Raw genomic sequence first — 57,147 nt, forward strand, 5'->3', positions numbered from 1 at the left:
GCACGGGTGCTTCGATGACGTTTTGCAAGACGTTGAGGTGCGGAAAGAGATTGAAGCTTTGAAAAACCATGCCCGTATGCGCGCGGAATGGATGATATTCGCTTGTTTTATGTTGAGCGTCGAAATTTATCTTAAACTCGCCTAGCTGTAGCTCGCCGCCGCTTGGAATTTCGAGCAGATTTATGCAGCGCAGCATCGTGGATTTGCCGGAGCCGGAGCTTCCTAAAATCACTGTCGTTTGCCCGTCGCGAAATTCTAAGCTTAGCCCATTTAGCACGACGTGATCGCCGAAGCGCTTAGTTAAGTTCGTAAATTTTATCATCACACGAACCTTGAAAATCGTCGCTCTAGCTTGGATTGTAAGAACGTAAGAAGGGTGCAGACTGCTAGATAAAATAGCGCCGCCAGCACGTATAACGTGAGCGGATCGAATGCCCGCGCAGCAATACGTTGAGCGACCATAAACATATCGACCATCGTAATCGAGGCTACGAGCGAAGTGTCTTTAAGCGTAGAGATAAATATATTTGATAGCGGCGGCAGCGATATGCGCGCTGCTTGCGGAGCGATAATACGGCGCAGAATTTGAGCGTAGCTCATGCCTAAAGAGGTAGCTGCCTCCCATTGCCCCTTTGGCACTGATAGGATCGCAGCTCGCACCGCCTCTGAAGCGTAAGCGCCGATATTGAGGCTAAAGGTAATGATCGCAGCAGCCCAAACATCAAGTGTGATCCCAACGATTGGAAGTCCGAAATAGACGATAAAAAGCTGCACCAAAAGCGGAGTGCCGCGAAAAATCCAAATATAAATTTCGCTTAGCTGCTTTAAAATTTTAAAATTTGCGATGCGTGCGACCGCCGTCAGCACCGCAAGCACGAGCCCAAGCAGAAATGAGATTATCGTAAGCGGGATCGTAACTTGCAGCAGGGCTAGCGCCATCGGCTCTAGCGAGCTACTAACAAGCTCTAGAATTCTGCTTGTTTCGTTCATTCACTCACATCTTTGCCGAAATATTTAAGCGAAATTTCTTTTAGCTTGCCTTCGGCTTTGAGTTCGTTTAAAGCTTTGCTGATTTGATCTGCGAGCTCTTTATTACCCTTTTGCACGATTGCAGCGCTATAATCGACATCTTTTAGCTTTGCAGCGATCTTAATCGGAGCGTCCGGGCGCTGCTTTAAAAAGTCGTAAAATACGGTATTATCGCGCACGACAGTATCTACGCGGCGAGCGATCAGCAGCTCCATACTTTTGGCGAAACTATCTACAGTTACGTTTTGCGCGCCGTATTTTTTAGCGACTTGTGCCCAGTTGCTGGTAGCGGAGTCTGCATTTTTCTTGCCTTTTAAATCCTCGAAGCTTTTAATGTCGTTGTTATCTTTATGCACGATGATGGCGCCGTAAACGACGGTGTAGGGCACAGAATACTCATATTTTTTCTTGCGCTCATCAGTAATGCTTACTTGATTAAACACAGCGTCTGCCTTGCCTGCATCAAATGCTGCAAGCATCGCATCCCAAGGCGCGGTTAGAAATTCTATTTTTAGACCAAGCTTTTCGGCGACTGCGCGCGCGACATCTACGTCGTATCCCACGAGCTCATTTTTGTCGTTATAATACGAAAATGGCGAAAAGGTGCCTTCTGTAGCCACTTTAAGCGTACCTTCGCGTAGTGTTTTAGAGTTTGCGCCGCATATTAAAAGCGCGCACGCAAGCAAAGTTTTTATTAAATTTTTCATAATTCCTCCAAAATTTTATGAGCGAAATTTAAAATGCAAAATTCCGCTCAGCTAAGTTTAAAATTCCACGCTTCAACTAAGCGGTCGTAGAATTTATTCCGTAATGTCTTTGCCAAAATATTTAAGTGAAATTTCTTTCAGAACGCCTTTTTGCTTTAGCGATTTTAGCGCGGAATTTATCTGCGCCGTCAGCTCATCATCCTTTTTAAGCAGCACGGCGGAATAGATCGGCTCATTGCCTTGAGCTGCGATCTTTAGCGGGGCGTTCGGGCGCTGCTTCATATAGTCGAAAAATGTGATGTTGTCGTTGATCGTAGCGTCTGCGCGACGAGCTATGATAAGCTCCACGCCCTTGCTAAATCCGTCTGCCGTAACAACCTCGGCGCCGTAGCTGCGCGCCATGTCAGCCCAGTTACTGGTAGCGGAGTGGACGCTTTTTTTGCCTTTAAGATCTGCAAAACTCTTAATCTCCTCGTTATCAGCTCGCACTACCAGCGCAGCATAAGCCACAGTGTAAGGCTCGCTGAAATTATATTTTTTCTTGCGCTCCTGCGTGATGCTTACTTGATTCATCGCTATGTCCGCTTTGCCTGCGTCAAATGCCGCGAGCATCGCATCCCACGGCGCGGTTAAAAATTCCGCCTTTAGCCCTAGCTCTTTTGCTAGTGCGCGAGCGATATCGACATCAAAGCCGGTAAGATTATTTTTCTCGTCATAGAAAGAATACGGCGAGTAAGTCCCCTCTGTGGCTATTACGAGCGTGCCCTCTTTGAGCGTCTTAGCGCTTAGGGCGGCGGTGATCAGCGCTGTTGCGAGCAGGGCTTTAAATATTTTCATTGAATCTCCTTGAAATTTAGCTATCGCTCGCGCTGCGAGCAGATGCGCGATTATATCGTGCGGAATATATAATTTTTATTAAAAATTCTAAATTTTAGTAAGACGTGATACAAAATTTTGCCTGTATGGTAAAGCTTTAGCGTCATATATTTTTAAAATTTTAACAGAGGTGATTTATAAAATTTCAAGTTTATTAGGTAAAAGTATCACAGAAGGAATTCAGCCTGCGATATAAAATAAAATTTGCAAGTATTTCGAGGCGATTTTTTGAGTTAGAAGCTAAAATTTTGCGCAAGCTAGACTTCTGCTTGCAGTTGCGAGCGCAAGAGAAGCAAAATTTCTCTCAAAAGCGCTCGCGAGGCAAGCCTTTTGAAAAAGACAAGCCGCTAACGAATTTGCCCGTCTCCGCGGACGACGTATTTGTAGGTCGTGAGCTCCCTCACTCCCATCGGCCCCCTGGCGTGTAGTTTTTGCGTGCTGATGCCGATCTCGCCGCCAAATCCAAACTCGCCGCCGTCGCTAAAGCGCGTCGAGGCGTTGGCATAGACGACCGCGCTGCCGACTTCGTTTAAAAACCGCTCGATGTTTGCGTAATCAGCGCTTAAAATCGTATCCGAATGCCCGCTGGAATGCGCGTTTATAAAGCTGATAGCCTCATCCGTATCTCGCACCGCGCGCACGGCTAGCACGAGATCCAAAAACTCGGCGCCAAAGTCGCTCTCGCCTGCGAGCTTGACGTTTTTTGCGTTTCGCAGATCCGCGCACGCGCTCAAAAGCTGCTCGCTCACGCGAAACTCGACCTCGGGCATCTCGCGCACCAGCTCAGGCAAAATTTCGCCCGCCACGCGCTCGTGTAAAAGCACGCACTCAACGGCGTTGCAGACGCTCGGGCGCTGGGTTTTGGCGTTTTTGATTATCTTTACCGCCTCGCTTAAATTTGCGCTCTCATCGACGAAAATGTGGCACACCCCCGCGCCCGTCATGATGATCGGCACGGTCGCGTTTTGCGCGATAAAATCTTTTAAGCTCTTGCCGCCGCGCGGTATCAAAACGTCGATATACTCACTCATTTTCGCCATTTGTGCCACTACTTCGCGATCGGCGCTCTCCACAAGCTGCACCGCGCCCGTCGGTAAACCGAATTTCGCCCCCGCTTCGTTAAATAAATTTACTAAAAAAATGTTCGAATTTAGCGCGCTGGCACTGCCTCGCAGGATCGCCGCGTTGCCGCTTTTTAGCGCCAGCGCCGCCGCGTCGATGCTGACGTTTGGGCGGCTCTCGTAGATGATACCCAGCACTCCCAGCGGCACGCGTACGCGGCTGATTTGCATGCCATTTGGATGGCTCCAGCCGCCTAAATTTTCGCCCACGACTTCAGCAAAGCCCGCCACCTCGCGCACGCCCTGCGCCATCGCCTCGATGCGGGTGTCGGTTAGCCTTAGGCGGTCCAGCAATGCCAAGCTAAGGCCCGATCTCTCGCCCTTTGCAAGGTCTTTGGCGTTTGCCGTTTTTATCGCGTCCTTTTGCGCGAGCAGCTCGTCCGCCACGGCGTTTAAAATTTCAAATTTAGCCCTGCTATCAAGTCTCAAAAGATCGCCGCAAGCGGCCTTTGCGCGCTTACAGATCTCTAAAATTTCGTTCATTTTCGCTCCTTAATCTATAAATCAAATAGCGTGTTGCGTATATAAATGCCGCAAGCGTCGCTTCTATCGCGTCTAAAATTCCTGCGCGTCTTATTTTTATCCGCACGGCGGTTTAAATTTAGCGCGCTTTGGGTCATTTTATTTCGGATTTTCTTACGTCAAAATTTCGCTTACTCGCCGGGCATTACGCCCAACCTTCTCATTTCAATTCGCGCATAGCACTTTTACGTAATCCGCCGGCTCATATCCGCGCAGTTCAAGAACGTCTAGCTCGCCGTTTTTATCGGCGTCCAGTTCGTTAAATTTCGCCGCCCACGCCGCGCCCGTCAAAAGTAGCGCAAAAAATATAATCTTTTTCATCTTCGCCCTCCGTTTGAAATTTTAAACGCACAGAACACGGCTAAAATTTCATTGCAGCGCGATATTATCCGCATGTATCGCGTCATCGTCGCTTTTGTAGCCTAAAGTCTGCTCTATCTCATCGCTTTTTGCGCCCGCTATGCGCGCAAGCTCGCAGCTTGAATAGTTGCTAATGCCGTGCGCCAGCAGCTTGCCGTCAGTCGCGCAGACGTTTACGATCTCGCCGCGCTCAAACTCGCCGCGCACCTCGGTAATCCCGACCGCAAGCAGGCTTTTGCCCGATTTTATCGCCTCTGCCGCCCCCGCGTCGATAATCACCGCGCCTTTGCTGATCGCGCCGTATGCGAGCCAATATTTACGCGAGCTAAGCCGCGCCGCGCCCGCGCTAAAGAGGGTGCCGACCTCGTCGCCCGCCGCTATCTTAAGCAAAATTCCGTCCGTACGCCCGTTTGCGATGATCAGGCTCGTGCCGATCTGATTTGCCATTTGCGCCGCCGCGATCTTGGTCGCCATGCCGCCCGTGCCGAATTTACTGCCCTCGCCGCCTGCCATTTTGACGACGTGCTCGTCGATTTTTTCAATAAAGCTTAAAAGTTTTACGTCCGCATGCTCGCTCGGATTTTTGTCGTACAGCCCGTCGATGTCGCTTAAAATCACGAGCAGATCAGCATCGATTAGCCCCGCAACGAGCGCGCTTAGCGTGTCGTTGTCGCCCACTTTGAGTTCATCTGCTACGACGGGGTCGTTTTCGTTTATGATCGGTACGATGCCGCGCGAGAGCAGCTCCGCGCAGACGTTTCGCACGCTAAGATAGCGCGCCCTGTCGCTAAAATCGCCTCGGCTTAACAGCAGCTGCGCGATAATGCGGTCATGCGCCCAAAACAGCCGCTCGTAAAGATGCATCAGCGCGACCTGTCCGACCGCCGCTAGAGCCTGCTTGCGGCTTAAAATTTTAGGTCTTTGCGCGATGCCTAGCAGCCCCATACCCGCGCCTACGGCACCCGAGCTTACCAAAGCCACGCAAAAGCCTGCATCTTTTAGCTTGCAAATTTGCGCGACTAGACTTTTGATAAGCCGCTCATTTAGCGAACCGTCCGCATTGGTAAGCGTTGAGGTACCGATTTTTACGACGATACGTTTTGCGCCGCCCAGAAGCTCTTTTCTACCCATTTTCCGCTCCGAAATTTTTGAAAATTATATCGAAAACGGCTTATTTTAAATTTTATGCTTTGAGCTGAGTAGATGCGAGCTTTTGGTTTAAATTTATTCCCGAGTAATTCTAATAAAGCGTAGAGATAGTCCGTCTACGAAGATCGTAACGGGAGATAAACTCCCGTTATCGCGCGAAATTTTACTGACTTAAAATTTACCGGATCCTTGCTAAAGCGCGGCGTTGAGGTTTAGCTGCATCTCCACGTCGTCGCTAACGAGCAAAATTTTCTTCATTTTAGCCTACTTTTTGGTGGCATTGCCTTCTTTATTTTCTACTTTCGGCCCCACATAATCCTCCCCGAAATATGCCTTCTTTATCTCTTCTTTTTTGATTGCGGCTTTCTTTTCGTAGATTTTGTATTCAGGCTTCCAGTAGTTTAGCATATTGTTTAGCCCGCTGTGGCCTACCTCGGCGTGACAGCTAGCGCAGGTTAGTTGCTTATCCGTATTTAGCAAGCTTTGATAGTGAGCGTGCATCTTTTGAGCCTGGGCTGAGGTTAGCTTATTATCCACTAAATTCGTATGGCAGCTAACGCAACCGTTGTCAAATACGAAGTGCTCTCTTTTCTCTCTATTTTTATGCCAGTCTATAGCCTCCGGATCTTTAAAGAAATGAATATATCCCTCCATCAATCCGTTTTTAGCTTTAACTAGGACGTATTTGGCTAGGTTGTCGTGAGGTATGTGGCAGTCTACGCATTTAGCCCTTACTCCGCTTTTACCTTTGCCGCTATGTACGTCGTTACTATAAGCTATAACCATAGGATCCATCTCGTGGCATACTACGCAAAACTTCTCTCCGCTAGTTTCTTCTAGGGCGTAATGCACGGGAAGTACCACCAAAAACCCTATAATGCCGCTTACTAATATAATAAGTGCTAGTACTTTCTTTGAAATTTTCATGGCGTTACCCCCATCCATTGCGGAACTTCGTGTTCGTGGCACTCCGTGCACATATTGGTTGATTTTTTATGCTCGTTGTGGCACTCGTCGCAGTATAGCGTAGGGCCGTCGTGAACCGAGTTGTGAGGATTTGCTTTTAGCAGATCCATGTATTCTAGTCTTTTAGCTATCTTTTTCTTGTCGCCGTGACAGGATATACAGCCTTTATCGCCTATGGATTTAAATTTACTAGCGTCGTTTCCTTGTCCTTCGTGACAATCAAGACAGGTGAAGCTTAGCTTTTCGTGGTGAGGTTTTAAAGGGTGTTTGGCTCGCAGCTCGTCGGTGACGTTAAGATCGACTAAAGACGTTATCTTTGCGCTTGGTGCTCCTGCGCTAAATGCAAAAGAGCATAGTAGCATAGATACAAACAAGGCGAGAAACGCTTTATGTTTCATGCGAATTCCTTTCGGATGTCAAATTTACAAATTTAACTGCAAATTCGGCTTCAAATTTAAAAAGATCGCAGGCTGAATTCTCGAATTTAGTCTTAAATTTGACCTGCGATACGAAATAAGATTTGCAAGTATTTCGAGGCAATTTTTGGGGTTTTCTGCTTCGCAAGCTCGCAACTGCAAGCAGAAGAAGTTAAAATTTGACAAAGATAAGGCATATAGCCTATCAAGTCAAATTTTAACAAAATCCGCAAAAAGCGTCCGAAAGACGCCGCAAATTAGCCTATATTCTCACCCGCTATCATACCAAACGTTAAGCAGTCAGCAATCGCCACGCTACCTAAGCGGCTAGCTCCGTGTACGCCGCCTGTGATCTCACCTGCTGCAAATAATCTTGGAATAGGCATCTCGGTTTGTAGAGAGATGACCTGAGCTTTGGTATTGATATCGATGCCGCCCATGGTGTGGTGAAGTTTTGGAGTACCGCGCATAGCATAGAAAGGCGCTTTGGAGATATCTACGCCGTTTGTAGTGGTTTTATCCATTGGTTTGCCAAAGTCTTCGTCCTTGCCTGATTTAACGAAGCTGTTATATCTCTCGACGGTCTTTTTTAACTCTGCGGCAGGGATTTTATAAAAAGCCGCTAGTTCGTCTAGGGTTTCAAATTTCTTTAGTACGCCTGATTCTAGCGGTTTAGTGTAGTGCTCAGGTATGACCATGTTTTTTACGCCATCACTATCGCAGAAGTTGATAGGATAGATATCGGCTTTTGCGTCGATTACTTTAAACATAGCTTGAGAGCGGGTGCGGCGGTCTGCTAGCTCGTTCATATAGCGTTTGCCGGTTCTTGGATCGACTGAAATTCCGTAGCGGAAGCTTCCGTTTACGTTAAACATAGAGCCAACGCCAAAGCCTTTTTCATCAGGGCATGCCCATGGACCAAACTGTATCCAGCTTAGCTGCACTGGAGTTGCGCCGATCCTAAATGCCTCTTTCATAGCGCCTGCGGTTGCGCCAGGGTGGTTGGTGCTATCTGTGGTAGGTAGGATAGATGGGTCTTGAACCTGTCTAAAGAATACGTCGCGGCAGAATCCTCCTGCGGCTAGTACTACGCCTTTTTTAGCTTTTATAACTTTTTTAGTTCCGGTAGTGTTTTCGGCGTCGTCTTTTTGGCTCTTTGGATCAAATTTATAATCCTCTCTGATGATCACGCCGTCTACGCCGCCGTCTTCGCCTAGGACGAATTCGTCAAATTTAGCTCTTTGTCTTAGCTCGCAGCCTTGTAGGTTTTTAAAGTATTCTACCATCGGCTGAACGATACCCGAACCCGAGCCGTTAGCGGTTTGAAGCGATCTAGGTACGCTGTGTCCGCCTGCGTGAGTAACTTTATCTATGTATTTAGCGCCGCATTTTAGAGTTAGTTTATATGCGTCTTGCGCGCGAGTAGCGATGGTGTCGATTAGATCTACGTGGTTTAGGCCGCGGCCGGCTTTTAGGCAGTCTTTGATAAATAGCTCGTTGCTATCTTTGATGCCTTCTGCTTTTTGCTTGTCGCTGTTTGGAACGGCAAATATGCCGCCGTTAATTACGGAGTTACCGCCTACGCGTCCCATCTTTTCTAGGATTAGGACTTTATTGCCCTTTTCGGCTGCTGTTATACCGGCCGCAAGTCCGGCAAAGCCTGAACCAACGATAACTACGTCCCACTCTTCGTCAAATTTGACGTCTTTAGCGTTAACCGCAGCGTTTGCGTTTACGGAGCCGAGCGCTAAAGCACCCGCGCCAACTAGGCTCATTTTGAGCAGATCACGTCTTTCCATGATGTCTCCTTTATTTTACCGTTATACGGTTTTTTTGATGCCTAATTTTGGGAGAATTATAGCCAAAGTTAAATAAAAGCAAAATAATATTATTTAAAAATCGTTTTTAAATTTTTAGAAAGCGCCGCAGCCAAAAAGCCGCTTATCGGCTGCTTGCTAGTTCTAAATTTAGACAAATTCTAAATTTAAATCTCTTCATAAAATTTTACGTTCGCTATGAGAGTGTATTCTGCGCCGGATAAAAGACCAGCTAAAAGCAGGCCTTTTATCTCTCGCAAAGCTTGCCGCATGCGTCGGCGCGGCATCTGCTGCAGTGAGTCATCTGCGCCATAGAGCCGCCGATTAGCTTTCGCATACTGCGAATTTCTTCATTCGAGGGCGATTTGATATTTGCAAAAGGGGTATCATGCACGGGGATCATCGCCATACAGTTCATGATATCAGCCTGCCACTCTTTTGCTTTTTCCGCAATTTCGGAGACATGATCCATATTTACGTCGGGGATTACGACAGTGTTTATCTTTACGATCATACCTGCCTCTTTTAGCTTGCGGATCCCCTCCTCTTGGCACGCCTGAAGAATTCTAGCGCCCTCTTCGCCGCGGTAAATTCTATTTCCGTGGCGTACCCACGCATAAATTTTGCCGCCCACTTCGGGCGTTACGGCATTGACCGTTACCGTCACGTGGCTCACGCCGATGCGCACGATATCATCCACGTGCTCGGGCAAAGATAGGCCATTTGTGGATAAGCAAAGTAGGGCGTGAGGGAAGCGGGCTTTGCATTTTTCAAAGGTAGCTAGGGTCTTATCGGCATCACACATAGGATCTCCGGGGCCTGCGATACCGATGACAGAGATATCCTGTCTAAATTTAAATAGATTTTCCACGTATAGCACGGCCTCGTCCGGGCTTTGCACCTTCTCTGTTACGCCGGGGCGGTTTTCGTTGGCGCAGTCGTAGATGCGGTTGCAAAAATTGCATTGGATATTGCAATTCGGCGCTACGGGAAGGTGCACGCGCCCGTAGGCGGCGGACGCTTTTTTGCTAAAGCAGGGGTGGTTGTCGAAGGAGGGTTTGGCGAAAAAATTCATCAATCTTTTTTCCTTCCGAATTTTATGGCGTCTGTGTGGCAAACGTCCATACAATCTCCGCAGTTCGTGCAGTTCATCTCGTCCGGTCTCGTGCCCATTTCGCATTTGCGCAAACAGGCGTTGCAGTTATCGCAGGCATCTGTTTTATAAACGCGAAATATTGAAATTTTACGCAGCAGCTCCATTATGCCGCCGCTAGGACAGGCGAAGCGGCACCATAAATTTGCGACGATCAAGGACGCAGCGATGAGAGCTGCGACGACGGCAGTGCGAACCGCCCAGTACCAGTCGGAAAATTTAAAGGACATGATAACGGCGTTGAGATACTCGTCGCTGGTACGGATAGGGATCATGACGCGAGGATTGCCGTAGATGAAATATACGCCCCCGCTAAGCAAAACGGCTATAACCATGCCTATTTGCGCATATCGTAGCTTTCTGTTATTTTTTAGTTTGAGCTTAAAAGCGGCAAATTTGCCGAGCATTTGATTTACGAATCCGCCAGGGCAAAGCCAGCCGCAAAACGCGCGCCCGAGGAAAATAACCAGCACGGGTATAAACAGCCAAAAGCCGAAAAACACGGTCGCGATCCGCCCCCAGCACGTAACGATCGGACAGGATTGGCAGTTTACGAAAGGCACGATAAATGGGCATCTAAAAATCCCGTAATACGCCCATTGCCCGATCGCGCCGATAAAAATCAGCTGCACCAAACGACGAATTTTAGTTAGCCTAGAGACTTTTTTCATCTTTGCCATATTTACGATACTAAACATCTTTTACACCAAACCTTTCTATGAGTTCAAGCCCGCGCGCCGAATGGATGGAGGTAAAGCCGTGTCGCTCGAAAATTTCCTGCCCGTCCGAGCAGACGAAGTCCGCAAAGTCATCGGCAAGCTTCTCGTCTTTTACGTATTTCATGATATTTAGCGTAAAGGTAAGCGGCCCCGGCGGGATGAGTTTTTCGTCGATAGGCATGTATTCGATTTTGTCTTTAAACCTATCGTGCGTCGTTAGGCGCTTTTCGATGATGGACGCATCGCCCTTGCCCTCTACGAGATCGCACATCATGGTAATTACGCACGCTCCGTTGGCGACCATATTTTTCATAACGGGCCCTGTGAGACCTGAATTTTTTAAAATTCCCTTTACCGGTCCGCTGCCCGGAGGCGATGCCCTTAGCGGCAGCATCACCCGCACGCCGGGTTCCGCTAGATCCTTCAGATCGCGAATGCCCGCGGGATTTCCTTTCGGCACCACTAAGACGTAGTCGGTAAAACATAGCGGTCTAAAGCGAAGGCTAAGGCCAGCCTTGCGTAGTTTTTGGCTTAGCTCCAAAACGCGAGCTCCGAAAACCTCTGTCTTGCCCTGCAAGGCTAGCAGCGACTTCCCGAGCGCCCCCGCAAAGGCGCCGGTGTACTGGATGTTATGCCCCGTTTTGGACTCGTATGCTGCGTTTATCTGCGCAAAAGCTTCAGATAGTCCTCCGCACGACCAAACTTGCAGCGAATCGGGCTTAAACGGCGTGAAGCCGGCGAGCATCGATTCGGGTCCGGCGATGGCTGCCGCTGCCAAAGCTCCTTTTAAAAAGCCGCGACGAGATGCGTCTATCTCTTTAAATTTCATGCAATCTCTCCTTTCTTTGGATTGTTAAATTTACAAAGCTCTTTATTTTAAAATTTCGAGCTACCCGCTTAAAGCAGTTCTATAAACGCCTCTAGGCGCGTTCGAATTTGCCCAACGTCCTGTTTGGAGTAGTCAGTCTCCAGACTCATATAGCTTACTCCCGCTTCTTTGCTTGCCTCCTTTATTTTGTTTGTCTCGATCGCGTAGGTGTGACAGCCGCTTAACACGACATCAACGACGCCGTCCGCTTGATACTCGTGGATAAATTCCTTTATAATATCGCCTCTGGCGTCGTTTTGATACATCACCGAACAGGGGATTTTGAGGTAGCGTTCGGCGATATTTGCGACCAGATCGCCCTTCGTTTGCACTTGGTTTTGATAGCCTTTGGTGCCGGAGCAGTTTTCAAAGGCTACCACGTCCGCGCCAAGATCTTCGATCTGCTTGATAACCTTTTCATACACGCCTCCGCTTGGACAGCCGGTGATGATGATCCGCTTTTTGCGAGTTTTCGGCGGCGTCATCTCCTTCGCGGCGGCTATGTAGGCGCGTATCATCTTAAGCTTTTCGCGTTTATCGTATATGAAGTCGCTCGCAAATGAAATTTGATGAATTTCGCTGCCCGCTACCGGCATCGGATTTAGTTTGCCAAGCTCTAAAAGCTCCAACATCACCTTGCGCTCTTCGTTGTAAATTTGCACCGCATCGAGCAGCGCTTCATCGGTGATTTTCGTATCAAATTTTTGCTCTAAAACTTTGCGAAATTCCCTAAGCTCGTCGGTAAAAAGTTCCAAGCTCTTGCCGTCTCTCATATTCGGCAGCTGCAGCACGTGGACGTCCTTATGTTTTGCCAGTAGCTCATACATCTTTTTCTTGCCGTCGCAGGTCGTTTCGCCTATGACGAGATCGCTGGCGTTCATATAGGGGCATTTTTTGGTAACTGCGTAGCCGTAGCTTGCCTTGATTAGCGGGCAAAGATTGCGCGGAAGCTCGGCGTGAGCCGCGTCTATCGGGCTTTCGTCATAGGCGCAAAGCCCAACCGGCACGGCGCCCGCGGCGTAAATAAGCTCCTTTGGTGAATAGGTGCAAAACATCCCCACTACGTGTTTGCCTTGCTCTTTTAGATCGTGCAGAGCCATTGCGTTGCGCTTTTTAAGCGCGTCAAAATCCATCTTCATCTCGTCTCCTTTGAAATTTCATTTGCTTTGCGTGCGCCGATAAGCGAAGCGCCCATCGCGCCGCAGTAGATTGCGTTTTCGTGAGTAAAAATTTCAGCCCCCAGATGCTCGCCTAGAAGCTGTTTAAATAGCGGCACGTTGCTAAGTCCGCCGCTTAAAAAGTAAATTTGATTTTCCAGCCGTTTGATGAGAGCGGCGACCTTGTGCGCCGAGGAGTCCACGATGGCGTAGGCGATCTCGCTCGTTTCAGCCCCATTTGCGCTTAGCGAGACGATCTCGCTCTCGGCAAAAACAGTGCAGGTCGAGCTTAGTTTGATCGCGGGATTTTTGCGGGCGGTTTTGTAAATTTCGCTTAGCTCTAGCCCCAAACGCCCCGCGCTGATCTCTAAAAATTTGCCCGTGCCGGCCGAGCATTTGTCGTTCATGATAAAATCCGTGGGCTTGCCATTTTCGATCTTGATCGCTTTCGTATCCTGCCCGCCCACGTCGATGACGGTGCAATCAGGCTCAAACAAAAAGTGCGCCCCAAGGCCATGGCATAAAATTTCGCTCATGCTAAGCTGCGCGTAGTCCACGCTGACGCGTCCGTAGCCCGTAGCCGTCACGAAGCCCTCTGCGTAGCCTTTTTGCTCTAAGGCTTGCTTGATCTGGCGCGCGACCTTGACCGCGCTAAAGCCGCTTGGCAGCAAAAATAGCTCGCAAAATTCGCCGCGTTCGTCCATAACGGCGACCTTTGACGAGGTAGAGCCGATGTCGATACCGATAAAATGCATAAAATTTTAAATCCGTCGAAAAATATTTCTACGCCGTAGAACTTTGATTTGAATGTTAGTCTTTTTAAGCTTTTAGACTGCTGAAATTTAGCGTAGGCTTGCGGCGCGGATAAAATTTAGCTTTGCGCCGCATTTGAATTAGATTTAAATTTAGCGCTCACGGGCGATTAGAATTCCGCTTAAAATCACCACCGCGATGCCCGCTAGCACGATCGGACCGGGCAGATGATCGCCTAGCATAATTCCAAGCGCCATGCTAAATAGGATGTCGCTGTAGCTGATCGCAGCGACGATGCCCGCTTTGCGCGAAGCGGCGTAGGCACGCGTCATGTAAATTTGAAAGTAGATACCGCTGACACCCAGGAGCATCACAAGCACCCAGCCAAAAAGGCTTGGCGGGTTGAAATAAGCGAGCTTCGCTAAATCTGCGCCGCTGAAAAGTCCTAAAATTTTAGCCTCGCTACCTTCAAGCGCCCAGCCCGCAGCCATCATCATCGCGCTTAGAAAGGTAGCGGATGAGACGAAGACCAGCACGATGAGGTTGGTGGCGTAGTGTTTGCGGAGCTCGCGCACGCTCGTGTATGCAAGTCCCGCGCACATGCCGCCGAAGATTCCCACCGCGTCGGTTACGCTGATGCCGATGTGCGGGCGCACGACGAGTAAAATTCCGCCAAAACCGAGCAGTATCGCAAACCAGCCCTTAGAGCTTAGCTTTTCGCCTAAGAAAAACGCCGAAAATAGCGCGGTGAAAATGGGCGCCGTTTTTTGGAATGTAAAAGCGGTGCCAAGATCGATGTGAGCGATGTTGTAAAAGGTCGCTAAGATGCCGCAGCTGCCGATAAAACCGCGAAATGCGAGTAGCCACGGCTTGCCGCCCGGCCCCAGATTTTTTACCCGCCTTAGCGAAAACAGCACGATGCCGATGCCTACGACGTTGCGAAAAAACACGATCTCGGCGCTACTCATATGCTCTGCCATGACCTTGGCCAAAGCGCCGTTTAGCGCAAAATAGAAGCTCGCTACGAGCATATAATAAACGCCCAGATGTTTCAGCCAAAACGCGGAGTAAAATTTCTGCTTCACGCCGTCCTACTTTCGGTTTGCCACGAGCGCGCCCGCGGCGATGATGAGCACCATACCCACAAGCGCCATGAAACCGGGCAAGGTGTCGCCTAGCAGCAGCCCAAATAGCGTCGAAAAGATGATGTCTGCGTAGCTGATCGTAGCTACTATGCCCGCTTTGCGCGTCGCGGCGTAGGCCTTGGTGACGTAGGTTTGATAAAACAGCCCCAGCAGCCCCAAAAGCACGGCAAAGAGCCAGCCCTGCGCGTTTGGAATTTTAAATTTAGAAAGCATAAAGCTCAGTGCGGGCGCGTCTATAAATTCCGCTGCGATCATAAGCGCTATAGGCATCAGCGTGCCGGCAAGAAGCGCAGAGAGGATGATCGTATCGGAGCTATAGTATTTACGTAGCCCGCGCACGGAGGTAAGCGCCATCGCGGCGAATAATCCGCTTAAAATTCCAAAAATATCGCTCGCTTGCAAGCCAAACTGCGGCTGAATTACCAAAACGATGCCCACAAATCCGAGACAGACCGAGAACCAACCCATCGCGCCGAATTTTTCGCCGAGGGTAAAGTACGCGATGATCGCCGTCCAAATGGGCGCCGTTTTTTGAAAGGTAAATGCCTCGCCGAGGCTGATGTTAGCGACATTATAAAAAAATACCATCAGCCCCAAAATCCCGATAATGCCGCGAAACGCGAGCGTAAAAGGATGCCCGCCTTTGTTTGCGAAGCGCGCCGCGCGGGGACGAGCCTTGATTTTATAAAGCAGGATCAAAAGTCCGGGCAGATTGCGAAAGAGCACGACCTCAAGCGATGAAATTTGCGCGCCCAAAAGCTTGGCAAAAACGCCCGTAAGAGAGTTGTAAAAGCACGCCATCAGCATATAATACACGCTTAGATGGTGCAGCAAGAAGTTGTTGTATTTCATCGCGCCCCTTTAAATTTGCGAAATTATACACGCATAATGATTAAATTTTAATATTCCGCTGTTTTAATATTTCGCCGCGCCGCCTGTTTTTGCGCGTTTGGGCACAACGGCTCGGTTTTGTACTTCTGCGCTTGAATGCGCAAAGCAGTAAAATTTACGCAGCTGCGGGTTTATATGCTTTCGCGCAGTTGCGCCCGTTTCACGCTTTGGTTGCTAGTTTTCGCGGACAGGCTTTGGTTTTAAAATTTTATAAAATTTACGTATCGCCCAGTTCTGCGCCGTCTAAGGTGATGGCTCACGCGCCTTGGCGTCTTTTACGAGCGGCGTCCCGCTAGTGTCGCTGCTCGCGTATGTGAGCCGCAAGCGCATCTCGTCGAATGCGTCCGTCGCGCTGATGTCTATGCGAGCTGCGGTAAAATTCCATAAAATTTAGCGCCTAAATTTCATAAAATTTTGCCGCTTAGCTCCGCGAGCGAGCGCGTAGAATTTGGCTTTAATCTATTTTTGGTTATAATCGCGCCAAAAATTACAAGGACGAACGTGAAAAGTTTGATCATCATCGGGCGCCCCAACGTCGGCAAGTCGAGCCTTTTTAACCGCCTAGCGGGCGCTCGCATCGCCATCACGAGCGACGTTGCGGGTACGACGCGCGATACCAATAGAGCCGAAGCCGAAATTTTCGATCGTCGCGTGCGCGTGATCGATTCTGGCGGCCTGGACGATGCCTCCGAGCTGTTTGCGCGCGTGCAGGCTAAGACGCTAAGCGAGGCCAAGAGCGCGGATTTGATAATCTTTATGACGGACGGCAAGCTATTGCCGAGCGATGATGAGCGGCGGATATTTTTCTCGCTGCAGAGACTTGGCAAGCCCATCGCCCTGGCGGTCAATAAGATCGACGGCAAGCGCGACGAGGAGCGCAGCTGGGAGTTTAACGAATTCGGCGCTAAATTTTTCCCTATCTCCGTCTCGCACAACAGCGGCATCGATGAGCTGAAAGAGTGGATATATGGCTTTTTAGACCCTGCGCCCGCGCGGCAGGACGAGGATGAAATTTTTGATGATTTTATAGAGGGCTTCAACGACGAGGGTGAGCCGAAAGAGGGGCGCGACGAGGAATTTTATGCAGACAAGACCATCGGCGTGGGCATCATCGGGCGGGTAAACGTCGGCAAATCAAGCCTTCTAAACGCGCTTGTGGGCTCGCAGCGCTCGGTTGTGAGCGATTATGCGGGCACGACGATCGATCCGGTGAACGAAAGCACGGAATTTGGGGGGCGCACGCTTGAGTTTATCGACACGGCGGGTATTCGCCGCCGCGGTAAGATCGAAGGCATCGAGCGTTTCGCGCTAAATCGTACCGAAAAAATTTTACAAAACTCCGACATCGCGCTTTTGGTGCTTGACGCAAGCGAGCCGCTAAACGAGCTGGACGAGCGCATCGCGGGGCTTGCGGCTAAATTTGAACTCGGGCTCATCATAATTTTAAACAAATGGGATCTTTGCGAGCGCGATTACGACGAGTTTTGCCGCGATCTGCGCGATAGGTTTAAATTTCTTTCCTACGCGCCGATCATCAGCGTCAGCGCGACGGACAGGAAGCGGATACATAAAATTTACCCGCTCATTTTGGAGGTTTATTCAAATTTCACGCGCAAGCTCGGCACCGCAAGGATCAATGAAGTGGTAGAAGCCGCGATAAAGGCGCATCCGATACCTCGCGAGCGGGGCAAATCGGTTAAAATTTACTACGCCGCGCAGATCGACTTTGCGCCGCCGAAGATCGCTCTTGTGATGAACCGCCCGCAAGCGCTACATTTTAGCTACAAGCGCTATTTGATGAACAGGCTGCGTGCAAGCTTCGCTCTTTCGGGAAGTCCGCTAGTGCTGCTGCCGCGCAAAAAGGGGGAGAGCGATGAAGAGCGGTAACATCGTGCTTATCGGCTTTATGGGGGTCGGCAAGGGCACGGTAGCGCGGGCGCTGGCTGCGCAAAGCGGGATGTTCGCGCTTGATTGCGACGATATGATCGAAAGCTACGCCAATAAAAAGATCGGGCAAATTTTTAAAGAGCAGGGCGAGCAGAGCTTTAGAAAGATGGAAGTAAGCCTTGCGAAATTTTTAGAAAAGTCCGTCCGCTGCGCCGTGATCTCTACAGGCGGCGGCTTTTACGCCGTGAAAAATTTAAACAAAATCGGCACCGTCGTGTATCTGAAATCAAGCTTTGAAGGGATTATTGAGCGCTTAAAAAACAGCGAAAACGCGGAGAAAAAATTTGCCAAGCGCCCGCTGTTAGCGGATCTGCAAAAGGCTGCGGCGCTGCACGCTCAAAGAGACGGAGCGTATGAAAAAAAGGCCGATATCGTAATCGACGTCGAAAATAAAAGCGTAAAAAAGATCGTAAAAGAAATTTGCTCCGCCTGCAACGGGCTAAATTTAAAGGGGAAAAAGATGTCTAAACAAAAGCGCTCTGGCGGCGGCAAAAATTCCGAGCCGCACAGCAAAGAGGATAAAAACGATAAGCTTAAAAAGAAAGAGGCGCTAAAGCAAAAGCTGCATGAGCTACTAGAGGGCTTAGAGCGCGAGGAAATTCCAAAGCGGGTGATCGCGTGGCACTTCGATCTTTACGAGCCTTATACGCTTGAGTTGGCGGGATCGAGCAGCTACGACGGAGATGACGACGACTGGGCGTGCGAGGACGAGGATGAATTTTATCCCGAATATTCACGCTTGCAGCTTGAATTTTTAAATGAGCTTTCGTGGCAGCAGGTTTTAAAAATGCTCGTGCAGGCTTTGCGCGAGCTGCGAGAGCAGATGCCAGATGCAAAAATTTTTGAGTGCAAGCACGTTGCCGCAGGCTTCGTAGACGGCGATCTGATTTTGATTTAAAGGAGCAATGATGAGAATTTTAACGGGTCTTCAGCCCAGCGGCAAGCTGCATTTGGGTAACTACTTCGCGAGCATCAAGCAGATGGTAGATGCGCAAAACGCGGGCGAGCAGATGTTTATGTTTATCGCAAACTACCATGCGCTCACGTCCGTAAGCGACGGCGCAAAGCTAAAAAACTCCACTTACGAGGCCGCCGCGGCGTTTTTGTCGCTGGGGATCGATCCGAAAAAGACGGTGTTTTGGGTGCAAAGCGACGTGAAAGAGGTGTTGGAGCTTTACTGGATTTTAAGCGGATATGCGCCGATGGGGCTACTCGAGCGAGCGCACGCATACAAAGATAAGATCGCAAAGGGCTTTGAGAGCAAGCACGATCTGTTCAGCTACCCCGTGCTGATGGCGGCAGACATCCTGCTATACAGCGCGGAGATCGTGCCCGTGGGTAAGGATCAGATCCAGCACGTCGAGATCGCCCGCGACATCGCGCTTAAATTTAACAACGCCCATGGCGAAATTTTAACTATTCCGCAAGCGCGAGTAAATGATGAAGTGGCGATCGTGCCGGGCACAGACGGCGCGAAGATGAGCAAGAGCTACGGCAATACGATCGATATTTTCTCAGATGCCGCGACGCTAAAGAAGCAAATTTCAAGTATCGTAACGACTTCTGAGCCGCTAGAAGCGCCTAAGCAGTGGCGCGGGTGCAATGTCTATAATATCGCGAAGCTATTTTTAAACGAAGCGGAGCAGACGGAGCTACAGGCTCGTTACGAGCGGGGCGGCGAGGGGCATGGGCATTTCAAGGCGTATCTAAACGAGCTCGTGCTCGGCTACTTCAAAGACGCGCGAGATAAATTCGAATACTATCAAAGCCACCGCGAAATTTTGGATGAGATGCTAAGACAGGGCGCGCAAAGGGCGGCTGCGACGGCTACTTCATTGATGCAAAAGGTTCGCGCTGCCGTAGGGATTTATCGCTAAGGAGGGTGAGATGACGGATTACGCTAGAGAAATTTTATCTGATGGTAAGCTGCTTCGGCAGAAGCTGGAAATTTTCTTGCAAACTCCTAGCAAGGTTGAAATTTACGCACGCGCCTGCGAGAAATTTTTCGCCGCGGGCAAGCAGCGCGAGTTAAATTATGTAAGCACGTGGAGTTGGTGGGGATTTTTCGGCACGCTGTTCTTTTTTCTGTACCGCAAGGAGTATAAAATTGCCGCAGCCCTATTTGCCGTTGTATTAATTTCCTGCTTTATTCCGTTTTTGGATGAATATGATAGAAGTATAGGAATGGCGATTAGCGTCAGTAGCGGAACTATGGCGAAATATTTCGTTTGCTATAGTTTTGTTTCATTGCTGGATAAACAGGACGATGAAGCCCTAAGAAAGGGCGGCGGCGTGAATAGATGGGCGATATGGCTCGCGGTAATATTTTACGCTTTGGTCGCAATCGTGTTTGCGCTGATAATTTCAAACGGCGGCAAGGCTTAGTCGTTTTAAAGGGCTTCCGCACTTAAAACGGCTAAATAAATTTTAAAAAGGAGTAAGAATGAAAGCGATCGTAACGGTGATCGGTAAGGACAAAGTTGGCATTGTAGCGGGCGTTTCAGCCAAGCTCGCGCAGCTTGGGCTAAACATAGACGACATCAGCCAGACGGTTTTGGATGAGTTTTTTACGATGATGGCGGTGGTTTCCAGCGAGGAAAAGCAGGACTTCACGGCTCTGCGCGAGGAGCTAAACGAGCTAGGCGAAAAGCTAAAAGTAAAGATCAACATCCAAAGCTCGGCGATCTTTGACGCCATGCACAACATCTAAGGTGCCGATATGGACATCAAAAACGTAACCGAAACGATCGCGATGATCGAGGAGCAAAATTTCGACATCCGCACGATCACGATGGGCATCAGTCTGCTTGACTGCATCGATCCGAACATCGACAAGGCGGCGGAGAAAATTTACGCAAAGATCACCGACAAAGCGCGCGATCTCGTAAAGGTCGGCAATGAAATTTCAGCCGAGCTTGGCATCCCTATCGTAAATAAGCGCGTCTGCGTAACGCCTATCGCCATCATCGGCGCGGCGACGGATGCCACAGACTACGTGCTGCTTGCTAAAGCGATGGACGAGGCGGCACAAAAGGTCGGTATCGACTTTATCGGCGGCTTTTCGGCGCTAGTGCAAAAGGGCTACGCAAAGGGTGATAAAATTTTAATCGACTCCATCCCTGCCGCGCTCGCCGCGACGCAGAAGGTCTGCTCGTCGGTAAATATCGGCTCGACCAAGACGGGCATAAATATGAGCGCGGTCGCTGACATGGGGCGCGTGATCAAAGAAACCGCGCGGCTTTCGGGTCTTGGTGCGGCAAAACTCGTCGTGTTTGCCAACGCCGTCGAGGATAATCCCTTTATGGCGGGCGCATTTCACGGCGTGGGCGAGGCTGAAGTCGTCATAAACGTGGGCGTTAGCGGCCCGGGCGTCGTTAAGCGCGCGCTTGAGAAGGTGCGAGGAGCGAGCTTTGACGTGGTAGCAGAGACCGTTAAAAAGACGGCGTTTAAGATCACGCGCATCGGACAGCTCGTGGGCCAAATGGCGTCTGAGCGGCTGGGCGTGAAATTTGGCATCGTCGATCTATCGCTAGCTCCGACTCCGGCGGTGGGCGATTCTGTTGCGCGCGTGCTTGAGGAGATGGGCTTAGAGCGCGTCGGCACGCACGGCACGACGGCAGCTCTAGCGCTACTAAACGACGCCGTCAAAAAGGGCGGAGTAATGGCGTGTAACCAAGTAGGCGGACTTAGCGGCGCATTTATCCCCGTCTCCGAAGACGAGGGCATGATAGCCGCAGTGCGTGCAGGCTCGTTAAGCTTAGAAAAGCTCGAAGCGATGACCGCGATCTGCTCGGTGGGGCTTGATATGATCGCGATCCCGCAGGATACGCCCGAGCAAACGATCGCCGCGATCATAGCCGACGAGGCCGCGATCGGCGTGATAAATCAAAAAACGACCGCCGTGCGCATAATCCCAAAAGGCAAAGAGGGCGACACGCTGGAGTTTGGCGGGCTTCTTGGCAGCGCGCCCGTGATGAGCGTAAATAAAAACTCATCGGCGGACTTCATCGCCCGCGGCGGCCAGATACCGGCACCTATTCATAGTTTTAAAAACTAAATTTAACCCGCTTAAGGAGGAAAGATGAGGGCGTTTGCGTTATTTGCGGCGGCCTTGCTTTTTAGCGGCTGCTCTATAATCTCGGCATTTTATAGCAAGGAGAAAAAATTCGAGCTGGCGGGCTTGGGGCAAGACGGGGTCTATAGGATTTCGGATGACAGCGCAGATACGCTAATAAAAATAACGTCCGCCCGCACAAAAGAGGGCGAGCCGTATCGTATAATCCACACGCTGGAAATTCCTAAAAATTCTACCCAGACGGATTTTGATAGCAATGATAAAGAGGTATTTAAAATAGACTGCTCAAAGAATTATTGCGAGCCCAAATACGACGAGGAGCCGAAAAAAATTGCCATTTCTTGGCCTGCGCCGAATGGAGGCGGCGTTTTTGACGGCGTCATATATCTAGAAAATTTACGGCTCGTAAAGGCGTATTAAATTTGCGGATTTAAAAGCGCATAAAATTCGTAAAATTTAGCTAGTAAAATTCTAAGTCGCCGCGATAGAATTTTTGGGCTTTAAATTCTGTGCTACGGGCATGGAATTTTGAGTTAGAATTTCGGCTTGAAATTTTACGGCGCGATCCCCGCGGCGCGCTAAAATTTTAAAATTTTGCTGTAAGACGCGGCGTTAAAATTTCATTACCGCTCGCGGCGGACGGTAGCGGGTCTTTTAAAATTTTAAATTTTAAAGCGGCTTGCATTGAAATTTTAAAATTTAAAAGCAACCTGTTTCGTTATCATTGCTCGTCCGCTAAGAAGTGGGCAAAATTCTATTTCGGTGCGGATTTCAACACGGCGCGCAAAAACGGGCGCGGCATCAAGATTTTAAAAGATGATGCGAAAATATGGGGCGGAAATAAAATGCAAAAAATGGCTTGGAAATTTGGCGAACTTGAAAAAGTCGCAACGGACGAGGGCTTTATTTGGTATGCGGAGCTAAAAAGCGAAAGCTCTAGCGAGGTACCATTTTGTCTCGTGTCTGCAGATACGGCGGATGTGGACGATGCGGGGTCTTGCTCGCGCAGCGCATCGCCCGAGACATCGATCGGTACGTAAAAGACGCTCTTTTCTTCCTGCGAGACGAGCTTAGACGCGAGTATCGTTTGAGCGAGGATGAGCTTAGGCTGCTTGACGCGCCCGTTTGCGATCTGCCGTTTGGCTTGCCGCAATGCACATTTTACGCACGCGATACGCAGTGGCTGCTGAGATTTGCCGAGGGCGCGCTTGATATTTGCGAGCCTTTCGGCATCGGGGTGATTTTCGAGGGCGAAAGACCGCTGCGCGTGGAAAATTTAGAGCTTTGCAGAGAGTATTAATCGCGGATAAAATTTTAAATTTAGAGGCGATTTTAAAATTTACGCAGCGCGTAAATCGGCGCACTATGGCGTATTCCTGCGGATAAATTTAAATCTCGGCTCGCTACCGTTTTTGAAATTTTGCGGCGCACTGCAGCGGCTAAGATACGCTTTGACAAGGCGGCGTCTAAATTTCATTTTCCGCGCCGTGTCACGTAAATACTTCGTTCGTATCCTCAAAGTGAGCGTTTATTACTGCGGCACGAATGTAGGTGCGGGTAGGCTTGGAATTCTACGTAAAATTTTGAAAGTATCCGCGCACAACGGCGAGTAAAAAGTACGTGCAAACTCGGCGTCTGAGTGCATGTCCGCTCGTAGCCGCTACGGATTGAGCGAGCGAAGCGACAGAATTTAAACGCGGGGCGCGCGCGGGAAAAAGTCGAAGATGGGTGCGGAGAGATGCAAAAAAAGCGTAAAGGCGCGCGGCGGTATAGAGTGGGGTAGTGCGACTGCCGCAAATCAGGCTCGCAAATTGCGGATCAAAAGCGGGCTGAAACAAAAAGCTCGGCGCGTAGATTTACGGATCGGATGTCCGGCGCGGCAGGGGGGGCGCGGAGTGTAAATTTGGCGAGAAAATCAATCTATAAATTTCGCGCGCAAATCATCTTAAATTTAAAGAGCAAATTTTAAAACCGTTCTCGCAGCATCCCACCTCAAACTATCTAAAATTTAATGAGTAATTTTAAAACTCGCCGTCTCGCATCACGCGCAAATTTACGCTCTGCCTGACGGCATTTGGCGCGCAAATTCCACTCTGTGTTACGCGCGTAAATTTCACGCTCCGCCAGGTGGAATTTAACGCGCAAATTTCACGACGAAATTTCACGGCGCTTTTAAGCCTTGCGATTTACAGCTTCCTAAGCTTCGCGATCTCATCGCGCAGCGCTGCGGCCTTTTCAAACTCCAGCGCGGCAGCGGCGTCGAGCATCTGCTTGCGAAGCTCCTTTACGATCTTGGCGCGCTCGGCGGCGGGCATCTTCTCTAAATTGGCACCCTTTCTTAAAATTTCTGTGCCGTCCTCGATCTTTAGGCTCTCTTCGATATTGCGGCTCGCAGAATGCGGGGTTATGCCGTGGGCGCGGTTGTATTCATCTTGAAATTTACGGCGCTTTTGGGTGATGTCGATCGCCTCTTGCATCGAGGCGGTGATCTTTTTGCAAAACATCACGACCTGTCCGTTCACGTTTCGCGCGGCTCGCCCCATCGTCTGAATAAGGCTGGTGCGCGAGCGCAAAAATCCCTCCTTATCGGCATCCATGATCGCGATAAGGCTTACTTCGGGCAGATCGAGCCCCTCGCGGAGCAGATTTATACCGATTAGCATATCGTATTCGCCGCTGCGAAGGCCACGGATGAGCTCGTTGCGCTCGATCGCATCGATATCCGAGTGCATATATTTGACCTTAAGCCCAAGCTCCAGATAGTATTTGCTCAGCTCCTCCGCCATCTTTTTGGTTAGCACGGTCACCAATATCCGCTCGCCGCGCGCGATAACCTCCTTTGCCATATCGTGTAAAATTTCGACCTGGTTGTCGCTATCTTTTAAGATAATCTGCGGATCGAGTAGTCCCGTCGGGCGCAGTATCTGCTCATATACGGCTCCGCGGCTAAGATCCAGCTCGTAATCATTGGGCGTTGCGGAGACGAATAGAAATTTAGCCTTTTTATTGATAAACTCATCAAACATCAGCGGGCGGTTATCAAGTGCGCTAGGCAGGCGAAAGCCGTACTCTACGAGCGTTTCTTTGCGGCTGCGATCTCCTGCGAACATCCCGCGAAACTGCGGCAAGCTCACGTGGCTTTCATCGACGATGACGAGGTAGTCCTTGCCCTTGCTCTCGTAGTAATCAAAGAGCGAATAGGGCGTCTCGCCCGGCTTTTGGCCGGTCAGATAGCGCGCGTAGTTTTCGATCCCCTTGCACATCCCAGTAGCGCCCAGCATCTCAAGGTCAAATTCCACTCGCCCTTTCAGCCGCTGCGCCTCGACGAGCTTGCCCGCGTCCTCGAAAAATTTCAACCTCTGCTCAAGTTCCTCCTCGATTCCTTTGATCGTCGATTTCAGGCGCTGCTCGCCCACGATGAACTGGCTCGTCGGGTAGAGAATAAATTTTTTGACGCTCTGCGTCTTTTTGTTTTCGAGCACGTCCAGATGATACATCGCCTCTATCTCGTCGCCGAAAAACTCGATCCTAAACGCCTCGTCGTTAAAATACGCGGGATAGATGTCGATCACGTCACCGTTTACGCGAAAATTCCCGCGATCAAAAAAATCGTCGTTGCGTTTGTAGCCCATATCGACGAGCTTGCGAAGTAAAAATTTAGTGCTAAATTTTGATCCAATCTCAAAAAACAGCACCATGCCTTTGTATTCGGCGGGATCGCCCAGGCCGTAGTTTGCCGAAACCGACGCCACGGTGATGACATCATCGAAGCTCAGCAAACTCGCCGTGGCGCTTAGCCGCAAGCGCTCGAGCTCTTGGTTTACGTCGCTGTCCTTTTCGATGAAAAGATCCTGCCTGGGGATGTAGGCCTCGGGCTGATAATAATCGTAGTAGCTGATGAAATACTCGACGTGATTTTGCGGGAAAAAGCCTTTAAATTCGCTATAAAGCTGCGCCGCGAGAGATTTATTATGCGTCATTACGAGCGCGGGAATTCCAAGGCGCTTGATGATATTTGCCATGGTAAAAGTTTTGCCCGAGCCGGTAACTCCGAGAAGAGTTTGGTATTTATTGCCGCTTTGAAAGCCCGCGACGATGCCTTCGATCGCTTTTTCTTGATCCTCGCTCGGAGAGAATTTGCTCTCGATTTTAAAATTTTGCAAAATTTTTCCTTTTTTAAAGCCAAAATTGGGTAATATCTTCATTTAAATTATATCAGAAAAGGCGAAATAATGGAATCAATCTTTGACGAAGAGAAAAAGGTCGAGGGCTTAAGCAATAAAGTAGCTGAGCTGATTAGACGATACACCGAGGCTAGGGACGAAAACGAGAAGCTACGCACTGAGCTAGCGACGGTCAAGGCGCAAAACGAGGCTTTGGGAATGCAGCTTGGCACGCTTGAAAACGATCTGGCGTATCGCAAGATGAGTGATGAGGATCTAAGCAAGCAGATCGACGATATTTTGGCAGGCGATAATTTAGGCGAGAAATGAAAGAAATTTCAGTTCAGCTGACGAGTAAGTCTTTGACGAAAAAATACGCGATAAGCCTGGATGATGACTTTGCAAAGGTCTTTGGTAGGGACTGGCGGATTTTAACTCGTGGCAGCGATCATCTGGATGCGGGCGAACTGCTTGAAGCCTATATCCAAAAAAGCTACGAAAATTTCATGCTTAATAAAAAAATAGATGCCTTGGTAAAGGACATCGACGAAGGAGTAAAATGATGAAAATGAGAAAAGGTGCGGCAGTAGGCGGTGGCGTAAGTGGGATAATATTTTTAGCTATTATAATCTTCGTGATAGTAAAAATAATATATCCAAAATTAAGCGGTGCTAAGGATGAGGTTTTAGTAAAAGCTTATGCAGTCGAGCTTGAAGGCGTATTTAAAGATATACAACGCGACTACTTAAATCAAGGAAATTTTCGCGAGCTAAAGAGCATGACGGGTTCCAGACAGTTTAGTGATAGCGATCTAGAAAAAACCGTCACTTTAAATCAATCCTTTGACTACGGTGTAGGACCGAAACTCAAAAACGATATGATCTTTTGCGCGACGATTACCTTGCGCCAAGATAGTGATGGATATTTTTTCGAGACCTCGAATATCAACCGCAACAGGGAGCGCTGCGAAGCATTTCATAAAGATACGACTTATATGAAGCTAAACGGCTTTAGGATAGGCAAATAATTTTTAAAATTTAATCGCGCGACTGCTATGGATTCATAAAGCGTACGTGTAGCAAAAGCGCGATAGTGCTAGTGAAGTGCGTAGCCGTGTGTCGGCTCGCACCTCGTGCCAAAAACATGTTAAGTCTCAAGAATTCATCTTTATAGGTATTTTTTTAAAATTTAGCTTTAAAATCGGTATTTTTGCATTTATATTGACAGCTTATCGGCTAAAATTTTAATCATATTTTAGTTTATAATTCATAGCGGTCGTGATTTATGCTATTGCGGTTAAATTTATGAGATGTATGCTTTTTGAAGCTAGATGCCTCGTACGGCGGCGATGCGAGCTGGGATTTACGAAAAGCGCCTTATAAAACAAGCGTATTAAAGCAAAATATCAAGATCATCTTAAATTCATGAAATTTGCACCCTGAAGACGCGCAGAATTTTATCGGCGCGGGCTTGGGCGTGAGTTTTAAAATCTCTCATAGAATTTTATCGCCGATTCTCAACCGCCGATTTGATCCAACTACGCAAATAATCTAGCTGCTGCGGTGTATGGAACCAATGCTCGCCGTTTTTCATAACGCTTAAGTCGCAGTCGAACTTCTGCGCAAAATTTCTAACGATACAAAGAGGCGTCATATCGTCGTTTTCTGCATATAGAATTCTGCTGGGCGTTTCCCACTTAGTGATCGGATTGTTCAAAACAAAACTCCAATATTCCCAAAAAAGCGGTTGCCCGGCAGGGGTCAAAATCATCCGCTCTTGCTTCAATCGCTCCTCGCTGACGCCAGCTTGGCACATTATATTCGAAATAACGTATTTCATATCAAGTATCGGCGAGACGAAGAGGCAGTCGCTAAGCTTTTCGTCGCGGAAGCTTTGCAGGCCGAGCCATGCCCCTAGGCTAACGGCAAACAGCGCGACCTCGCCCCAACGCTTCTTTGCATACGATAAAATTTCGCGAAATTCTAAAATAGCGTGCCGCGGATCGTAAGAAGCGGGCTCGTGCCGCCTCTGTCCGTGTCCGGGCAGGTCAAAGCTAATTACCTGCCAGCTTTGCTTGCAAACGACGGAAGCCAAAAGCTCCGCATCCTCCTTGCTTCCGCATTGCCCGTGAGCGTAGATATAAACCTTTTTCGAGCGGTTCCCCCAAACGGCGGCGGGAATGCCGCGTATCTCAATCGCGCTCTTTTTCATTTTTCGTTCCTTTAATTTTTTGCGCCGATACCCGCATTTTGCGGCAATGTTACAAGCAAAACCATAAATATTGCTGAAATTAATAGCACGCCCTGCTAGACTGCCTGCGATTAGCGATAAATTTTAAAATTTTACGCGCGAGCTGTGCCTGCCGCTTTGTTTTAAAATTTAGCCGCACGAAATTTCAGGCGGCATAATTTTGGTTCTTGCAGCGCAATTAAAATTCTATATCGTAGAAATTTTGCGCCGTCAGACTGTAAAAATTCTTGCTACGAAATTTTATATCGCAACTGCGCGTGCTCTAAAATTTGCGTCTTAAAATTTTTACGCCGTAGAATTTCGCGAGCTGCGAAATTTAAAATTTAAGACCACGCAAATTTTATCGCGACTCGTGCAAAATTTTAAAATTTTACGCCTGCTTTATTTGCAGGCTGCGCGAATAAATACCGCTAAATTTTAATTTCAAGCGGGCTCGCGCCTTAGAAGTTAAAATTTGCGCTAATTCATAAGCCCCACTTAAGATGCGGTTTTTAAAATTTCGGTGCTTGATAGTGCCCGTAATCGCGCTGCGTTCGCTGCAATCGTGCTGTGTTTGCCATGAGCACATCCAAAAAGCTTAAAAAATCAATCCCGCGGCGCCGAGCTTGACTCCTAAAGAGATAATTATCAAAACCCCAAGCCCCGCGAAAAAGCCCGCCAGCACGTCATCTAGCATCACGCCGAGCCCGCCTTTTACGTCGCGATCCACGCGCCCGATGATCGATGGCTTGAGGATGTCGAAAGCCCTGAAAAACAGCAGCGCCAAAATCATTGCGACGATCGATATCCTGCTGCTCTCAAAGCCCGTGATCAGCTCCCGTAGTGGCAGCGAAAAGATCTCGCCCGCGGGCGCGGCGACGCACATCGCGATCCACACCCCCACTACCTCGTCGATGACGATCTCGCTGTTATCGTGCGAGCGGGTCCGCTTCTCGTAATCGCCTACGATCTTAAGCGAGACGAAAAAGACGAGGCCGGCGCACAAAAACAGCGTCACCTCTCCCGCCAGCATTAAGATTGCAAGCCCCACTATCCAGCCTGCGATGCTGCCCCAGGTGCCGGGCGCGGGCTTTAGTAGCCCCGCGCCGAAAAATGTAACGAAAATTTTATCCATAATTGTCCTTTTAAATTTTGCTTTTTAAAATTTTACCGCTTATTTTAATTAGAGCATCTGCTCGCGCGAAAATTTTAAATTTCGTTCGCGCGTGCGAGGAAATTTTAAATTTTGTTCGTGCATATAGAATTTAAATTTCGCCCGCCTACACGAAATCAGTTCTACTCGCTCGCCACAAAATTTCGCTCACTAACGTAGGAATTTTAAAATTCTACTCATTTGCGTAAAAATTTTAAAATTTTGCTCGCCTGCGCGGAGTTTTCAAACACGTCCGCAAACGCAAGGCATTTTGCGCGAGCGAACAGTCGTTGCGCTGCATCCGAGTTTTGCGCTGTAACTCGCAGCAACCGCAATTTTAAGCTCGCTCGTCGAAAGCTTAAATTTTAGATCCGCTACACTGCTAATTACACATATGCCGCACCTTAAAATTTTAGATCCGCTTCACCGCACGATTTTATTGCGTCGTTATAAATTTGCTACGTATCTGCGTCTTTAAGATTTAAAACCTCTTTTAGCGCACCGCTAATGCTTTAAAAATTTAGCTTCGTTATACCGCAAAATTTTACGCCAAATCTGCGTCCGCCGCTCTTTATTCTATAAAATTCCGCGCAGTCCTTTCTTTCCACACTATGGAATTTTACTTTACGTCTAGCCGCCGTAAATTCTAACGTCGCGAAATTTTACCCTCTGCCTAGCTTCCGCAAATTCCACGTCATTTTTGCGTTGCGCCCTCGAGAGCTACGTCTTTAGCGCGCTGGTTTGGTACAGCTGCATAAGCTGCTCGTAAAACTCGCTCTCGCCGTGGCTCTGCAAGATCCCGCTGTTTGGGAAAAGCTCGTCGTAGAGCTTTTGCAGATCCGAAAATCGCGCAGGAAAAAGCTCGCTTAAAATCATCGCCGAGATCTCCTTGCGCATAAAAATCGCGGGCGGCAAGATCCCCGCGCGCAGCAGTGCCTTGAGATTTTGTGTGCGGTAATGCACGTGATGATGAGCGCCGTGAGGGCAGTTTTTGGTACTTACGAGCACCTTACACTTCTCGCAATAGACGTATTCTGGCATAAGCAAAATCTCGATTTCGCCGCGCTTTTGATACTCGTCTAGCACCGAATGCACGCCGCCGCCTTCGAAAAATAGCTCCATATTTGCGTGATTTTGCCCAAAAATTATTTTGTTTATACCTAAATTTTTCGCAATCGCGCATTGCAGGGCGGGCTTGTCGTCAAAAATCGCAAGCGAGCCCAGATCGATCATCATGGCGCGTTGCGCGACCAAAAAATTTTGCAGCAAATAGCTTAGCGTTTTTTTGCGTAGTTCGTAAGGCAGGGCATCCGCGCTGTTCGTGCCGGTTAAAAAAATCACCACGAAATCCGCCTTGTCGATCATATGCCTAATCAGCCGCTCATGCACGCGGTGGATCGGATCGGCGCAGGTAAAAAACGCTGAAATTTTAGGCGCGGCAAGCGAGCTTGCGACTTTTTTTATGCGCGCGATTTGCTCTGCAAGCTCATTTTTTAGCATCGTGATGCGCCCTTGCACCGCAGTTTGCTCTGCGTATGCGTTTTGAAATACCGAGCCTGCGATCTCGCTTGCGCTTGGAGCATAAATGTCGCTAACGTCTATGTGCGCTACAAGCTCGCAAGAGGCGGGATTTGCAGCGGGATTTTTGATGAAATTTTCGGTGGAATTTGAAATAAAATTTCCCGCCGAATTTGCTACGGATTTTGCATCTGCGCTGCAAACGGGATTGAGTGCGGAATTTTCGGCAAAGCTCCGCGCGGAATTTACCGCAGAATTTTCGCTGGAGCTTTTCGCCAAATCCAAAGCGGCGTTGTTTGCAGATTTTACATCCGTGCTGCTAGTAAAAGTTTGATCATAGCTCGCAGTAAGGCTTTCTATATGGTCTAAGCCCTCGCTTGTGGCGTTTATAGTGCTTTGTGTACTTGCAGTGCGCGCGAGATCCGTGCCGCTTTCTGCAAAATTCTGCTCGTTTTGTGCCGTGGCAGAAACTCCATCCTGCAAGTTGAGTGATCCTTTGGCTAGCAAATACGCGCCGCTCTCGCCGCTAAGCGAATTTTTGGCGCATTCGGCTATGCCGTCCTTGCGGAGATAAAGCTCCAAAATATCGCCCTTTTTTGCGTCCGCGCAGGAAAAAACGAAATTTATGCCGCATACGCTTAGCTTGCTTGGGCGCAGTAGCTCGCAGATCTTGCCGAAAGCGCCGTTTGCGAGCAGGCTCAGGACGTTTAGGTCGGAGCGCGAGATCTCTATCTTGCGGATTTGCGTTGCGCTATTATTTGTGCCTTTGCTCTCGCTTCCGGCTTGCTCTGCTTTTAAATTCCATGCCGAGCCCTTAGTTTGTGCCTCCTCTTTTCTAGCATCGCCAGCCCTTGACGCTTTTAAATTTCGCATCGTTTTTAAATTGCGCTTTGCTTTTAAATTTTGTCTTGCTTTTGAGTTCTGCGATGCTTTTAAATTTTGCTTCGCCTTTAAATTTAGCGCCGCATCGCTCGAAGCTCTTGCGGCGTTTGGAGCTTTCGTGCTACTTGAAATTCCTTCGCTTTCAAGCGGTTTTATTGCATGCAAATTGTCGGCATCGCGTGAAATTTCTGTCCCGTCTGCGATCCGTACCGAGCGCGCGCGGCTATTTTTTTCTTGCGATGCCATATTTTTTCCTTTTCTCCCAAAGCGATTTTCGCGAAATCCCAAGTGCCGCCGCCAGATCGGAGTCGAAATACTCGTCTTGGTGCGCTACGATCGTGAGCTTTACGTATTCTTCGATGCTTAAAATTTCACTGCGTTCTTTGCTGCTGCCAAGCGTAATTTCGTCGCTAAAGCCCTTTTGCGCGCCAATGGATCCGGCAATTAAGCGCATGGATTTGGTTTTGCTTAGAAATTTTTCCTTCTGCGCGCCGCTTAGGCTATCAAAATCTGGTGCATAAAAAATCTCCGCGCCGCGTTCTAGCGGCTCAGGGCTTTGCGCGGATAGAATTTTAAGGCGCGATTTTAGCGCAAGCGCGATCTTAAATACCGCTGCAGCCCGAGCCGCCGCATCGCCGCGCAAAAGAAGTGGAAATTTTATCTGCGCTAAACGCGCGGGCGGTATCTCGCACGAAAGGGAGACCTCTTTAAGCAGTGCTTCGTAGGCTTCGTTTTGCGATTTTAGCGAGCGAAACTGCGCGTAATGCTCGATCTTTTTTATGAGCTCCTCTATCATAAATGGCTTTTGGATATAGTCCGTCGCGCCCGCTTTTATGGGGTTTAGCACCGTTTCGCTATCGACGTAGGCAACCATCAAAATTATGATCGAGCGCCTAAATTTTTCGATCAGCGGATAAAAGCTCGCGCCGCTCCAGCTCGTAGAAAGTAACACCGCCTCAAACTCCTCCGCAAGGCCCGCCGCGGCCGCCAAGCTCGCCGCGTTAGTGCATTCATGCCCCAGCGCGCCCAGCTTGTTTGCGATACTTTGGGCTAGATAGCTTTCGCTCTCAATTATTAAAATTTTCATGCGCCCTGCGCCTTTGCTGCGTACTTTTGCCAGTCGTAAAATTTTAAGCTTACCGCAGCCTGCGCGGCGATACCCTCGCTTCTGCCCGTAAATCCCAGCCCTTCGGTCGTGGTCGCTTTGACATTGACGCGCGCGCAGTTTAAAATTTCGCTTAAAACCTCCTGCATCTGCGCTTTGTAAATGCCGATTTTCGGGCGCTGCGCGATGATCGTAATATCGGCATTTACGAGCTCGTAGCCGTAGCCCCTGACGCGCCGCATTACCTTTCGTAACAGCTCCTTGCTGTTCGCACCTTTAAATTTGACATCGCTGTCAGGGAACAGCTCGCCGATGTCGCCCAGCATCGCCGCGCCGCAAATAGCGTCGATTAGGGCGTGGATCGCTACGTCGCCGTCGCTGTGCGCGATCAGCGCGAATTCGCACGGGATCTGTACGCCGCCAAGTACGATGCCCGCGCCTTTTTCAAGCGCATGCACGTCGTAACCCGCACCGCAGAAGATATCGCGCGAGCAGGGTTTTAAATTTAACGCCGCCAGATCGCTTACGCGCGTGATCTTAAGCGCGCCCGCTTGGCCTTTTATAAATTCCAACCGCCCGCCCGCGCTACCGACTGCCGCGCTGTCGTCGGTAAAAATTTCGCTTCCTTCAAGCACCTTTTTAAGTAGCGCCGTGCGCGAAAGCTGTGGCGTTTGGATGAGGCGCAGCTCCTCTCGCTCCACAATGCGCTCGCCGAGATAGGTCGTGTCATTTACGCCAAGATAGGGGCTGATACAGTCCGCACCGCCTAAATTTCGTATCAGCGAGGAGATCAGCTCTGGCGAAATTTGCGCGCGCGCCACGTCGCTTACGAGTACGAGCTCGCTCTCTACGAGCCGCAGCGCGTTTTTTAGCGAGCTTTGGCGATTTGCGCCGCCGGGGGCGAAGTGAAATTTTAAATTTGCAGAGCCGCATTCATCTGCGCCGCATTCGACTTGAGCTTTAAAATTTTCCGCGCTCCGCGGCTTGCTTGCGTCGTTTAGATCGTCTGCGCCGCATTCGATCCCGCCCTGCTTTCTTTGAAATTTATACTCGCTCGTGTCGTACTCCGCGCTTTTGCCGCGCGCCGAAGCCGAGCTGCACGTATAGAGGCGCTCGCAATAGCTCACGTCCTCCTCGTTTACGGCGATTATGATCTTTTTAAATGGGTGCGCCCGCGCGATATTTTGCGCGACGTATTGCCAAAGCGGCAGTTCGCCCACGCGCAGCCACTGCTTTTTGACGGGGAGTTCAAACCTGCTCGAATCGCCGGCGGCGAGCAAAATCAGAGATATATCTTTCAAATTTTATCCTTGAAATTTTGTTACGAAATTATACGTATTAAAAATGAAAGCAAAATTAATCTCGGCTTGCGCGCTGAAATATCTTAAGCTTAGGCGTAAATTTACGCGGCGCGGCGGTAAAATTTCATCCTGCGTTACGAAAATAAACGGCAAAAGAAAAGTAAGGATTAATGAAATTTGTTATATTATACGCGCATTTTTAAGAAGCGAGGCGAAAATGACCGAAAGCTGCGTAACGCAGATCTATTTTGCAAAAAAAGGTGAGCCGACGCCGCAGATGAGAGAGGTCGCGCAAAGCGAGCGCATGGACGTGCGGGTCTTGTGTGATCTTATCGCGCAAGGAAGAGCGATCATCCCCGCAAACGTTAATCACAAAAGCTTAAAACCCGTCGGTATCGGACGCGCGCTGCGGTGCAAGATCAACGCAAACATCGGCTCTTCAGGCACGACGAGCGATATCGAGGGCGAGCTGGAAAAGCTTGAAGTCTGCTTAAAGTACGGCGCCGATACAGTGATGGATCTAAGCACGGGAGGCGATTTGGACGAGATCCGCGCCGCGATAATCGAGCGCTCGCCCGTACCCATAGGCACGGTGCCGATCTATCAGATGATCCATGAGCTGGGCGATATTAAAAATTTAAAAACGAGCGCTATTCTTAGCACGATCGAGAAGCAGGCTCGGCAAGGAGTGGATTATTTCACGATCCACGCGGGCTTTAAGCTCGAGTTTATGCCGCTGCTGTCCCGTCGCAAAATGGGTATCGTAAGCAGAGGTGGCTCGCTGATAGCGTCGTGGATGATGAAATTTCATAAGCAAAACCCCTTCTACGAAGCGTTTGATGAAATTTGCGATATCTGCGCCGCCTACGACGTATCGCTATCTCTGGGCGACGGCTTGCGCCCCGGTTGCTTATACGACGCGACCGATAAAGCGCAGCTTAGCGAGCTTGAAATTTTAGGCGAGCTAGCCCTGCGCGCGAATGAAAAAAACGTGCAGGTGATGATCGAGGGGCCGGGGCATATCCCGTTTAACGAGATCGAGCTTAATATGCAGCTAGAGCGCAAGATCTGCCGCGACGCGCCGTTTTACGTGCTGGGGCCGCTTCCGACCGACATCGGCGCGGGCTATGATCATATCAGCTCGGCTATCGGCGGGACGATGGCTGCGTATTGCGGCGCTAGCATGCTCTGCTACGTAACGCCGAAGGAGCATCTGGGGCTTCCCAATGCAAAAGACGTCAGAGAGGGTATCATCGCGCATAAAATCGCCGCTCACGCCGCAGACGTCGCGCTAGGCAAAGCAGGCGCGATAGAGCGCGATCACGCGATGAGCGATGCGCGGTATGGTTTTGATTGGAACAGGCAGTTTGAGCTTAGCTTCGATCCAGATCATGCGCGCGAGCTGCATGATGAGAGCCTGGGCGATGAAATTTACAAGGGCGCGGAGTTTTGCTCGATGTGCGGGCCGAAATTTTGCGCATATAAAATCAGTAGAAATTTAACCGAAAATAAGGAGAAAGAATGAGTAAAGACGAAGTCTTAAATTTGCTTAAAAGCGTGATCTATCCGGGCTTTTCTAAAAGCATCGTGGATTTTGGATTTGTAAAAGAGGTCGAGATCGGCGATAGAATTTTCGTAGGGATCGAAATTCCAAGCGCCAAGCCTGAAATCGCCGCAGAGCTCAGATCGGCGGTGCAAAAGGCGCTCGGCGCGGACGTAGAAATTTTAATCAAACAGCCCAAGATCGCCGAGGAAAAGAGCAACTCTCGCAGTGGCAAAAATATCGCGCCGCAGATCAAGCATTTCGTGATGATCAGCAGCGGCAAGGGCGGCGTAGGCAAGAGCACGACGACGCTAAATTTAGCCATCAGCACGGCAAAGCTCGGCAAGAGAGTAGGGATTTTAGATGCCGATATATACGGGCCGAATTTGCCGCGAATGCTAGGAGAGGATAAGACGCAAGCAAGCGTCGTGGGGCAGAAACTAAAGCCGATCTTAAGCCACGGCGTGGAGATGATGAGCATGGGCGTGCTGATGGAGGAGGGCGCGAGCCTCATCTGGCGCGGCTCGATGATAATGAAGGCGATCGAGCAACTGCTAAAAGACGTGGCGTGGAGCGATCTGGACGTGCTGTTTTTGGATATGCCTCCGGGTACGGGCGACGCGCAGCTTACCTTAGCGCAGAGCGTGCCGGTGACGGCGGGCGTGTGCGTCACGACGCCGCAGACGGTCGCGCTGGACGACAGCGCGCGCGGGCTTGATATGTTCGAAAAGCTCCATATCCCGATCGCAGGCCTTATCGAGAATATGAGCGGCTTCATCTGCCCCGATAACGGCAAGGAGTACGATATCTTCGGTCGCGGCGGCGCGCAAAAGCTGGCGCAGCGATACAACACCGAAGTAATCGGCGAGATCCCGATCGAGATCGCTATCCGCGAGGGCGGCGACAGCGGCAAGCCGGTAAGCTTCTACGCGCCAGATTCTTTAAGCGCAAAGCGCTACGAAGATGCCGCGCGCAAGCTGTGGGAAAAGATCGAGAAGATCGATCGCGAGGAGCTGGCGGGCAACTCCGCGATCCAGCCGGTGATGGATGGCAAGAGCGCCTGCTCGAATTAGGGCATTGACGGGCGCGGCGTCGAATTTCTCTTGAATTTTGCAGATTGAAATTCAACGCGGAATTTCATAGTTTGAAATTTCACGCCTAATTTCGCTGCAAATTTTATAATGCTCGCAAAATTTCGGTATGCAAATTCGCCATAGAATTTTGCCCGTAAATTTAGTGGGTAAAATTTAACGCGGGTTTTGTGGCTTGGAATTTCGAGCCGAATTTTGTAGCTCGAAATTCTGCGTTAAAATTTCGCTGCGATTTTGTCGCGAAATTTTATGGCGCCAGTAAAATTTTTGTGTATAGAATTTCGTGTAGAGTTCCGTAGCGCGAGTTTTTATACTAAATTTTAGAGCTTTAAATTTCACTTTGATTTTGAGCAAATTTATAGCGCTCACAAAATTTGGGCAGACGAAATTTCGAGCTACAATTTTACCCAAGCTTCGTTGTTTGAGGGTTCAGATAAAATTCTAAGCGCAGAATTTAACGGCGCAAATTAAATTCCAAACGCGCAATTCAGCGAGGTAAAATTTGCCGTAGAATTCTGCCTTGGAGTTTTAAATGTAAAATTTTAAGCATAAAGCTTTGCCGTAGAATTTCAAAATGCAAAATTTATCGCTAAAACTTTGTTTTAAAATTTTAAGATGGGGCTTTAGCGATGAATTTCTGGCTTGAAATTTTATCGCGTCTAGCTTTTAGTGATAGCCGTAGCATTGCGCTAGTTTAAATTTTATTTCGCCGGGCCTTATGGCGGTGGAGTTTATCTGCGAAAGCCTCTGTAGAGTTTATTTGGGATGGAATTTTATCTGTAGTGATTGCGGAAGTGAATTTCTCGCGCAGCTGAAATTTAAGCAGTTGGAATTTTATTCGTATAAGCTGTGGAGCCAAGGCGGCAAAATCCCTAAGCCTAGGGCTTTTAGGTTTAGGGATTTTACTTTTATACGAAATAAGAAAGGTCGGTAATGAGGTTTTTGATTATTTTGGTGCTTGCATTTGCGGCGTTCGCGCAAGAGAGCAATATGCAAAAATGGGCGAAAGAGATTACCGCGGACGCGCAGATCCCGCAGGATAAGTTTTTGGCGTTTTATCTGAATAAAGATGAGCCTAAGAAAGTGGTTTTCTCTGAAAACGTCGATCGCATCAGCGTCAATTACGAGGGAAATTCCTTCCATGAAATTCCATCTCCAAATCTTATGGCGTATTGGGTCGGCGAGTTTAATTTTGACGCCGATATCGAAAAAATGGTGCTAGGAGATTACGGCTGGTCCACGCTGGTAATCGCCGTGGACGGCACGGACGTGCTAGGTGGGACATCTAGCAATCAAAAGCGCCCGCTTACGTATAAATTTGGCAAGGGCAAGCACAAGATCGAAGCGTGGTTTTTAAATGACGCGCATTCCAGCGAGCTTTTCGTGGATTTTAAAGATGTAGAGCCCTTTTATCGTCAAAAGGACGCCGTAGCTAAGATCCCTGCGGATAAGGACTACGATCTCTGGCTGGGCGCGATCTACGAAAGCGCGCAGATGAATAATCGCGTCAAGCTAAATTTAGCCAAATCCGATAAGCCCATCGTGCTGCTGCTTAGCTCATATCGCGCCGTGGAGTGGGAGATCTCAAATCCGCAAAAGAATGAAATTCTAGCCGTGTTAATTTACAACCCCATAAGTAGCGTCCGTGGTGTAAGCGGTGCGCTTTACGTCGAGGACTACAGATACACAGAGGCTGCGGATGGGCTTAAATGCGAGTGCATATCGGGCAATGTCTTTCACTGCGACGGAAGCGAGATTTATGATATGAACGGGCGCGTAAACGGGATATTTGGCAGAGGCCTGGGGGCGTTTGCCGGCAAGCACGCCGTAAATTCCTTAGATCTGCCGGGGCTTGTTATCACTCCAAAAATTTTAGACGAAAGCAAAGCTCGCCTACTCTCGGTGGAAGCGGACCGCAAGAAATGCGAAAGCACACCGATGGATGATGTGTTTAGGTAGGATGAAATTTAAAATTTAGAGGAAAAAATGAAAATTTTAAGAGTATTTTTACTGGCTTTTTGCGTATTTCTTGCTTGTGCAAACGCTAACGACACACAAAAATGGGCGAGTGAGATCACGGCGGGCAAGCAGATCCCGGCGGATAAGTTTTTGGCTTTTTACCTAAATAAAGACGATCCTAAAACCGTCGTTTTCTCTGAAACGGTCGAAAATATAAATTTAAATTTCGCTTACGACAAGTTCCACAAAATACCTTCCGAAAAATTTATCGCCTATTGGGTCGGGAATTTCGACTTCAAGCAGGATGTGCAACAGATGATTTTGGCGGATTTTAGTTGGGCGAATTTACGTATTGCGATAGACGGCGAGCAGATATACGACTCCGAAAATGCTAGAAACAAAGCCGTCGTACATAAATTTAGTAAAGGGCACCACAAGATCGAGGTTTGGTTCGCCAACAATTGGCATACCACTAGCCTTTTGGTGGATTTTAAGGATGAGCCAAATTTTTATAAACAAAGCGAGGTAGCTGCTAAGCTAAAAGGTCAAAATTTCGATATATGGCTAGCTGCCATTTACGAAAGTGATGTGAATGATAATAAAGTAGTCGTCGCGCTAGAAAAATCGAAAAAGCCGCTTGTAGTGATGCTAAGTTCATATCGTGCCGTACGCTGGGAGGTGTCAAATCCGCATAATAATAAAATTCTAGCCGTACTCGTTTTTAATCCGATAAGCAGTATAAATTTGAAAGAAAACGTTTATTTGGTGAATCGTGTATACGATGATAATACCAAAATAAGATGCGATTGTGTTGGCGGCGGATCGGACTTTCACTGCGATGGCGGAGATATAAGTAGCAAAAACGAGCTCATTAAAAAAGATTTTGGACAAAATTTAAGCGGTTTTAGCGGCTCTCACGACGCGATTATGATAAATTTGCCGAGTACTTTGGTGGATGAAAGCGTGTTTGCCAAGGACGCCGAGCTCAAAAAACAAATCGAAATCGATCGTGAAAAGTGCCTAAAAGGCGGTAAAATAAACGATATTTTTAATTAATTTTAGGAGTAAGAATGTCTAAAGAATTTAAAACGATAGAGGAGTTGAATGAGCTTATACAGGGCGTGCGAGCAGCCAAAGGCTATCGCGATCCGATGATGTGGGCGGTCGGGCGTGTATTTAAGGGGCGCGCGGAGGAGCATAAAAGCCTAAGCGTGAATTATGCGCACGTAAATTTTAAAGACGGGCTAACAAGCGCAGCAGTGCTAATCCATGCTCTAACCGAATGCGGTGAGGTCATGGATTTTAGCGGTAGCGAGTGCGTCCTTCCGCTAACGCACAAAGCCCTAAAAAAGGCGATCGAGGCTTTAAAATTTCTACAGCCAGACGCCAAAGAGGGCGCGCACAAAAATCTGCAGGTGCTGCTTGCGGTTAAAGAGGCGATGAAATCGGACGAGCACGCGAGCTTTTGCGCTAGTTTTATCTTTGAGGATGCCGCGTCGAAAAGCGTCGAGAGCGTCTATCTCAAGCTTTATGCGCTTTCGCTAAATCTCTGCGAGCCGCGCACTCTCAATCTAGACGGCGCATTTAGCATACTTCCGAACGTCGCATGGGACGAAAACGCCCGTCCGATTGAGCTTTGGTGGCTGCGTGAAAACGAAATTTCTTTAAAAATGCAAGGTCGCTATCCACGCATAATCAGCGTCGATAAATTTCCGCGCTACTTAAGCCACGTCGCACCGCCGCAAAATGTGCGGATTTTAGATGACGCGAAAGTGCGTTTGGGTGCGCATATCGCCGCGGGTACGACCGTGATGCCGGGTGCTGCGTATGTGAATTTCAACGCAGGCACGACCGGCAGCGTTATGATCGAGGGGCGCGTCAGCAGCTCGGTCGTCGTGGGCGAGGGCAGCGATATAGGCGGCGGCGCGTCGATTTTGGGCGTGCTAAGCGGCACCAACGGCAATGCTGTGAGTATCGGCAGGCACTGCTTGCTGGGTGCAAACTCCGTCACAGGCATTCCGCTAGGCGACCGCTGCATCGTGGATGCCGGCATCGCGGTACTTGAGGGCACGAAGGTTTTCATCGCGCAAAAGGATCGCGAGGCGCTAGCAGCGCTAAATCCAGGCTTTGCGTTCGATCGCGAAATTTATAAAGGGCTTGAGCTTGCCGGGCTTAGCGGCCTGCACTTCCGACAAAACAGCCAAAGCGGGCAGATTACGGCAAGCGTTAGCAAGCGCGCGATCAAACTCAACGCGGAACTGCATTAAATTTATAAATTTAAACGGCGAGCGCGGATTGGCTGGAGCTTTTTTAAGCTGCGTTAAATCTATAACTTAAACGGCGAGTTCGAAAAAGATACGGACGATCTCGCCGCACGCCGCTTTGAGCGAGTATATGCGATCCGCCGCGAAATTTCCGTTCATAGAATTTTGCGCGGAATTTAAAGAATTTTTGCCGCGATTTAGAAAATTTCTAGCGGTGATTTGCGGAATTTATGCCACTAATTTAACGCAAGGAATTTTGGCGGCTAGCGGATTTTTGCCGCGCAGAGGGTTCTTAAATTTTAAAAATAGATTGAATTTAAAATTTTAATATGATAGATTTCAAATAAAATTAGGAGGTTAAAATGAAAAAATTTATACTCGCCCTGTTTGGCGTATTTATCTGCAGCGCGGCGCTTGCGGGAGATGCCGATGCCGAGCGCTGCAAGGCTTTGGCGGACGCCGTAAATGGGCACAGTCACCCCGCGACTAAAAATATAGAGTTGAGCGCGGCTACATGCGAGGGCGATAAATTTGTAATTCCCACGATTCTAAAAAATGAAATTTGGGACAAAGTAGATCCCAAAATCAAGCAAAATTTTGAAAGCATTTTGCGCGCCAACAGGCAAAAGGACGTCTGCGCGATGATGAAAGCGGGCGGTCTAAAGCGCATAGGCGTACGAGAATTTCTGCAAAGCGGCGAAAAAATCGCCGATCTGACCTACACGCGCAGCGATTGCGGCTTAGAGTAAAATTTCAAAGGAGAGATAATGGAAGTGCCTCAAGCGGCGTATAGCAGAGATAAAATCATCATTCGCACCGGTGCGATCGGTATCGTTTCAAATGTAATTTTAGCGGCATTTAAGGGCGTCGTGGGGCTGATTTCGGGCTCGATCGCGATCGTGCTTGATGCCGTAAATAACCTAAGCGACGCGCTTTCGTCCGTCATTACGATCGTGGGCGTGCATCTTGCTAGCAAGCAACCCGATCGCGCGCACCCCTTCGGGCACGGCAGGATCGAGTATCTAAGCGCGATCGTAATCGCCGTCATCATCCTCTACACCGGCGGCGTCTCGCTAGTAGAATCGATCAAAAAGATCATCCATCCGCAAGCGGCGAATTATAATGCGGTTTCGCTCGCTATCATCGCCGTAGCGGTCGCGGCGAAATTTAGCCTAGGGCTTTATACGCAAAAGACGGGCGAGTGCGTAAATTCTGACTCGCTCATCGCAAGCGGCGTGGACGCCAAATACGACGCGCTCGTATCGCTAGCCACCCTCGTAGCGGCTTTGATTTCGCTTATTTTTGGGCTGAGCTTGGAAGCGTATCTGGGCGCGATAATTTCGGCGCTTTTGATCAAAACGGCGTATGAAATTCTGCGCGATACGATCAGTAAGCTTTTGGGTTCGCGTCCGAGCTTGGAGCTTACGAATGAAATTTACGACGTCGTGCGGGGCTTTGAGGGCGTCATCGGCGCATACGATCTGATGTTTCATGACTACGGACCCGATAAAATGGTCGGCAGCATCCATATCGAAGTCGCAGAGGACACGACCGCAGCGCAGATCGACGCTCTTACGCGCCGCATACAAAATGCCGTTTTTGCGAAATTTAATATCATCCTAGACACCGTAGGAATTTACGCGTTTAACAGGAACGATCCGCGCGCCGCCGAGATCTACGAGCATATCAAGCAGATGGCGTTTTCGCATGAGTTCGTCTCGCAGATACATGGGTTTTATCTCGACGAGGAAAAGCGCTCGATCAGCTTCGACGTCATCGTCGATTTCGCAGCGCCCGATATGGAGGCGACGTTTCGCGCGGTCTGCAAGCAGGTGCGCGCGGCGTATCCGAACTACACGCTCATCATCACTCGCGATAGCGATTACAGCGGTTAAAATTTTAAATTGCTCTAGCGGTTTAAATTTAATCGCGCCGGCTCGCGCCTCTTCGGCGAAATTTCAGAATTTTAAGCTACAATAGGAGAAATTTATCGCGGTTCGGCGCGGCGCAAAAGCCGCAATAAACCGCGAGATGAAATTTGGGTGCAAAACCTGGCAGAAGCCCGCACGTAAGGCAACGCAAAGAGAAATTTAAAAGGAAAAATATGGTTGAAATCAAAGATCTAACGATGCGCTTTGGCAAACAGCTACTTTTTGAAAACGTAAATTTAAGCCTCGATAAGGGCAGGCGCTACGGTCTCATCGGCGCAAACGGCGCGGGCAAATCGACGCTACTTAAAATTTTAAGCGGGCAGATCGAAGCAAGCAGCGGCGAAATTTTAATACAAAGTGGGCTTAAAATCGGCGTTTTGGGGCAGGATCAATTCGCCTTCGAAAGCTTCAGCGTCAAAGATGCCGTGCTTTACGGCAACAAGCGCCTCTATGACGCCGTGCGCGAAAAGACGCAGCTTTACGAAGCGGGCAAGTTTAACGACGAGATAAACGAGCGCCTAGGCGAGCTTGAGATGATCTGCGCCGAGGAGGATCCCGCCTACGAGTACGAAACGCGGATTGAGAAAATTTTAAGCTCGCTGGGGCTGAACGACTTTGATAAAAAGATGAGCGAGATCGAGACGAGCGATAAATTTAAGGTCCTTCTCGCGCAGGTGCTCTTCCCGCGCCCCGACGCGCTGTTTTTGGACGAGCCTACGAACAATCTCGATATCGACGCCATTTCGTGGCTCGAGTTTGAGCTAAATCGCCACGCGGGCACGCTCGTAGTCATCAGCCACGACCGCCACTTTTTAAACCGCGTCTGCACGGACATCCTCGACGTGGATTTTAGGAGGGTGCGCGAATTTAGCGGCAATTACGATGACTGGTTCATCGCATCCAATCTCATAGCCAAACAGGCGCAGTTCGAGCGCGAGAAAAAGCTCAAAGAAAAGGCGGAGCTTGAAAAATTTATCGCTCGCTTCAGCGCCAACGCAAGCAAGGCTAAGCAGGCCACGAGCCGTCAAAAACAGCTCGACAAACTCGATCTTAGCGAGCTTGCAACCTCTTCGCGTAGGGAACCTAGTATTTTATTTAAGCCCGCGCGTGAGATCGGTAATGAAATTTTAGAGCTAAGCGGCGTAGATATGAGCTTCGGCGAGATTGAAATTTTAAAAAATTTCAATCTCAAGCTCACTCACGGCGATAAGATCGGCATCATCGGGCGAAACGGCGTGGGTAAAAGCACGCTTTGCAAGATCATCATGGGCGAGCTCGCGCCGCAGCGCGGCAAGGTTCACATGGGCGCCACTATCGAGCCCGGGTATTTCGCGCAGGATACGAATAATAAAATTTCAGGCGAGCTCAAGCTCTACGAATATTTGCAGAGTCCGCAGAATAGGGATCTGGATGAAATTCGCAAATGCCTTGGACGTATGCTTTTTAGCGGCGCGGAGCAGGAGAAAAGCGTGGGCAGCCTAAGCGGCGGCGAGAAACACCGCGTGATGCTAAGCAAGCTAATGCTGCAACGCCCGAACCTGCTGGTGCTCGATGAGCCCAACAACCACCTTGATCTCGAGGCGATCATCGCGCTTGGCGAGGCGCTGTATAACTTCGCGGGCTGCGCGATCTGCGTGAGCCACGACCGCGAGCTCATCGACGCGTTTGCAAATAGAATTTTGCATCTCAAAGGAGACGGCGAAATCGTCGATTTTAGGGGCACTTATGAGGAGTATCGCGAGAGCTTGGGAGCGAGCGATGATTGAGATCTGCGTAAACGGCGAGCCGCTGCAACTGGCGCAGGATATGAGCGTGAGCGAGTTTTTGCGCCGGCGCGGACACGATCTGCGCCTAGTGGCGCTCGAGCGCGACGGCGAAATTTTAAAAAAAGAGGCGTGGGAACGCACACAGATCTCAAGCGGCAAAAAATATGAAATCGTCGAATTCGTAGGCGGCGGCTGAGGTCGGAGCTTCGGGTTATGTTAAATTACGGCAGCCTAGGTTTAAATCTGCGCGAAGGCCGCTAAATTTTAAGCGGTACGGCGACGGGTAGACATAAGCGGTACTTGGGTTTTTAAATTTATAAGGAAGCCGCGGTAGCCTGGCGCCTGCGGCGAGCTTTTAAATTTTATAAGCGAATTGAGTCGCGGCGGCCGAACGCAGGAGTTTTAAAATTTCGTATCGGTATTGTAAAGTTTGAGCGTACGGTTTAAAATTTCGCTGCGTCGCGCTCAGTAACGGCACCCGACGCGCAAATTTTGCCAGCGAGCGCGCTAAATTAGCTCATAAACACGGTATGTGCCGCGTGATCTATTTGTATTAAACATAAAATTTCGCGTTCGGCGGCACGCCGCAGTGCGTAAAATTAACGGATTGATTCGGAGATATATCGATATGCCGCGTTACGATACTGCGACATAAAAAAGAGCGGGAATGCGACTTGGTTGTGCGGCGCGTGGTAAAACAAGCGGCTTGCGCCGATGAAATTTACGCGGTGCGATAAATTTAAAAAGCTTAAGGCTGCTCAAAACAAAGCGCACGATACGGCGTCAAAATTTTATCGATCGAGCTTGCTTCGGGATTTGCGCGCGATTGATCATCGCTCTTTGCGAGGCGCGAGCTAAAGCGTACTGGCGTTGAGCCCGAGTGCGGGCGCGTTGGTTAATTTGGCTCAATCATGGCGGCGGGTCGAGCTTCGGCCATCAAGACCGCGCAAATTCGCCTTAGGATAAATCGCCATGGTGCGAAGCAAGCAATGCGCGCTACAGCTCGTAAAATCGTTAAAATTTGCGGCTTTGCGCGACGCAAAAGAGGCGCGGGATTGGAATTTGAGCGCGGCGAGACTCGGGCGCGCAAAAAGATAAAATTTAGGATCAAAATGCAGATAAAATTAAACGGCAAAGCTTACGAAACGGGCGCGAGCGATCTCGAGGGGCTGAAGCGCGAGGTTAAATTTAGCGGCGAGATCGTCGTGATAAACGGCTATGCGAGCACGCAAAACTGCGAGTTGAAGGCGGGCGATGAGCTCTTTTTGCTCGCGCGCGGCGCGAAGCTGGCGCCACAGGAGCTTCTCGAGCTGATGCTTGCTCGCAACGCCCCTGCCGTAAACGAGGCGCTGCAAGGCTCGCGCGTGGCGATCTGCGGGCTCGGCGGGCTCGGCTCAAACGTCGCGATCCTACTTGCGCGCGCGGGCGTGGGCGAGCTCTTTTTGATTGACTTCGACGTCGTCGAGCCGACCAACCTGAACCGCCAGCAGTATGAGATCGGCGATCTTTATAAGCCCAAAACGGCCGCTTTGCGCGAAAAAATCGCGCGCATAAACCCGTTCGTGCGCGTGCGAACCTTAAACGAGCGACTTACCGCGCAGAACGTAGTCGAAATTTTAAAAAACGAGCGTATAATTTGCGAGTGCTTCGACGACGCGGCGGCGAAGGCGATGCTTTTCGACGCGCTCGGCGGCACGGATCGCTTTTTGATTTGCGCTAGCGGCATGGCGGGCAGCGGCGGCGCCAACGAGATTCGCACGACGCGGCTCGGCAAAAACGTCTTCGTCTGCGGCGACCGCAAAAGCGCCGCAGCTCAAGGCGTGGGGTTGCTTGCGCCACGCGTGGCGATCTGCGCCGCACATCAGGCAAACGTCGCGCTTAGGCTGATTTTGGGTGAGGAGGGCTAGCTTGGCGCTTATCATTGTGCGCCTGCATTTCTAAATTTACGCGTTTTACGCGTTTTTATGCGTGCCACTTAAATCGGGCTTTGCACTATTATTTTTGAGAAGCGGCGAGCGTTTCGGCGGCATACGGCGCGTTTAAAAGCGGCGTGAAATTTACTCGCGCCGCGTAAATTTAGTCGCGAGATCTAAATTTAAACGACGAAATTTAAACCCTTTGCCGTGCCTAGCTAGCGGGCAAGTAGAATTTTAAAATTTATTCGGCGCGAGCGAGCTACTTTTGAACATAGGATTTAAAATTCCGCGCAGCGAAGCGAGCCGCAGTCTGCGCTTGAAATTTTAAAATTTTATGTCGTGGCGTAAAATTTTGACGAGAAATTTTAAAGCTCGGGCGCAGCGTCGTGCAGCGTGTAAAGCGACAGATAGAAGCAAGGCGCGCAATCTGTGCCGCAATTTCGCGCCGTGTATAATGCACCGCGCAAGCACTGATATTGCGCTATTTGCGCCGTATGTGAAAACGAAATTTAAACTAAAGAGGATAGAATGGACGATAAACTGATCTTAGGCGGCAGGGAGTTTAGCTCGCGCCTGATAATGGGCTCTGGTAAGTTCGATCACGCGATGATCGACGCCTGCGTGCGGCATGCGGGCTGCGAGATCGTCACGCTTGCGCTGCGCCGCGTGAACGAAAGCAAGAGCCGCAATATCTTGGATTTCATCCCTCGCGGCGTCACGCTGCTGCCGAATACCAGCGGCGCGCGAAACGCCGAGGAGGCGCTGCGGATCGCACGGCTCGCGCGTGAGCTGGGCTGCGGCGACTTCGTAAAGATCGAGATCATAGGCGACAGCAAATACCTTCTGCCAGACAACGCCGAGACGATCAAGGCCTGCGAGGCCCTGGCACGCGAGGGTTTCGTGCCGCTTGCCTACATGCACGCCGATCTGTGCGTCGCGCGCGATCTGGTAAGCGCAGGAGCCGCCGCCGTGATGCCGCTTGCAGCACCGATCGGCTCCAATCGCGGGTTGATGATGCGCGGAATGATCGAAATTTTGCTCAGCGAAATCGACGTGCCGATCATCGTAGATGCGGGGCTCGGCGCGCCTAGCGAGGCCTGCGAGGCGATGCAGATGGGCTGCGCTGCGGTGATGGTAAATACGGCGATCGCCACGAGCGGGGATCTGGCGTTGATGGCGCGGGCGTTTGCGCTCGGCGTGCAGGCGGGGCGCGATGCCTATCTGGCGGGGCTCGGCGCCGTTTGCAAAACGGCCAGCGCAAGCTCGCCGCTAACGGGATTTTTGAGGTAGCGGTTAAAATTTTAAGCGCGTTTGATTGCGCGAGCCGTGTTTTTTTGCGCGGAATTTGCATTTTTGAGCCATACATATCGCACAAGGTTTTTGCGCCATGTGAGTTAAATCCCAGCGCGCTTTGTTAAGCCCTATGCCGAACGACGTAAATTCCGCACTTCGCTAGGCGTCTTAAAGCACTGCGGCGAAAAGTAATTTGGTAGCGGTACAATGCGCGGCAAGCTCGGCGATGAAATTTTAAAATTTAATCGGGCTGAAAGTAGCCCGATTAAGAGAAGCTGGATCGATCAGCGGGCTATTTTAGTATGTCGTATTTGTCGCAGTATTTCCGTAAATAGTCTTTTTCATGGTCTAATGACGGCGAGTCCTTTTTGCCCATTTTGCAGGCTTTTTGATAGTATTGCGCCGCTCTTGCTCTGTCGCCGTCGGCTTGAAGACCTGAAGCAAAATTCCCGAACGCTACCCAGCTCCCCGCATCGCAAGCTCTTCCGGTATATTCCATAGTCCGTGTCATATCTCTTTTTACCCCTTTGCCATGCGCATACATATGACCTAAATTGTTGCAGCCGTTCGCAAGTCCGCCATTGCAAGCTTTATCGAATAGCTCGACAGCCTTTTTATAATCTTTTTTTACTCCTTTGCCGCTAAAATACATTGCTCCCAAATCCGAGCAAGCCTCATAAACATTTCCATCGCAAGCTTTTTTGTAAAAATAGAGCGTCTTTTTATAGTCCCTATCGGATGCGTTTCTGCCAAATTCAGTCGGATCTTTATAAAGAGCACCGGTGTAACTGCAAGCCTCAAAATCACCCGCTTCGCAATTTTGCTCATATTGTTTTCTTAGCGATTGAAATTGCGTTTCGCCAAAAGCCAAAGAGCCCAACAGGGCTAAACCTAAAATGATTTTTTTCATCGCTTCTCCTTAAAATTTTACGAAAGTATATTCTTTCGTCTTTTAATAATCACTAAAATTTAAAATGCGAACGGGGCGCTCCGTTTTAAAATTTTTTACCGAAATCCTGCTAAAATGCGCTTCTAAACCAAACGAAAAGAAACTTTGCGGCGCGTAAATTTACACGCAAAAACGTGCCGCGTGGAATTTAAATGAAAATTTAAAAGGAAAATTTTAAAGATGAACAAAACCGGCTATCTAGCGGGCATGGAGGATATCGGAAGCGAGATAATGCAGAGCACGCTCGCTCTGCGCGAGGGCTTTTGCGAGGAGGCGAGCGAGGCTGACGTGCAAAGGGCGATCAGCGCGAAAAATAGAAGTCTGCGCGATTTTGCCGCTCTACTAAGCGTGCGCGCAGGCGAGCATTTGGAGCAGATCGCGCAAGCCACAGCGCGCGAAAAAGCCGCGCATTTTGGCAGCAATATCGCCGTTTTTACGCCGATTTACATCTCAAACTACTGCGACAATCTGTGCGTTTACTGCGGCTTTAACTGCAAAAACAAAATCGTGCGCGCAAGGCTCGATGAAGCGCAGCTAAAGGCGGAGTTTGAAGCGATCGCGGCGAGCGGACTAGAAGAAATTTTAATCCTCACGGGCGAGAGCGAGAAAAACAGCCCCGTACGCTACATCGGGCGCGCCTGCGAGCTCGCTCGGCAGTATTTTAAGGTAATCGGCGTCGAAATTTATCCGCTAAACTCTGCCGATTACGCCTATTTGCATGCTTGCGGCGTCGATTTCGTCACCGTTTTTCAAGAAACCTACGATCCCGCGCGCTACGCGCAGCTGCATCTTGCGGGCAATAAGCGCGTTTTTGCGTATCGCTTCGCAGCCCAAGAGCGCGCGATCAGAGGCGGAATGCGCGGCGTGGGCTTTGCGGCACTTTTGGGGCTCGGGGACTTCCGCCGCGATGCCTTTGCGACGGGCGTGCACGCATGGCTGCTTCAGCGCAAGTACCCGCGCGCCGAGATCTCCTTTTCGGTACCGCGCCTGCGCCCGATCATCAACAACGACAAAATAAACCCGAAAGACGTCGGCGAGCGCGAGCTGCTGCAGGTGATGTGCGCGTATCGGCTGCTGCTGCCAAGTGCGCAGATCACGATCTCCACGCGCGAGAGAGCGGGCTTCCGCGACAATGCGATCAGGATCGCGGCGAGCAAAATTTCGGCGGGCGTGAGCGTGGGTATCGGCGGACACAGCGAGCAGAGGGGCGACGAGCAGTTCGAGATCAGCGACGCGCGCAGCGTAAGCGAGGTTTGCGAGGCGATCCGCGCAGGCGGGCTGCAGCCGCTGATGAGCGAGTATATCTATGTGTGAGGCGCGAAATTTCGCCGCGTGCGCGGATGAAATTTGCGGCGTTAGACGCGAGATTTTCAGCGTCGGGCTCGAGGGTAGATTTAGCTCTACTCGGCGCAGAAGTAAAATTTGTAGCGTAAAATACGACGCGAAATTTTGCAGCACCGCATGTCGTGATAAAATTTCTGGCGCTATGGCAGATGATAAAATTTTCCATGTCGTGTCAGCTCGCGCGGGAAATTTTGAGATACAAAATGCGTGCGTAAATTTAAGACCTAGGAACACATACGCGGATTTAAAATTTAAGGGCAGCGCAAATTCCGAGCCCGCGGGCGGCTTAAATTTTAAATTTAAAAACGGTGCGAGCTTCGGGTTCCTATGCGGCGGCAACGCGAGGTTGCTAAAATCGAGAAGCTGGGCGAATGCTTTGAGCCTTAGCGCTGCGGCGGAAATTTCAGTCCTTGTTTCGGCGGGCGAAATTTTGAAATATGGCGTGACGATGGGGATTTCGGCGCTCGCCCTAGCAAGTAAAATTTTAATCCCTAGTATCGCAGGTAAAATTTTAAATTTGAGCGCGGCGCACGGATATTGGGCCTAAAGGAGCGGGCGGATGCTAGATTTAGAGCTTGCTTCGCGCATTACGATCATCACAAATCGCGCGCTCTGCGGCGGCGAGGCGGCGCTGCTTGCGCGCATAGCGGATTTTGCTGCGGCAGGCGTAGGCGAGATCGTCGTGCGCGAAAAGGATTTAGACGAAGCGGCCTATGCGGCGCTATTTGAGAATATACTGCGCGCTTGCGAGTTCTACGATCGCGCAGACCGGCTCAGCTTTGACGCGGATCGAGCTTGCCCGCATGAAATTTTGCCAAATAAAATCCGCGCCGCCAAATTTGATGCGGCAGAAGCGCACGAAGAGGGGTTTGGCACGGGTACGGCTCGCTCGGACGGAATTTTCGCAGAGGAAGTTTGCGCGCGTGCGATTCCGCATAAAATTTACGACGATCGAGCCTGCGCCGTCCAAGCCCTCGTAGGCGGATTGGACGCTAGCGCGGCCTACGCGGATAAAATTTCACTCTACGAGTGCAACGAGGACAAAATTTTATTAAAAAAGCTCGATTTGAGCGGCGGCAATAGCGAGCTTTGCGCGGATACAGCTCGCAAGCACGCCGCTACGGATGAGATTTGGCCTAAAAATTCCGCTCGTGTTTTAGATGAAATTTTGTCTGAAAATTTTACCAGCGCTGCAAACTGCGCGAATGATAGCACGCCAGGCGAAATTTCGCTTCGCGGCGCCGTATGCGAAACAAAACTCGCGGCAGAGATCGCACAGAGCATAGTAAATGCGGAAAGTATGCAGGGTGCGCAAAGTACAGAAAATGCGAATGATGTGCATAGTGCAAAAAATGCGTGGAACTCGCAGAGTGCGCAGTACACGGAAAGCTCGGAAAGTATAGAGGGCGTAGAAAATTCACGGAGCGTGAAAGAAGCGGAAAACTCGCAGAGCGCGGAGGGCGCGCAGAGCGCAGAGAGTGCAAGGCGCCTGCCTACGATCTTTGTGCATAATTTTGCAGATTTTGCGTTGCGCGCGCGCGCGAGAAATTTATGGCTGCCGCTCGGGGTTTTGCGGAGCTTTAGTGCGGCGCGAGGGGCGGAGTTTTTGCGCGCAAATTTCAAAAAACTGATCGCTTCCTGCCACAGCGAGGCGGAGGCGCGCGAGGCGCTGGAGCTGGGCGCGAGTGCGATCTGCCTAAGCCACATCTTCGCGACCGATTGCAAGGCGGGGCTCGCGCCGAGGGGGCTAAATTTGATCCGCGCCGTGCGTGGGTTTTACGACGGCGAGATCTACGCGCTGGGCGGCATCACGCCGCACAATTTTGCCTCCGTCCTACGCGCGGGAGCCGATAGGATCGCCGTCATGAGCTCGGCGATGACGGCGCGGGACGCTACTAGCTTCATAGCGGAATTTCAAAGGCTCTATCAGGCCGCTGGCGGCGGCAAAATTTAATAAATTTAAAACTCGAAGCGGCTTTATTCTGGCGCGAGTGCGCGATATTTTAGAGTATTCGGGAGCGGGTTGTTCGAATTGCAGCGGCTTTGCTTGATTTGGATGGACAGCTCGTTTTAATATTTGAACGCACAACGGCTTCTTTGGGCGAATACGGCGGCGGCTTCGTTTGACTTTCGAGTTTGGCGGCTCGTATGCGGGCGCGACTCAGGCGGCGCGCATTTTTGGACTTAGCTGTGCGGATAAAATTTAATTGCGAGCCGAGTTTTTCGCGCTAAATTCTTTAAATTTACTCGTTGCGTCTTATCGGGCGCCCCAAAACAGATCGTGCCGCTTGAGCGGATGAAATTTATTTAGGTAGTGCATTTTTGTCGACGGCACGCAGAGTATCGTATCTATCCGCGCGGTGTAAAATTTTAAAATTCTAGGCGCGCTTGATCTGTAGAGTATATGGCGAGCGATGTAAATTTTGTATTCAAAGGCTCGCGCAGCCGCGTTTAAAATTCACGCTCATCTTATGGCAGCGCCGTTCAAAGATACAGCGCGCTGTATCTTTAAGGCCTGTCGCCGCGATGAAATTTTGCACTTGCCAAGAGCCGCATAAGGAATTTGCGCAGCAGAGTTGCGCGGCGTGTTTCAAGCTTCTAGCGCGCCGAAATTTTGTTCCGCCGAAGCTCGCGCGGAGCCGCAAATTAAAATTTCGTGCCGCGCCTAAATTTTAAAACTCGGCGGCGCAAATTTCATTCCACGAGCCGCGCGCGGATGTCGCCGAAGAGCAGCACGTCCTTCAAAACGGCGCGATTGGCGTAACCGCGCTCGTTTAGGCTTAGGTGCAGCTCGCCTCGGCTGCTCGAGAATATCGGCTGGTTGATGAAAACCACGTAAATCGCCGCAGCCTGCTTATCTGCGCCCGCGCCGCGCCCTTTAAAATTTACGTCCGTTGTGCCGGTTTTCGTATCTGCTCCGCTAGAGCTTGCGCTTGCCGCTGCGCTGGAGTTGGTATCCGCATCGCTAGGCGGCGCGACGCCGAGCTCGCTCGCGATATTTGCGGCGGCGCTTCCGCGCGGCCTTTCGATGTCGATCCTTCCGTCGGCGCCTTTTGCGCCCGCGGCTCGGACGAAAAATTTATCGCCCGAGTGCGGGATTTTAGAGAAATTGAAAAACAAACTCAGCAAGTCGTTCGTCGCGAAGTAGGGCAAAATTTCATCGCTTACGAGCTGCAGCTCGCCGCCCGTGCCCTTGAACTTTTGAAATTTTATCGTTTTGCGCGCGTAGTCGAAGGCGTAGGTTTTGCGCTCGTTTTTCGTCGTTTTGCCCTTTTTGCGCGAGACCTCGTGGACGTAGAGATCGGGCATCAAAAGCCCCGCCACGATGCGCCCCTTTGAGCGGAAGCTCTCGCGCCTTTGCCCGCTTAGGCTGCCCGCGACGCCCTGCGCAACGGCGTCCATGACGATCTCGTAGCGATCGCCCTGCCGCACGAGCCGCGTATTTGCGCTGCCGACCGCGCCGAAAACGCCGAACGAAATCTCATATTTCGCGCTGATCGTCTCGCCCAAGACCGCGCTCGCGCATAAAATCAAAGTAGCAAAAAATTTCATCCCTATCGTCCTTTCGCTTTGCGGCCCCCATTAAATTTACGTTCTTACGCGCCGCCCGTAAAGTTCACGCGGTAATCTACACTGCGTTTGTAAAATTTACCCTAAAAAGCAAAACTCGCGCCGTCTATTTCATTTTCTCCATAGCGTGATTATTAAATATCAGCCGCCACCGCTCACCGTCGTGAAAGGCCGCGCCGTGTGCCTAAAGACACCGACTGTCGCCGCTTTTATATTTATGGCGCGTATACGGCTTGGCGCGCGCTTGCCAGAAATCGGAGCGATTTTATATTTCGTGCAGGCTGCTTCATCGCAAAGCGTGCCTGTAAATAAAATCAAAATTTACTATCGCGGCTATATTTGTACTTTGCACTAGCTGCTATGCCGCGCCCGTAAAATTTACGCCCTTTGCGTCGCTTTATCGCATTGTGTTCGTAGAACTCGCGCTTAAAATTTACGCCGTTCGTTGCGCTTGCTAGCTTGCACTTCCGTGAGGCGCCGTTGTGTGCCGCAAATACAGCACGTCGATCGCTAGCAAATCCGCTCAAATTCAAACGGCTCGCGCGGGTCAAATTTGAAAATTTAATCCTTCCAAAGCCACCATTTCAGCTTGGCTTTGTCTGGGTGCGGAGTATTTGCATAGTAGCAAACCATGCGGTAAACGTAGAGGATGCACCTGTCGCTGCCGCGCCCAAGCGCCTTTGTGCGTTCATCGTCTCGTAAGGATCCGCGCCCTTTAGCGAAGCGATATCCTCGTAAGCAGTGCCAGCAGATCCGTCTCCGTCGCCTCGCCGACATAGGGGATTTTCTTAAAATCGCTCGCGCCTTTACTCAAATTTTACTCCAATCTTTATTTAGATTTCGCCAGACTCGCCATTTGGATAAAATTTTAAAACCCCTTGAGAGTGCGAAATTTCAAAATCTCACTCGTGTGAGGCAAATTTTAAAATTTTATCCACGCGGTTCGAAAATTTTTAAAATTTTACCTCGCCGCCGGGCCGCCGCTGCGCTTATATGCGCCGCTTTTTAGTGCTAAGACGTCCGTCTGCGCTCATTGTCGGAAATTTTATCCGCAAGCTAGCAGGGAAGCTTGGGCGCGGCAAAGCTTAAACGTTTTTAATCCCAAACGGAGTAAATTTACGCTTCCGCCTTGCGTCAAATGCAAAAATCTGATGCATTTGTTTCAAACTCCAACGGGTAAATTTGAACCGGTTGTAGTCGAAAGCGCTATACTTTACCGCGAGTTTCAAACTCCAACAGAGCAAATTTTACATGCTAACCATACGGCGGCTATCGGCAAAGTTCCTACGTTTCAAACCCCAACGGATTTTGTAAAAAAGATGACGACGACGCTTCGACGTCATCCGAGCCGCCTTTGTACGCATTTTGATTAAAATTTCTTTCGCGCGGAAACCATGCTTAAAATTATTTTGCGTCAAATTTTATGTAAGTTTTGGCACTAAATTTGCCCCAAAATTCGCTCGCAAATTTCGCGCGGATCGGCGCTTTGATAGATCGGCCTACCGACTACTATAAAATCAGCCCCCGCCTCGCGCGCGACGCCCAGATCCGCTACTCGCTTTTGATCTGCCGCACTCTCGCCAAAAGGCCTCACGCCCGGGCAAAGCGTGATAAAATTTGCGCTCGTTGCGTCCTTTATCAGGCGGCTCTCGAACGCCGAGCAGACCATGCCGTCAAGCCCCGCTTCGTAGCTCATCACGCCAAATTTGCGCACGGCGTCGTTTAAATTTTGCTCGTAAACCGCGCTAAATTCCGCCTGATCGAAGCTCGTTAGCGCCGAAACTGCAAGCACTAGCGGACGCGAACCGAGTTTGTCCAGCCGCTCCATTACGGTAGCCATCGCGCGCTTGCCGCTGCTTGCGTGCACGTTTATCATATCTACGCCGATTTTAGCGATCTCCTCGGCGGCGTCAGCCATCGTGTTTGGGATATCATAAAGCTTTAAATCGAGGAAAATTTTAAAATTTCCAAGCTTTTTTAGCTCCTCCACAAAGCCCGCTCCGTCGCGCAAATAGGCTCGCAAGCCCACTTTTAGCCAAATTTTATCGGCCAAACCCGCAAGCTCGCTCGCCAGCTGCAAACACTGCTGCTTCGAGCTCATATCAAGCGCGACGCAGAGCTTCACCGCTTATCCTTGCCGCGTACCGCGCCTTTGCTGCCCGCAGGTCTTTTTGAGATGGTGCCTCTGCCGCCGGCAGATTTTTTCGGCGCGGTAGAGATTTTGCGCCCCGCGCTACTTTTCGGCGCAGTATTTTTACCCGCAGTGCCTTTCTTTGGTACCGCGTTTTTGCCGACTTTGAAATTTCTATCAGCACCCTCTTTTTTCGGCGCGGCGTCTTTGCCTCGTTCGCTTGCCTTAAAATTTTTACTTCGCTCGCCAGCTTTGAAATTTTTGCCAGTTTTCTCCGTCTTAAATTTATCTCCGGCCTTAAAATTTTTCTCCGTTTTAAATTTTTTGCTCGCGGTGGATTCGGATTTTTTTGCGGACGCGCTGCGAGTTTTCAAATTAGCGGGCTTTTTAGACGGTCTGCTTCTTCTTATCGTAGAATTTTTCGGCGTGCCGTCCCTCTTTGTCTTAGTAAAATTTTTCGGCGTGCCGTCCGCGCCTGCGGGGATGAAATTTTTTGCCGTATCGTTGCTGTCCGAAACGGCGGAGTTTTTCTCCGTAGCAGGCTTAAAATTTTTGACTGCCTCCGTGGTTGTCTCGAGATTTTCACTTGCCGTCGCAGTCGGCTTGGAAATTTTATCTACCGCGATGTTTACGGGGCTATCTTTTAGCGCATCCAGCACGCCGTTTATAAATCTTGGCGAGATGCCAAGCTCCTTGGCGGAGTTGATCGCTTCGTTGATGACGATGCCCGCGTCGGTGTCCGTAAAGCGCAGCTCATACGCCCCGAGCCGCAGTATCGCGCGCTCCAGAGCCGAAATTTCGGCGAGCTTAAATTCCTTTAAATTTTCGTCTATCAGCGCATCGACTGCGGCGAGATTTTCGCTAGCGCCGCGCAGAAGCGCCAGCGTCCAGTTGCGCTGCTCGTTGCGAATGCGCTTTTCTTCCAGATACTCGTCCGCAAAGTCCTCGCCGCCGCCGTTCATATCACGGGAGTAAAGCAGCGAGATCGCAGCGAGCCTGGCTTGGTGTCTGGTGGCCATTTTACGCCTTTATGTTGCGAAATAGGCTTAGAAGCTCGATCGCACCGCTCATTGCTTCAAAGCCCTTGTTGCCGGCCTTTGAGCCTGCTCGCTCGATCGCTTGCTCGATATTATCGGTAGTCAGCACGCCGAAAGTCACGGGTGCGCCGTATTTTAGCATAGTGTTTGCGATACCTTTGCTTACTTCGGCGCTTACGTAGTCAAAATGCGGAGTAGAGCCGCGGATCACCGCGCCTAGGCAGACGACGGCGTCGTAGAGCTTGGAGCTTAGCGCCTTTTCAAGCGCAAGCGGGATCTCAAAAGCGCCAGGCACCAGCATCAGGCTTAAATTTTCCTCCTTGCCGCCGTG

The 57,147-nt window shown here is 49.9% G+C and carries 53 protein-coding genes and 3 pseudogenes (1 of these 56 only partly in view); 27 read left to right on the top strand and 29 right to left on the bottom strand.

The window, feature by feature from the left end:
• From Q0393_RS05595 to Q0393_RS05675, 17 genes are all read right to left on the bottom strand, one after another.
• Positions 1 to 322, bottom strand: a 322-nt coding sequence (locus Q0393_RS05595) for an ATP-binding cassette domain-containing protein (RefSeq protein ID WP_298978557.1), incomplete at its 3' end; no start/stop codon positions are given.
• Entirely contained in the window at positions 322 to 990 is a 669-nt protein-coding gene (locus Q0393_RS05600; protein WP_005871287.1) for an amino acid ABC transporter permease, read from the bottom strand. The genes Q0393_RS05600 and Q0393_RS05595, both read right to left, overlap by 1 nt.
• Positions 987 to 1,736, bottom strand: coding sequence for an amino acid ABC transporter substrate-binding protein (locus Q0393_RS05605; protein ID WP_297905416.1), 750 nt, complete (start codon positions 1,734 to 1,736; stop codon positions 987 to 989). Before Q0393_RS05605 ends, Q0393_RS05600 begins: the two co-directional genes overlap by 4 nt.
• 93 nt (positions 1,737 to 1,829) lie before the next feature.
• Complete coding sequence (locus tag Q0393_RS05610; RefSeq protein ID WP_298978559.1) at positions 1,830 to 2,573, bottom strand: amino acid ABC transporter substrate-binding protein; 744 nt, start codon at positions 2,571 to 2,573, stop codon at positions 1,830 to 1,832.
• 386 nt (positions 2,574 to 2,959) lie between these two features.
• Complete coding sequence (locus Q0393_RS05615; RefSeq protein WP_298978561.1) at positions 2,960 to 4,216, bottom strand: glutamate-5-semialdehyde dehydrogenase; 1,257 nt, start codon at positions 4,214 to 4,216, stop codon at positions 2,960 to 2,962.
• 204 nt (positions 4,217 to 4,420) lie between these two features.
• The gene (locus tag Q0393_RS05620) at positions 4,421 to 4,576 is read right to left on the bottom strand and encodes a hypothetical protein (protein WP_298978564.1); all 156 of its coding nucleotides are present in this window, start codon (positions 4,574 to 4,576) and stop codon (positions 4,421 to 4,423) included.
• Between the two features lie 48 nt (positions 4,577 to 4,624).
• Positions 4,625 to 5,746 (bottom strand): glutamate 5-kinase, encoded by a 1,122-nt coding sequence (gene proB, locus Q0393_RS05625; RefSeq protein WP_298978565.1) that lies wholly within the window; start codon positions 5,744 to 5,746, stop codon positions 4,625 to 4,627.
• A gap of 282 nt (positions 5,747 to 6,028) precedes the next feature.
• Complete coding sequence (locus Q0393_RS05630; RefSeq protein ID WP_122872970.1) at positions 6,029 to 6,691, bottom strand: NapC/NirT family cytochrome c; 663 nt, start codon at positions 6,689 to 6,691, stop codon at positions 6,029 to 6,031.
• A complete protein-coding gene (locus Q0393_RS05635) occupies positions 6,688 to 7,128 on the bottom strand; it encodes a cytochrome c3 family protein (RefSeq protein WP_298978566.1) in 441 nt (146 codons plus the stop codon). Before Q0393_RS05635 ends, Q0393_RS05630 begins: the two co-directional genes overlap by 4 nt.
• 275 nt (positions 7,129 to 7,403) lie before the next feature.
• On the bottom strand, positions 7,404 to 8,945 hold the full coding sequence (locus tag Q0393_RS05640; protein WP_298978567.1) for a flavocytochrome c: 1,542 nt from the start codon (positions 8,943 to 8,945) through the stop codon (positions 7,404 to 7,406).
• A gap of 265 nt (positions 8,946 to 9,210) precedes the next feature.
• Positions 9,211 to 10,038, bottom strand: coding sequence for a radical SAM protein (locus tag Q0393_RS05645; protein ID WP_298978632.1), 828 nt, complete (start codon positions 10,036 to 10,038; stop codon positions 9,211 to 9,213).
• The gene (locus Q0393_RS05650; protein WP_298978568.1) at positions 10,038 to 10,814 is read right to left on the bottom strand and encodes a 4Fe-4S binding protein; all 777 of its coding nucleotides are present in this window, start codon (positions 10,812 to 10,814) and stop codon (positions 10,038 to 10,040) included. Before Q0393_RS05650 ends, Q0393_RS05645 begins: the two co-directional genes overlap by 1 nt.
• Positions 10,807 to 11,664, bottom strand: a complete 858-nt coding sequence (locus Q0393_RS05655; protein ID WP_298978569.1) for a substrate-binding domain-containing protein — start codon at positions 11,662 to 11,664, stop codon at positions 10,807 to 10,809. Before Q0393_RS05655 ends, Q0393_RS05650 begins: the two co-directional genes overlap by 8 nt.
• Positions 11,665 to 11,732: 68 nt before the next feature.
• Complete coding sequence (locus Q0393_RS05660) at positions 11,733 to 12,842, bottom strand: double-cubane-cluster-containing anaerobic reductase (protein WP_298978570.1); 1,110 nt, start codon at positions 12,840 to 12,842, stop codon at positions 11,733 to 11,735.
• Complete coding sequence (locus Q0393_RS05665; RefSeq protein ID WP_298978571.1) at positions 12,839 to 13,615, bottom strand: acyl-CoA dehydratase activase; 777 nt, start codon at positions 13,613 to 13,615, stop codon at positions 12,839 to 12,841. Before Q0393_RS05665 ends, Q0393_RS05660 begins: the two co-directional genes overlap by 4 nt.
• A gap of 150 nt (positions 13,616 to 13,765) precedes the next feature.
• Positions 13,766 to 14,698, bottom strand: a complete 933-nt coding sequence (locus tag Q0393_RS05670) for a DMT family transporter (RefSeq protein WP_298978572.1) — start codon at positions 14,696 to 14,698, stop codon at positions 13,766 to 13,768.
• A 6-nt stretch (positions 14,699 to 14,704) separates the two neighbouring features.
• Complete coding sequence (locus Q0393_RS05675) at positions 14,705 to 15,610, bottom strand: DMT family transporter (protein ID WP_298978574.1); 906 nt, start codon at positions 15,608 to 15,610, stop codon at positions 14,705 to 14,707.
• Positions 15,611 to 16,150: 540 nt separating this feature from the next.
• On the opposite strand from Q0393_RS05675, the gene der reads away from it, so the two are divergent.
• The 10 genes and pseudogenes from der (at position 16,151) to Q0393_RS05725 (ending at position 23,284) form a co-directional block, all read left to right on the top strand.
• On the top strand, positions 16,151 to 17,536 hold the full coding sequence (der, locus tag Q0393_RS05680) for a ribosome biogenesis GTPase Der (protein ID WP_298978575.1): 1,386 nt from the start codon (positions 16,151 to 16,153) through the stop codon (positions 17,534 to 17,536).
• A pseudogene (locus Q0393_RS05685) lies at positions 17,523 to 18,017 on the top strand (shikimate kinase); the annotation flags it as partial. The gene der and the pseudogene Q0393_RS05685, both read left to right, overlap by 14 nt.
• Before the next feature lie 487 nt (positions 18,018 to 18,504).
• A complete protein-coding gene (trpS, locus tag Q0393_RS05690; RefSeq protein WP_298978576.1) occupies positions 18,505 to 19,473 on the top strand; it encodes a tryptophan--tRNA ligase in 969 nt (322 codons plus the stop codon).
• A gap of 10 nt (positions 19,474 to 19,483) precedes the next feature.
• Positions 19,484 to 19,981: a DUF2628 domain-containing protein gene (locus Q0393_RS05695; RefSeq protein ID WP_298978578.1), complete on the top strand. Its 498-nt coding sequence runs from the start codon at positions 19,484 to 19,486 to the stop codon at positions 19,979 to 19,981.
• A gap of 58 nt (positions 19,982 to 20,039) precedes the next feature.
• The gene (locus Q0393_RS05700) at positions 20,040 to 20,306 is read left to right on the top strand and encodes an ACT domain-containing protein (protein ID WP_005871308.1); all 267 of its coding nucleotides are present in this window, start codon (positions 20,040 to 20,042) and stop codon (positions 20,304 to 20,306) included.
• A gap of 9 nt (positions 20,307 to 20,315) precedes the next feature.
• The gene (locus tag Q0393_RS05705; RefSeq protein ID WP_298978580.1) at positions 20,316 to 21,653 is read left to right on the top strand and encodes a PFL family protein; all 1,338 of its coding nucleotides are present in this window, start codon (positions 20,316 to 20,318) and stop codon (positions 21,651 to 21,653) included.
• Positions 21,654 to 21,677: 24 nt separating this feature from the next.
• Complete coding sequence (locus tag Q0393_RS05710; RefSeq protein WP_298978582.1) at positions 21,678 to 22,091, top strand: hypothetical protein; 414 nt, start codon at positions 21,678 to 21,680, stop codon at positions 22,089 to 22,091.
• A 425-nt stretch (positions 22,092 to 22,516) separates the two neighbouring features.
• On the top strand, positions 22,517 to 22,711 hold the full coding sequence (locus Q0393_RS05715; RefSeq protein WP_298978584.1) for a hypothetical protein: 195 nt from the start codon (positions 22,517 to 22,519) through the stop codon (positions 22,709 to 22,711).
• Entirely contained in the window at positions 22,669 to 22,971 is a 303-nt protein-coding gene (locus Q0393_RS05720) for a hypothetical protein (protein ID WP_298978586.1), read from the top strand. The genes Q0393_RS05715 and Q0393_RS05720 overlap by 43 nt, the downstream gene beginning before the upstream one ends.
• Positions 22,972 to 23,122: 151 nt before the next feature.
• Entirely contained in the window at positions 23,123 to 23,284 is a 162-nt protein-coding gene (locus tag Q0393_RS05725) for a hypothetical protein (protein ID WP_298978588.1), read from the top strand.
• Between the two features lie 573 nt (positions 23,285 to 23,857).
• On the opposite strand, the gene uvrB is transcribed toward Q0393_RS05725, so the two are convergent.
• Positions 23,858 to 25,834 (bottom strand): excinuclease ABC subunit UvrB, encoded by a 1,977-nt coding sequence (gene uvrB / locus Q0393_RS05730; protein WP_298978590.1) that lies wholly within the window; start codon positions 25,832 to 25,834, stop codon positions 23,858 to 23,860.
• A gap of 69 nt (positions 25,835 to 25,903) precedes the next feature.
• On the opposite strand from uvrB, the gene Q0393_RS05735 reads away from it, so the two are divergent.
• Genes Q0393_RS05735 through Q0393_RS05745 form a run of 3 tightly spaced genes read left to right on the top strand, consistent with a single transcriptional unit; the run spans position 25,904 to position 26,861 of the window.
• On the top strand, positions 25,904 to 26,164 hold the full coding sequence (locus tag Q0393_RS05735; protein WP_005871316.1) for a hypothetical protein: 261 nt from the start codon (positions 25,904 to 25,906) through the stop codon (positions 26,162 to 26,164).
• Positions 26,161 to 26,397 (top strand): hypothetical protein, encoded by a 237-nt coding sequence (locus Q0393_RS05740; RefSeq protein ID WP_005871317.1) that lies wholly within the window; start codon positions 26,161 to 26,163, stop codon positions 26,395 to 26,397. The genes Q0393_RS05735 and Q0393_RS05740 overlap by 4 nt, the downstream gene beginning before the upstream one ends.
• The gene (locus Q0393_RS05745; protein WP_177388005.1) at positions 26,394 to 26,861 is read left to right on the top strand and encodes a hypothetical protein; all 468 of its coding nucleotides are present in this window, start codon (positions 26,394 to 26,396) and stop codon (positions 26,859 to 26,861) included. Before Q0393_RS05740 ends, Q0393_RS05745 begins: the two co-directional genes overlap by 4 nt.
• A 476-nt stretch (positions 26,862 to 27,337) precedes the next feature.
• On the opposite strand, the gene Q0393_RS05750 is transcribed toward Q0393_RS05745, so the two are convergent.
• The 5 genes from Q0393_RS05750 to ispF form a co-directional block, all read right to left on the bottom strand.
• On the bottom strand, positions 27,338 to 28,045 hold the full coding sequence (locus tag Q0393_RS05750) for an alpha/beta hydrolase (RefSeq protein WP_298978593.1): 708 nt from the start codon (positions 28,043 to 28,045) through the stop codon (positions 27,338 to 27,340).
• 616 nt (positions 28,046 to 28,661) lie between these two features.
• On the bottom strand, positions 28,662 to 29,198 hold the full coding sequence (locus tag Q0393_RS05755; protein WP_298978594.1) for a phosphatidylglycerophosphatase A: 537 nt from the start codon (positions 29,196 to 29,198) through the stop codon (positions 28,662 to 28,664).
• A 738-nt stretch (positions 29,199 to 29,936) separates the two neighbouring features.
• Positions 29,937 to 31,862 (bottom strand): hypothetical protein, encoded by a 1,926-nt coding sequence (locus Q0393_RS05760; RefSeq protein ID WP_298978595.1) that lies wholly within the window; start codon positions 31,860 to 31,862, stop codon positions 29,937 to 29,939.
• A complete protein-coding gene (locus Q0393_RS05765) occupies positions 31,840 to 32,703 on the bottom strand; it encodes a response regulator (protein ID WP_298978596.1) in 864 nt (287 codons plus the stop codon). The genes Q0393_RS05760 and Q0393_RS05765 overlap by 23 nt, the downstream gene beginning before the upstream one ends.
• On the bottom strand, positions 32,700 to 34,022 hold the full coding sequence (gene ispF / locus Q0393_RS05770; protein ID WP_298978597.1) for a 2-C-methyl-D-erythritol 2,4-cyclodiphosphate synthase: 1,323 nt from the start codon (positions 34,020 to 34,022) through the stop codon (positions 32,700 to 32,702). The genes Q0393_RS05765 and ispF overlap by 4 nt, the downstream gene beginning before the upstream one ends.
• Before the next feature lie 217 nt (positions 34,023 to 34,239).
• Here ispF and thiC point away from each other — a divergent pair, with 217 nt between their 5' ends.
• From thiC to Q0393_RS05825, 11 genes are all read left to right on the top strand, one after another.
• Entirely contained in the window at positions 34,240 to 35,547 is a 1,308-nt protein-coding gene (thiC, locus tag Q0393_RS05775) for a phosphomethylpyrimidine synthase ThiC (protein ID WP_298978598.1), read from the top strand.
• Positions 35,544 to 36,638 (top strand): Mrp/NBP35 family ATP-binding protein, encoded by a 1,095-nt coding sequence (locus Q0393_RS05780; RefSeq protein ID WP_298978599.1) that lies wholly within the window; start codon positions 35,544 to 35,546, stop codon positions 36,636 to 36,638. Before thiC ends, Q0393_RS05780 begins: the two co-directional genes overlap by 4 nt.
• A 951-nt stretch (positions 36,639 to 37,589) precedes the next feature.
• Positions 37,590 to 38,615, top strand: coding sequence for a hypothetical protein (locus Q0393_RS05785; protein WP_298978600.1), 1,026 nt, complete (start codon positions 37,590 to 37,592; stop codon positions 38,613 to 38,615).
• A 27-nt stretch (positions 38,616 to 38,642) separates the two neighbouring features.
• Positions 38,643 to 39,671, top strand: a complete 1,029-nt coding sequence (locus tag Q0393_RS05790) for a hypothetical protein (RefSeq protein WP_298978602.1) — start codon at positions 38,643 to 38,645, stop codon at positions 39,669 to 39,671.
• Between the two features lie 14 nt (positions 39,672 to 39,685).
• Entirely contained in the window at positions 39,686 to 40,882 is a 1,197-nt protein-coding gene (locus Q0393_RS05795; protein WP_298978605.1) for a tetrahydrodipicolinate N-succinyltransferase N-terminal domain-containing protein, read from the top strand.
• A gap of 359 nt (positions 40,883 to 41,241) precedes the next feature.
• Positions 41,242 to 41,628 carry a hypothetical protein gene (locus Q0393_RS05800; RefSeq protein WP_298978607.1) on the top strand — a complete coding sequence of 129 codons (387 nt, stop codon included), beginning with the start codon at positions 41,242 to 41,244 and terminating at the stop codon, positions 41,626 to 41,628.
• A gap of 18 nt (positions 41,629 to 41,646) precedes the next feature.
• Positions 41,647 to 42,774 carry a cation diffusion facilitator family transporter gene (locus tag Q0393_RS05805; RefSeq protein ID WP_298978609.1) on the top strand — a complete coding sequence of 376 codons (1,128 nt, stop codon included), beginning with the start codon at positions 41,647 to 41,649 and terminating at the stop codon, positions 42,772 to 42,774.
• A 209-nt stretch (positions 42,775 to 42,983) separates the two neighbouring features.
• Positions 42,984 to 44,576 carry an ABC-F family ATP-binding cassette domain-containing protein gene (locus tag Q0393_RS05810; RefSeq protein WP_298978610.1) on the top strand — a complete coding sequence of 531 codons (1,593 nt, stop codon included), beginning with the start codon at positions 42,984 to 42,986 and terminating at the stop codon, positions 44,574 to 44,576.
• Positions 44,569 to 44,772 carry a sulfur carrier protein ThiS gene (thiS, locus tag Q0393_RS05815; protein WP_177388158.1) on the top strand — a complete coding sequence of 68 codons (204 nt, stop codon included), beginning with the start codon at positions 44,569 to 44,571 and terminating at the stop codon, positions 44,770 to 44,772. Before Q0393_RS05810 ends, thiS begins: the two co-directional genes overlap by 8 nt.
• Before the next feature lie 916 nt (positions 44,773 to 45,688).
• Positions 45,689 to 46,483 (top strand): sulfur carrier protein ThiS adenylyltransferase ThiF, encoded by a 795-nt coding sequence (thiF, locus tag Q0393_RS05820; RefSeq protein WP_298978612.1) that lies wholly within the window; start codon positions 45,689 to 45,691, stop codon positions 46,481 to 46,483.
• Between the two features lie 537 nt (positions 46,484 to 47,020).
• Positions 47,021 to 47,782 (top strand): thiazole synthase, encoded by a 762-nt coding sequence (locus tag Q0393_RS05825; protein ID WP_298978615.1) that lies wholly within the window; start codon positions 47,021 to 47,023, stop codon positions 47,780 to 47,782.
• A 295-nt stretch (positions 47,783 to 48,077) separates the two neighbouring features.
• Here the strand turns inward: Q0393_RS05825 and Q0393_RS05830 are convergent, their stop codons facing one another.
• On the bottom strand, positions 48,078 to 48,695 hold the full coding sequence (locus Q0393_RS05830; protein ID WP_298978617.1) for a tetratricopeptide repeat protein: 618 nt from the start codon (positions 48,693 to 48,695) through the stop codon (positions 48,078 to 48,080).
• Positions 48,696 to 48,914: 219 nt separating this feature from the next.
• Between Q0393_RS05830 and thiH the strand changes: the two genes are divergently transcribed.
• Genes thiH through Q0393_RS05845 form a run of 3 tightly spaced genes read left to right on the top strand, consistent with a single transcriptional unit; the run spans position 48,915 to position 52,032 of the window.
• On the top strand, positions 48,915 to 50,048 hold the full coding sequence (gene thiH / locus Q0393_RS05835; protein ID WP_298978619.1) for a 2-iminoacetate synthase ThiH: 1,134 nt from the start codon (positions 48,915 to 48,917) through the stop codon (positions 50,046 to 50,048).
• Complete coding sequence (locus Q0393_RS05840; protein WP_298978621.1) at positions 50,041 to 50,625, top strand: hypothetical protein; 585 nt, start codon at positions 50,041 to 50,043, stop codon at positions 50,623 to 50,625. The genes thiH and Q0393_RS05840 overlap by 8 nt, the downstream gene beginning before the upstream one ends.
• 12 nt (positions 50,626 to 50,637) lie before the next feature.
• Positions 50,638 to 52,032 (top strand): thiamine phosphate synthase, encoded by a 1,395-nt coding sequence (locus tag Q0393_RS05845; RefSeq protein ID WP_298978623.1) that lies wholly within the window; start codon positions 50,638 to 50,640, stop codon positions 52,030 to 52,032.
• 740 nt (positions 52,033 to 52,772) lie between these two features.
• Here the strand turns inward: Q0393_RS05845 and Q0393_RS05850 are convergent.
• From Q0393_RS05850 to ribH, 5 genes and pseudogenes are all read right to left on the bottom strand, one after another.
• The gene (locus Q0393_RS05850) at positions 52,773 to 53,630 is read right to left on the bottom strand and encodes a DUF3108 domain-containing protein (protein WP_298978624.1); all 858 of its coding nucleotides are present in this window, start codon (positions 53,628 to 53,630) and stop codon (positions 52,773 to 52,775) included.
• 579 nt (positions 53,631 to 54,209) lie between these two features.
• A pseudogene (locus Q0393_RS05855) lies at positions 54,210 to 54,462 on the bottom strand (helix-hairpin-helix domain-containing protein).
• A gap of 624 nt (positions 54,463 to 55,086) precedes the next feature.
• On the bottom strand, positions 55,087 to 55,773 hold the full coding sequence (pyrF, locus tag Q0393_RS05860) for an orotidine-5'-phosphate decarboxylase (protein WP_367179174.1): 687 nt from the start codon (positions 55,771 to 55,773) through the stop codon (positions 55,087 to 55,089).
• Positions 55,774 to 56,423: 650 nt separating this feature from the next.
• Positions 56,424 to 56,798, bottom strand: a pseudogene (gene nusB, locus Q0393_RS05865) (transcription antitermination factor NusB); the annotation flags it as partial.
• Between the two features lies 1 nt (position 56,799).
• On the bottom strand, positions 56,800 to 57,147 hold the 3' portion of the coding sequence (gene ribH / locus Q0393_RS05870; protein ID WP_295152917.1) for a 6,7-dimethyl-8-ribityllumazine synthase. 123 nt of this gene lie beyond the right edge of the window; only the last 348 of its 471 coding nucleotides appear in the window; its start codon lies off the right edge, out of view — the gene reads right to left on this strand; it ends in the stop codon at positions 56,800 to 56,802.

This window comes from uncultured Campylobacter sp. (assembly GCF_938015785.1).
Classification (GTDB): Bacteria; Campylobacterota; Campylobacteria; order Campylobacterales; family Campylobacteraceae; genus Campylobacter_B.

What these genes read in the sequence shown, in the direction of transcription:
- thiF (WP_298978612.1), top strand. Translation starts at nt 45,689, where the DNA reads ATGCAGATAAAATTAAACGGCAAAGCTTACGAAACGGGCGCGAGCGAT.
- Q0393_RS05640 (WP_298978567.1), bottom strand. Translation starts at nt 8,945, where the DNA reads ATGGAAAGACGTGATCTGCTCAAAATGAGCCTAGTTGGCGCGGGTGCT.
- Q0393_RS05805 (WP_298978609.1), top strand. Translation starts at nt 41,647, where the DNA reads ATGGAAGTGCCTCAAGCGGCGTATAGCAGAGATAAAATCATCATTCGC.
- Q0393_RS05610 (WP_298978559.1), bottom strand. Translation starts at nt 2,573, where the DNA reads ATGAAAATATTTAAAGCCCTGCTCGCAACAGCGCTGATCACCGCCGCC.
- Q0393_RS05800 (WP_298978607.1), top strand. Translation starts at nt 41,242, where the DNA reads ATGAAAAAATTTATACTCGCCCTGTTTGGCGTATTTATCTGCAGCGCG.
- Q0393_RS05755 (WP_298978594.1), bottom strand. Translation starts at nt 29,198, where the DNA reads ATGGATAAAATTTTCGTTACATTTTTCGGCGCGGGGCTACTAAAGCCC.
- Q0393_RS05750 (WP_298978593.1), bottom strand. Translation starts at nt 28,045, where the DNA reads ATGAAAAAGAGCGCGATTGAGATACGCGGCATTCCCGCCGCCGTTTGG.
- Q0393_RS05695 (WP_298978578.1), top strand. Translation starts at nt 19,484, where the DNA reads ATGACGGATTACGCTAGAGAAATTTTATCTGATGGTAAGCTGCTTCGG.
- proB (WP_298978565.1), bottom strand. Translation starts at nt 5,746, where the DNA reads ATGGGTAGAAAAGAGCTTCTGGGCGGCGCAAAACGTATCGTCGTAAAA.
- thiC (WP_298978598.1), top strand. Translation starts at nt 34,240, where the DNA reads ATGACCGAAAGCTGCGTAACGCAGATCTATTTTGCAAAAAAAGGTGAG.
- Q0393_RS05740 (WP_005871317.1), top strand. Translation starts at nt 26,161, where the DNA reads ATGAAAGAAATTTCAGTTCAGCTGACGAGTAAGTCTTTGACGAAAAAA.
- Q0393_RS05780 (WP_298978599.1), top strand. Translation starts at nt 35,544, where the DNA reads ATGAGTAAAGACGAAGTCTTAAATTTGCTTAAAAGCGTGATCTATCCG.
- Q0393_RS05620 (WP_298978564.1), bottom strand. Translation starts at nt 4,576, where the DNA reads ATGAAAAAGATTATATTTTTTGCGCTACTTTTGACGGGCGCGGCGTGG.
- Q0393_RS05830 (WP_298978617.1), bottom strand. Translation starts at nt 48,695, where the DNA reads ATGAAAAAAATCATTTTAGGTTTAGCCCTGTTGGGCTCTTTGGCTTTT.
- Q0393_RS05850 (WP_298978624.1), bottom strand. Translation starts at nt 53,630, where the DNA reads ATGAAATTTTTTGCTACTTTGATTTTATGCGCGAGCGCGGTCTTGGGC.
- Q0393_RS05710 (WP_298978582.1), top strand. Translation starts at nt 21,678, where the DNA reads ATGAGGGCGTTTGCGTTATTTGCGGCGGCCTTGCTTTTTAGCGGCTGC.
- Q0393_RS05715 (WP_298978584.1), top strand. Translation starts at nt 22,517, where the DNA reads ATGCAAAAAATGGCTTGGAAATTTGGCGAACTTGAAAAAGTCGCAACG.
- thiH (WP_298978619.1), top strand. Translation starts at nt 48,915, where the DNA reads ATGAACAAAACCGGCTATCTAGCGGGCATGGAGGATATCGGAAGCGAG.
- Q0393_RS05795 (WP_298978605.1), top strand. Translation starts at nt 39,686, where the DNA reads ATGTCTAAAGAATTTAAAACGATAGAGGAGTTGAATGAGCTTATACAG.
- Q0393_RS05665 (WP_298978571.1), bottom strand. Translation starts at nt 13,615, where the DNA reads ATGCATTTTATCGGTATCGACATCGGCTCTACCTCGTCAAAGGTCGCC.
- Q0393_RS05615 (WP_298978561.1), bottom strand. Translation starts at nt 4,216, where the DNA reads ATGAACGAAATTTTAGAGATCTGTAAGCGCGCAAAGGCCGCTTGCGGC.
- trpS (WP_298978576.1), top strand. Translation starts at nt 18,505, where the DNA reads ATGAGAATTTTAACGGGTCTTCAGCCCAGCGGCAAGCTGCATTTGGGT.
- Q0393_RS05845 (WP_298978623.1), top strand. Translation starts at nt 50,638, where the DNA reads ATGCTAGATTTAGAGCTTGCTTCGCGCATTACGATCATCACAAATCGC.
- Q0393_RS05700 (WP_005871308.1), top strand. Translation starts at nt 20,040, where the DNA reads ATGAAAGCGATCGTAACGGTGATCGGTAAGGACAAAGTTGGCATTGTA.
- Q0393_RS05650 (WP_298978568.1), bottom strand. Translation starts at nt 10,814, where the DNA reads ATGTTTAGTATCGTAAATATGGCAAAGATGAAAAAAGTCTCTAGGCTA.
- Q0393_RS05660 (WP_298978570.1), bottom strand. Translation starts at nt 12,842, where the DNA reads ATGAAGATGGATTTTGACGCGCTTAAAAAGCGCAACGCAATGGCTCTG.
- Q0393_RS05760 (WP_298978595.1), bottom strand. Translation starts at nt 31,862, where the DNA reads ATGGCATCGCAAGAAAAAAATAGCCGCGCGCGCTCGGTACGGATCGCA.
- Q0393_RS05705 (WP_298978580.1), top strand. Translation starts at nt 20,316, where the DNA reads ATGGACATCAAAAACGTAACCGAAACGATCGCGATGATCGAGGAGCAA.
- Q0393_RS05745 (WP_177388005.1), top strand. Translation starts at nt 26,394, where the DNA reads ATGATGAAAATGAGAAAAGGTGCGGCAGTAGGCGGTGGCGTAAGTGGG.
- Q0393_RS05765 (WP_298978596.1), bottom strand. Translation starts at nt 32,703, where the DNA reads ATGAAAATTTTAATAATTGAGAGCGAAAGCTATCTAGCCCAAAGTATC.
- Q0393_RS05655 (WP_298978569.1), bottom strand. Translation starts at nt 11,664, where the DNA reads ATGAAATTTAAAGAGATAGACGCATCTCGTCGCGGCTTTTTAAAAGGA.
- Q0393_RS05825 (WP_298978615.1), top strand. Translation starts at nt 47,021, where the DNA reads ATGGACGATAAACTGATCTTAGGCGGCAGGGAGTTTAGCTCGCGCCTG.
- Q0393_RS05630 (WP_122872970.1), bottom strand. Translation starts at nt 6,691, where the DNA reads ATGAAAATTTCAAAGAAAGTACTAGCACTTATTATATTAGTAAGCGGC.
- Q0393_RS05735 (WP_005871316.1), top strand. Translation starts at nt 25,904, where the DNA reads ATGGAATCAATCTTTGACGAAGAGAAAAAGGTCGAGGGCTTAAGCAAT.
- Q0393_RS05785 (WP_298978600.1), top strand. Translation starts at nt 37,590, where the DNA reads ATGAGGTTTTTGATTATTTTGGTGCTTGCATTTGCGGCGTTCGCGCAA.
- Q0393_RS05810 (WP_298978610.1), top strand. Translation starts at nt 42,984, where the DNA reads ATGGTTGAAATCAAAGATCTAACGATGCGCTTTGGCAAACAGCTACTT.
- Q0393_RS05600 (WP_005871287.1), bottom strand. Translation starts at nt 990, where the DNA reads ATGAACGAAACAAGCAGAATTCTAGAGCTTGTTAGTAGCTCGCTAGAG.
- Q0393_RS05790 (WP_298978602.1), top strand. Translation starts at nt 38,643, where the DNA reads ATGAAAATTTTAAGAGTATTTTTACTGGCTTTTTGCGTATTTCTTGCT.
- Q0393_RS05605 (WP_297905416.1), bottom strand. Translation starts at nt 1,736, where the DNA reads ATGAAAAATTTAATAAAAACTTTGCTTGCGTGCGCGCTTTTAATATGC.
- thiS (WP_177388158.1), top strand. Translation starts at nt 44,569, where the DNA reads ATGATTGAGATCTGCGTAAACGGCGAGCCGCTGCAACTGGCGCAGGAT.
- Q0393_RS05645 (WP_298978632.1), bottom strand. Translation starts at nt 10,038, where the DNA reads ATGAATTTTTTCGCCAAACCCTCCTTCGACAACCACCCCTGCTTTAGC.
- Q0393_RS05840 (WP_298978621.1), top strand. Translation starts at nt 50,041, where the DNA reads ATGTGTGAGGCGCGAAATTTCGCCGCGTGCGCGGATGAAATTTGCGGC.
- Q0393_RS05675 (WP_298978574.1), bottom strand. Translation starts at nt 15,610, where the DNA reads ATGAAATACAACAACTTCTTGCTGCACCATCTAAGCGTGTATTATATG.
- Q0393_RS05635 (WP_298978566.1), bottom strand. Translation starts at nt 7,128, where the DNA reads ATGAAACATAAAGCGTTTCTCGCCTTGTTTGTATCTATGCTACTATGC.